General features: G+C 53.1%; 42 protein-coding genes, 1 tRNA gene and 1 pseudogene (2 of these 44 cut by a window edge). 30 read left to right on the top strand and 14 right to left on the bottom strand.

The window, feature by feature from the left end:
* From pheS to ACFPMF_RS06900, 4 genes are all read left to right on the top strand, one after another.
* Nucleotides 1–903, top strand: partial view of a phenylalanine--tRNA ligase subunit alpha gene (pheS, locus tag ACFPMF_RS06915; protein WP_379842544.1) — the 3' portion only. Its footprint begins 150 nt before the window's first position; the window shows 903 of its 1,053 coding nt (coding positions 151–1,053); its start codon lies beyond the left edge, outside the window; its stop codon occupies nucleotides 901–903.
* 258 nt (nucleotides 904–1,161) lie between these two features.
* Nucleotides 1,162–2,424, top strand: coding sequence for a DUF937 domain-containing protein (locus tag ACFPMF_RS06910; protein ID WP_379842542.1), 1,263 nt, complete (start codon nucleotides 1,162–1,164; stop codon nucleotides 2,422–2,424).
* 164 nt (nucleotides 2,425–2,588) lie between these two features.
* Nucleotides 2,589–3,584, top strand: a complete 996-nt coding sequence (locus tag ACFPMF_RS06905; RefSeq protein ID WP_379842540.1) for an SDR family NAD(P)-dependent oxidoreductase — start codon at nucleotides 2,589–2,591, stop codon at nucleotides 3,582–3,584.
* 62 nt (nucleotides 3,585–3,646) lie between these two features.
* Nucleotides 3,647–4,576 carry a tryptophan-rich sensory protein gene (locus ACFPMF_RS06900; RefSeq protein ID WP_379842537.1) on the top strand — a complete coding sequence of 310 codons (930 nt, stop codon included), beginning with the start codon at nucleotides 3,647–3,649 and terminating at the stop codon, nucleotides 4,574–4,576.
* A 67-nt stretch (nucleotides 4,577–4,643) separates the two neighbouring features.
* On the opposite strand, the gene ACFPMF_RS06895 is transcribed toward ACFPMF_RS06900, so the two are convergent.
* Nucleotides 4,644–5,423 (bottom strand): RHS repeat domain-containing protein, encoded by a 780-nt coding sequence (locus ACFPMF_RS06895; RefSeq protein ID WP_379842535.1) that lies wholly within the window; start codon nucleotides 5,421–5,423, stop codon nucleotides 4,644–4,646.
* A gap of 283 nt (nucleotides 5,424–5,706) precedes the next feature.
* On the opposite strand from ACFPMF_RS06895, the gene clpB reads away from it, so the two are divergent.
* Complete coding sequence (clpB, locus tag ACFPMF_RS06890; RefSeq protein ID WP_379842532.1) at nucleotides 5,707–8,352, top strand: ATP-dependent chaperone ClpB; 2,646 nt, start codon at nucleotides 5,707–5,709, stop codon at nucleotides 8,350–8,352.
* A gap of 276 nt (nucleotides 8,353–8,628) precedes the next feature.
* Nucleotides 8,629–9,279: a response regulator gene (locus ACFPMF_RS06885; RefSeq protein WP_379842529.1), complete on the top strand. Its 651-nt coding sequence runs from the start codon at nucleotides 8,629–8,631 to the stop codon at nucleotides 9,277–9,279.
* Nucleotides 9,280–9,293: 14 nt separating this feature from the next.
* On the opposite strand, the gene ACFPMF_RS06880 is transcribed toward ACFPMF_RS06885, so the two are convergent.
* Nucleotides 9,294–11,363, bottom strand: coding sequence for an ATP-binding protein (locus ACFPMF_RS06880; protein ID WP_379842527.1), 2,070 nt, complete (start codon nucleotides 11,361–11,363; stop codon nucleotides 9,294–9,296).
* Between the two features lie 217 nt (nucleotides 11,364–11,580).
* On the opposite strand from ACFPMF_RS06880, the gene ACFPMF_RS06875 reads away from it, so the two are divergent.
* Genes ACFPMF_RS06875 through ACFPMF_RS06860 form a run of 4 tightly spaced genes read left to right on the top strand, consistent with a single transcriptional unit; the run spans nucleotide 11,581 to nucleotide 16,744 of the window.
* Nucleotides 11,581–13,272 carry a trypsin-like peptidase domain-containing protein gene (locus ACFPMF_RS06875; RefSeq protein WP_379842524.1) on the top strand — a complete coding sequence of 564 codons (1,692 nt, stop codon included), beginning with the start codon at nucleotides 11,581–11,583 and terminating at the stop codon, nucleotides 13,270–13,272.
* A gap of 46 nt (nucleotides 13,273–13,318) precedes the next feature.
* Complete coding sequence (locus ACFPMF_RS06870; RefSeq protein ID WP_379842521.1) at nucleotides 13,319–14,278, top strand: Stp1/IreP family PP2C-type Ser/Thr phosphatase; 960 nt, start codon at nucleotides 13,319–13,321, stop codon at nucleotides 14,276–14,278.
* Between the two features lie 13 nt (nucleotides 14,279–14,291).
* Nucleotides 14,292–16,064: a serine/threonine protein kinase gene (locus tag ACFPMF_RS06865; RefSeq protein ID WP_379842518.1), complete on the top strand. Its 1,773-nt coding sequence runs from the start codon at nucleotides 14,292–14,294 to the stop codon at nucleotides 16,062–16,064.
* Nucleotides 16,065–16,108: 44 nt separating this feature from the next.
* Entirely contained in the window at nucleotides 16,109–16,744 is a 636-nt protein-coding gene (locus tag ACFPMF_RS06860) for an outer membrane beta-barrel protein (protein ID WP_379842515.1), read from the top strand.
* Nucleotides 16,745–16,844: 100 nt separating this feature from the next.
* Here the strand turns inward: ACFPMF_RS06860 and ACFPMF_RS06855 are convergent, their stop codons facing one another.
* Nucleotides 16,845–17,927, bottom strand: a complete 1,083-nt coding sequence (locus ACFPMF_RS06855) for an SDR family NAD(P)-dependent oxidoreductase (protein WP_379842513.1) — start codon at nucleotides 17,925–17,927, stop codon at nucleotides 16,845–16,847.
* Nucleotides 17,928–17,999: 72 nt separating this feature from the next.
* Entirely contained in the window at nucleotides 18,000–18,968 is a 969-nt protein-coding gene (locus ACFPMF_RS06850; RefSeq protein WP_379842510.1) for an alpha/beta fold hydrolase, read from the bottom strand.
* A gap of 413 nt (nucleotides 18,969–19,381) precedes the next feature.
* Here ACFPMF_RS06850 and ACFPMF_RS06845 point away from each other — a divergent pair, with 413 nt between their 5' ends.
* The 3 genes from ACFPMF_RS06845 to ACFPMF_RS06835 all read left to right on the top strand — a co-directional run bounded on the left by ACFPMF_RS06845 (nucleotide 19,382) and on the right by ACFPMF_RS06835 (nucleotide 23,054).
* Nucleotides 19,382–19,771 carry a T9SS type A sorting domain-containing protein gene (locus ACFPMF_RS06845; protein ID WP_379842508.1) on the top strand — a complete coding sequence of 130 codons (390 nt, stop codon included), beginning with the start codon at nucleotides 19,382–19,384 and terminating at the stop codon, nucleotides 19,769–19,771.
* A 267-nt stretch (nucleotides 19,772–20,038) separates the two neighbouring features.
* The gene (locus ACFPMF_RS06840; protein WP_379842505.1) at nucleotides 20,039–22,900 is read left to right on the top strand and encodes a PAS domain S-box protein; all 2,862 of its coding nucleotides are present in this window, start codon (nucleotides 20,039–20,041) and stop codon (nucleotides 22,898–22,900) included.
* 81 nt (nucleotides 22,901–22,981) lie between these two features.
* Nucleotides 22,982–23,054, top strand: a tRNA-Lys gene (locus ACFPMF_RS06835).
* A 459-nt stretch (nucleotides 23,055–23,513) separates the two neighbouring features.
* Here ACFPMF_RS06835 and ACFPMF_RS06830 read toward each other — a convergent pair.
* Nucleotides 23,514–26,333, bottom strand: a complete 2,820-nt coding sequence (locus ACFPMF_RS06830; protein ID WP_379842502.1) for a putative Ig domain-containing protein — start codon at nucleotides 26,331–26,333, stop codon at nucleotides 23,514–23,516.
* A gap of 345 nt (nucleotides 26,334–26,678) precedes the next feature.
* Here ACFPMF_RS06830 and ACFPMF_RS06825 point away from each other — a divergent pair.
* From ACFPMF_RS06825 to ACFPMF_RS06810, 4 genes and pseudogenes are all read left to right on the top strand, one after another.
* Nucleotides 26,679–27,429: pseudogene (locus ACFPMF_RS06825) on the top strand (IS5 family transposase).
* A gap of 134 nt (nucleotides 27,430–27,563) precedes the next feature.
* The gene (locus tag ACFPMF_RS06820; protein WP_379842499.1) at nucleotides 27,564–28,754 is read left to right on the top strand and encodes a sialidase family protein; all 1,191 of its coding nucleotides are present in this window, start codon (nucleotides 27,564–27,566) and stop codon (nucleotides 28,752–28,754) included.
* 295 nt (nucleotides 28,755–29,049) lie between these two features.
* Nucleotides 29,050–30,216, top strand: coding sequence for a glycoside hydrolase family 43 protein (locus ACFPMF_RS06815; RefSeq protein ID WP_379842497.1), 1,167 nt, complete (start codon nucleotides 29,050–29,052; stop codon nucleotides 30,214–30,216).
* Nucleotides 30,217–30,430: 214 nt separating this feature from the next.
* Complete coding sequence (locus ACFPMF_RS06810; RefSeq protein ID WP_379842495.1) at nucleotides 30,431–31,696, top strand: pectate lyase family protein; 1,266 nt, start codon at nucleotides 30,431–30,433, stop codon at nucleotides 31,694–31,696.
* Between the two features lie 72 nt (nucleotides 31,697–31,768).
* On the opposite strand, the gene ACFPMF_RS06805 is transcribed toward ACFPMF_RS06810, so the two are convergent.
* Together ACFPMF_RS06805 and ACFPMF_RS06800 are read right to left on the bottom strand one after the other, a co-directional pair.
* The gene (locus ACFPMF_RS06805; RefSeq protein WP_379842492.1) at nucleotides 31,769–32,224 is read right to left on the bottom strand and encodes a DUF3592 domain-containing protein; all 456 of its coding nucleotides are present in this window, start codon (nucleotides 32,222–32,224) and stop codon (nucleotides 31,769–31,771) included.
* A gap of 732 nt (nucleotides 32,225–32,956) precedes the next feature.
* Nucleotides 32,957–33,286 (bottom strand): hypothetical protein, encoded by a 330-nt coding sequence (locus ACFPMF_RS06800; RefSeq protein ID WP_379842490.1) that lies wholly within the window; start codon nucleotides 33,284–33,286, stop codon nucleotides 32,957–32,959.
* A gap of 407 nt (nucleotides 33,287–33,693) precedes the next feature.
* Here ACFPMF_RS06800 and ACFPMF_RS06795 point away from each other — a divergent pair, with 407 nt between their 5' ends.
* Entirely contained in the window at nucleotides 33,694–34,299 is a 606-nt protein-coding gene (locus tag ACFPMF_RS06795) for a DUF3455 domain-containing protein (RefSeq protein WP_379842488.1), read from the top strand.
* 74 nt (nucleotides 34,300–34,373) lie between these two features.
* On the opposite strand, the gene ACFPMF_RS06790 is transcribed toward ACFPMF_RS06795, so the two are convergent.
* A complete protein-coding gene (locus ACFPMF_RS06790; RefSeq protein ID WP_379842486.1) occupies nucleotides 34,374–34,673 on the bottom strand; it encodes a chaperone modulator CbpM in 300 nt (99 codons plus the stop codon).
* 88 nt (nucleotides 34,674–34,761) lie between these two features.
* On the bottom strand, nucleotides 34,762–35,658 hold the full coding sequence (locus tag ACFPMF_RS06785; protein ID WP_379842483.1) for a DnaJ C-terminal domain-containing protein: 897 nt from the start codon (nucleotides 35,656–35,658) through the stop codon (nucleotides 34,762–34,764).
* 262 nt (nucleotides 35,659–35,920) lie between these two features.
* On the opposite strand from ACFPMF_RS06785, the gene ACFPMF_RS06780 reads away from it, so the two are divergent.
* Nucleotides 35,921–36,913 (top strand): ComEA family DNA-binding protein, encoded by a 993-nt coding sequence (locus ACFPMF_RS06780; RefSeq protein ID WP_379842481.1) that lies wholly within the window; start codon nucleotides 35,921–35,923, stop codon nucleotides 36,911–36,913.
* Between the two features lie 18 nt (nucleotides 36,914–36,931).
* Here the strand turns inward: ACFPMF_RS06780 and ACFPMF_RS06775 are convergent, their stop codons facing one another.
* Nucleotides 36,932–37,729: an LOG family protein gene (locus tag ACFPMF_RS06775; RefSeq protein WP_379842479.1), complete on the bottom strand. Its 798-nt coding sequence runs from the start codon at nucleotides 37,727–37,729 to the stop codon at nucleotides 36,932–36,934.
* 328 nt (nucleotides 37,730–38,057) lie between these two features.
* Between ACFPMF_RS06775 and rpiB the strand changes: the two genes are divergently transcribed.
* Nucleotides 38,058–38,492, top strand: coding sequence for a ribose 5-phosphate isomerase B (gene rpiB / locus ACFPMF_RS06770; RefSeq protein WP_379842476.1), 435 nt, complete (start codon nucleotides 38,058–38,060; stop codon nucleotides 38,490–38,492).
* Here the strand turns inward: rpiB and ACFPMF_RS06765 are convergent.
* Nucleotides 38,482–39,909: a DUF6427 family protein gene (locus tag ACFPMF_RS06765; protein ID WP_379842474.1), complete on the bottom strand. Its 1,428-nt coding sequence runs from the start codon at nucleotides 39,907–39,909 to the stop codon at nucleotides 38,482–38,484. The genes rpiB and ACFPMF_RS06765 overlap by 11 nt on opposite strands.
* 176 nt (nucleotides 39,910–40,085) lie before the next feature.
* Here ACFPMF_RS06765 and rbfA point away from each other — a divergent pair, with 176 nt between their 5' ends.
* The 4 genes from rbfA (at nucleotide 40,086) to ACFPMF_RS06745 (ending at nucleotide 45,440) form a co-directional block, all read left to right on the top strand.
* The gene (gene rbfA / locus ACFPMF_RS06760; protein ID WP_379842471.1) at nucleotides 40,086–40,463 is read left to right on the top strand and encodes a 30S ribosome-binding factor RbfA; all 378 of its coding nucleotides are present in this window, start codon (nucleotides 40,086–40,088) and stop codon (nucleotides 40,461–40,463) included.
* Between the two features lie 15 nt (nucleotides 40,464–40,478).
* Nucleotides 40,479–41,708: an ABC transporter permease gene (locus ACFPMF_RS06755; RefSeq protein WP_379842469.1), complete on the top strand. Its 1,230-nt coding sequence runs from the start codon at nucleotides 40,479–40,481 to the stop codon at nucleotides 41,706–41,708.
* Between the two features lie 62 nt (nucleotides 41,709–41,770).
* Complete coding sequence (locus ACFPMF_RS06750; RefSeq protein WP_379842467.1) at nucleotides 41,771–44,329, top strand: M1 family aminopeptidase; 2,559 nt, start codon at nucleotides 41,771–41,773, stop codon at nucleotides 44,327–44,329.
* A gap of 34 nt (nucleotides 44,330–44,363) precedes the next feature.
* Entirely contained in the window at nucleotides 44,364–45,440 is a 1,077-nt protein-coding gene (locus tag ACFPMF_RS06745) for a 3-keto-disaccharide hydrolase (RefSeq protein WP_379842464.1), read from the top strand.
* A 68-nt stretch (nucleotides 45,441–45,508) separates the two neighbouring features.
* Here ACFPMF_RS06745 and ACFPMF_RS06740 read toward each other — a convergent pair whose 3' ends face one another.
* Nucleotides 45,509–45,712, bottom strand: coding sequence for a hypothetical protein (locus tag ACFPMF_RS06740; protein WP_379842461.1), 204 nt, complete (start codon nucleotides 45,710–45,712; stop codon nucleotides 45,509–45,511).
* 135 nt (nucleotides 45,713–45,847) lie between these two features.
* Between ACFPMF_RS06740 and polA the strand changes: the two genes are divergently transcribed.
* The 4 genes from polA (at nucleotide 45,848) to ACFPMF_RS06720 (ending at nucleotide 53,518) form a co-directional block, all read left to right on the top strand.
* A complete protein-coding gene (polA, locus tag ACFPMF_RS06735; protein WP_379842459.1) occupies nucleotides 45,848–48,802 on the top strand; it encodes a DNA polymerase I in 2,955 nt (984 codons plus the stop codon).
* A gap of 116 nt (nucleotides 48,803–48,918) precedes the next feature.
* Nucleotides 48,919–49,785: a universal stress protein gene (locus tag ACFPMF_RS06730; protein WP_379842456.1), complete on the top strand. Its 867-nt coding sequence runs from the start codon at nucleotides 48,919–48,921 to the stop codon at nucleotides 49,783–49,785.
* A 57-nt stretch (nucleotides 49,786–49,842) separates the two neighbouring features.
* The gene (gene corA / locus ACFPMF_RS06725) at nucleotides 49,843–50,922 is read left to right on the top strand and encodes a magnesium/cobalt transporter CorA (protein WP_379842453.1); all 1,080 of its coding nucleotides are present in this window, start codon (nucleotides 49,843–49,845) and stop codon (nucleotides 50,920–50,922) included.
* 97 nt (nucleotides 50,923–51,019) lie between these two features.
* Nucleotides 51,020–53,518, top strand: coding sequence for a bifunctional UDP-N-acetylmuramoyl-tripeptide:D-alanyl-D-alanine ligase/alanine racemase (locus tag ACFPMF_RS06720; protein ID WP_379842450.1), 2,499 nt, complete (start codon nucleotides 51,020–51,022; stop codon nucleotides 53,516–53,518).
* 174 nt (nucleotides 53,519–53,692) lie between these two features.
* On the opposite strand, the gene ACFPMF_RS06715 is transcribed toward ACFPMF_RS06720, so the two are convergent.
* On the bottom strand, nucleotides 53,693–54,403 hold the full coding sequence (locus ACFPMF_RS06715) for a hypothetical protein (protein WP_379842448.1): 711 nt from the start codon (nucleotides 54,401–54,403) through the stop codon (nucleotides 53,693–53,695).
* Nucleotides 54,403–55,635 (bottom strand): THUMP-like domain-containing protein, encoded by a 1,233-nt coding sequence (locus tag ACFPMF_RS06710; protein WP_379842445.1) that lies wholly within the window; start codon nucleotides 55,633–55,635, stop codon nucleotides 54,403–54,405. The genes ACFPMF_RS06715 and ACFPMF_RS06710 overlap by 1 nt, the downstream gene beginning before the upstream one ends.
* Nucleotides 55,636–55,779: 144 nt before the next feature.
* Between ACFPMF_RS06710 and ACFPMF_RS06705 the strand changes: the two genes are divergently transcribed.
* Nucleotides 55,780–57,396: a SulP family inorganic anion transporter gene (locus ACFPMF_RS06705; protein WP_379842442.1), complete on the top strand. Its 1,617-nt coding sequence runs from the start codon at nucleotides 55,780–55,782 to the stop codon at nucleotides 57,394–57,396.
* A protein-coding gene (locus ACFPMF_RS06700; RefSeq protein WP_379842440.1) for a carbonic anhydrase crosses the window boundary here: on the top strand, nucleotides 57,362–57,671 show its 5' end (the start). 380 nt of this gene lie beyond the right edge of the window; only the first 310 of its 690 coding nucleotides appear in the window; its start codon is at nucleotides 57,362–57,364; its stop codon lies beyond the right edge, outside the window. Before ACFPMF_RS06705 ends, ACFPMF_RS06700 begins: the two co-directional genes overlap by 35 nt.

The following is a 57,671-nucleotide window of genomic DNA, read 5'->3' as shown; positions in this document are numbered from 1 at the left end:
AACCGCCGGGCGGTGGGGCAGGAGTTGAATACACTGAAAGATTTTGCCCAGCAACGCTTTAAAGAGGCCAGCACTTCGTTGGAAAACAGCCAGACCGAAGCGGTGGATGCCCCCGTTGATCTGACATTGCCGGTGATTCCGAACCTGTATGGGACGCAGCACCCGCTCAATATTGTTCGCCAGCAGATCATCCGCATTTTCGGACGAATCGGTTTTAGCGTAGCCGACGGCCCCGAAATCGAGAGCGACTGGTATAATTTCGGTGCCCTGAACTTCCCCGACAATCACCCGGCCCGCGATATGCAGGACACGTTTTTCGTGGAAAAGCAGAGCGAAGGTGCACCGGCCGATTTGCTACTCCGGACGCACACCTCGAATGTGCAGATCCGCCTGATGGAACATCAGAAACATAACACGGTTTTCCGGCCCATTCGCGCCATAATGCCGGGGCGGGTTTACCGCAACGAAGCCATTTCAGCCCGGGCGCACTGCATGTTCCACCAGGTCGAGGGCTTGTACGTGGATAAAAACGTCGGGTTCAAAGACCTGAAAGATACGCTGTATCACTTCGTAAAGGAGATGTTTGCCAAGGACGTGAAAATTCGTTTCCGTCCGTCCTATTTTCCGTTTACCGAACCCAGCGCCGAGATTGATATTTCCTGTCAGATTTGCCACGGAAAAGGGTGTAATATCTGCAAATACAGCGGTTGGGTCGAAATTGCCGGCTCGGGCATGGTCGATCCGAACGTGTTGCGCAACTGCGGGGTCGACCCGGAAGAATATACGGGGTATGCGTTCGGAATGGGGGTTGAGCGCATCACCCAGCTCCGCTACGGGGTAAACGACCTGCGGCTTTATACCGAGAATGACGTTCGCTTCCTTCGCCAGTTTCAGGGCGCATAAACCAGATGGGGAGAAAAGCAGGAAAGAAAAAATGAAACGTGCCTCGCTGTAAATTTCTTTTTTCCTATTTATTACTGCTTTTCTCTCACTTTTGTCTTCCCACATCTTTTCTTTGTCTAAAATTTACCCCTGAATTTTAGTTCTCGCGTCTCAATTCTTTTTTTTGTCTAACTTTATCATTTATATAGTATTCGTCAGCTTCGGGTTTACGGATGGGGTGAAGGTGTTGATGTGTAAGATTCATGCAATAGTGACTTTATGAATTTATTAGCTGAACTGAAAGAAAGCTTAACCGATACAGTGGTTTCCCGTGCGGCCTATTATGTCGATGAAAATCCGGATAAAACCCGGATTGCCCTGGAAGGGCTTCTTCATACGGTCGTAGCCGGGCTGATGAAACGGACTACGACCGAAATCGGGGTCAATCAATTATATAATTCTATTCAGAAAGGAAAGTTTGACGGCAATCTGGTCGTGACATTTCCTGAACTATTGCGGGATCCGGAACAAATCCATCGGCTGGCCGAAACGGGAAGCAACAGCATCAGTCATTTATTGCCGGCTATGAAAAGTGCCATTGGCTTGGCCATTTCCGGTTACGCCAATATTAAAAATTCGGCGGCCATCACCCTGCTCGGGCTGGTTACTCCTCTGGTGTTGGGAACACTCAACAAGCTGGTTTCGGAAAAGAAGCTGGATGCGGATGGACTCGCGGCTTTGCTGGCCGACCAGCGCGACCACCTGATTGAAGGAACGCCCGAAAAACTGCTCGATCGCATTGCCGAAGGCTTAAACATTCAGCAATTGCTGGCCGTGGGCGTAACGCCCGCCAAGCGGTCCAGCCTGACGGACCGGTCGCCCGTTCCGGAGCGCCAGCGGTATATTCCGGAACCGGAGGACGAAGGCAACGGTTCGCTGGTGAAATGGGGCGTTGGCGCACTGGTCGTGGTCGCCCTGACCGGCGCCGGGTATTATATCTGGAACAACACGCAGACCTACTCCTCGGCGAACGAAGAACAGGCTTTTTCCACGGAGTTTGTGGATTCAACCGCAACGGCACCGACGGACTCGGCAAAAGCCCGCCTGGCCGTTGCGGCAAAAACCGATTCTGCCGCAACGACAACGGTTTCGTCGACAACCGCCCTGGCGGCCTACCTGGCCAATCCAATGGCTCCGGCGGGTCGGAGTTTCAGAATGCCGACGCTGGATTTTGAGCCCGGTACCGATCGGCTAAAACCGGCCGGAACCGCCACCGTTCAGGAGTTGGCTACGTTGTTGAAAAACAATCCGGTGGTGCAAATTCGTCTGGTGGGTTATGCCAACGATGCGGTGCCGCCGATGGGCAACAAGGCCCTGTCGGTGACGCGCGTGCAGGCGATCAAAAGCCAATTGGTTCAGGCCGGAATCAATTTCATCCGGGTCGATGCAATTGGGCTGGGAACCGGTATAAAACCGGGTGATACAACCGCGGTCACCAAACCGCGTCTGAAGCAAATTGACGTGAAGGTTGTGATTAAATAATGGCAGGAGGGAGGAAAACGGAAATGCGTTTTCGACTCTCCTCCCTTCTTTCCCTTCCTCTTTTCCCACTCACAAATTTTTTTCCAACATCTGCCGTTGCCGGTTGTTAGCATACAACAGGCGGTTTTTGCCTGCGTTTCAATGGACTAACCAGCGTATACGCAATGGAAGCACGAACGGGAAAAACGGTTTTGGTGACGGGTGCCACCAGTGGAATCGGGCGCGAACTGGCCAATTTATTTGCAAAAGATGGGTATAACCTCGTGCTCGTCGCCCGCAGCAGCGACAGCCTGAACCAGATTGCCGAAGAGTACCGACAGCAGTTCGGCATCCAGGCGACTCCGATCGCGAAGGATCTGGCCGATCCGAAAGCCCCGGAGGCCATTTACGACGAAACCAGGCGGAGAGGTATTCAGGTGGACGTGCTCGTCAATAACGCGGGAATGGGCGAATACGGCCTGTTTGCCAACGAAACCGATCTGCATAAGGAATTGAGCATCATTCAGATCAATGCCACCGCGCTGGTTCATCTGACCAAGTTGTTTCTGAAAGATATGGTGCAGCGCAACGACGGTAAGGTGTTGATGCTGGCCTCCATTGTTTCCATCATGCCCAACCCGCTGATGGCGGTTTATGGCGCCACCAAATCCTTCATTCTGTCGTTCACGGAAGCCTTGCAGAACGAGTTGAAGGACACGCAGGTGACGGTGACGGCCCTGTTGCCGGGCGCTACCAATACCGACTTTTTCGCCAAGGCAGGGGCCGAAGGAACGCGGAGTCATCAGATGGCCCAGGACACCGATCCGGCTAAAGTGGCCCGCGACGGGTATGAGGCCCTGATGAAAGGCAAGGAAAAGGTCGTTTCCGGTTTGATGAACAAAGCACAGGTCGCCATGTCGCATGTGTTGCCCGATGAACTCGTGACGGGTTCGGTTCGCAAGCAGATGGAGCGCCCGGAAGACTCAAAACGGGAACACGGACTCGATGAGAAGCAGCAGGCGATTCTGACAACGGCCCTTGCGGTCGGGTTTGTGGCAGTTACTACTCTGCTGTGGGCCTTTGGCGGGATGGACCGTAACTGGCGCAAGGATACCTCCCAACTCCGACGCAAAGCGCAGTCTACCGGAAAATCCCTGCTCGACAACCTGTCGTTGAACTAGCCGTTTACCCGCCACTGGAGCCGAGCACCCCCGTGTCTTTTCCACGAAATCCCTCGATGACTATGAAAAATTCCCTGTTCTGGCGCATTGGCACCGCCGTGCTGGTTGTTGGAAGTATCATTTATACGTCTACCGCCACCGCTACCCGAATGAAAAAAACGCCGGGAAAGCGAAACCCGCAAACGGACAGTACGGAGGAAGAGAAGGTTTTGCCCGAATACCAGCGCGTTTTTGACGAAAACCCCATTGTCCCGGATGGCTGGACCTTCGGGGCTGTCTGGTCGACAATTTACGCCGGAACAACGGCCTATGCCATTCACCAGGCGCTGCCGTCGCAGCAAGACAATCCGCGGTACGAGCGGGCGATGCCCTGGCTGGCGGTGAGTTATGGACTGAATGCCCTCTTCGGGCGGTTTTTCTCCGATCCGCGCACGGAAAGCATGATTGGCTCCGATCTGGTGACGAAAGCCAGTTTACCGGTTGCGCTCGGACTGTATCAGCAGCTTGAAATCGGCAAAACCGGCGTAAAAGGGCCGGAAAAATACCTGCGAATCCCGTTCAGCCTGTATGCGGGCTGGCTAACGACCGCTTCGGTGGTCGGAACGCCCAATCTGCTGTTCAATCTGAAGCTCTGGAAACCGGACCCGCATCGGGATACGCCCATCTTTATCGGGGTATTGGGAGCGACCGCCGGAGCGGCTTATGCCGTGGCCCGGCGGCTAAATGATCCGTATTACCTACTGCCCTTTGTGGCCGGTTTTGCCGGTATTGCGACCAAACAGGCCGGTAAAAATTCCGCTATTTCGCTCTCGGCGGCCATTCTGGCCACGACGGTTGCGGGCGTTCTGGTAAAATGGCTTCCGCGCCAAAAGTTCCGGCCTTTGCAACGCAGGCTGGACGATATCGGTGTCGAAATGGAAACGGAAGCCTACGGATGGGAGGACGAACAGCCGAACCCCGAAAACGAATCCTATTCGTACACGTCGATTTGAGGAAAGCAAAAACGGGATCAGGACATGCGGAAGAAACTTCCAAAAGTCCTAATCCCGCTGCCTTATATTACTGGCAAACATACTTGAACACTTTCTCCCGGTTGACAACGCCGGGATTGCCGGTTCGCTGGAGGAGCAGTGAAATTTCGGTTGGGAGTTCGCCCGAGTACTGATAGGCGGCCGTATAGCCATACCCTGGATCTTTGTACTGAACCGGATTATTGACGCTGAGGTAATGACTTTTATCCACCAGTGACGAAATCAGCGGAATGAGCTGAAAAGCCGGCTGGTTGGCAAAGGGTGATTTTTTGGTGTCGTACGTGTACTCAGCCTGTAACTTCTCTTCCTGAGTATTTTCCGCATAATAGACTTTCGTGACGTTGCCAATAGCGTCATATTCCATGCGTTTGGTATAATTCCGCCGACCCGTTGGATCAACGACGGCTACTTTCGTAATGCGGTTTTGGGAGTCGTAGGAAAGGGTAGCGGTCACGGTTTGACCCGCATCGACCGCTTTGATCGTCGCAATCCGGCCGCTGGCATCGTATGAAACGGTATGCTCTTCCGCGCCCAGGTTTTCTACCAGGGAAATGCCGGCCGAAAACTTGGAAATCCGGCCTTCGGCATCGTACGTGAACGCAAAGACATTGAAAGCGGATTGAGAAATGGTGGCAATCCGGTTGTTTTCCGCGTATTTGATGGTGACAGAGCCTGAATCAAAATAGAAATCGGGCACTTCGCTGACCAGACAGGACTCATTCTGCGGATCCGGCTTGTTATCGTCCCTGCCACAACCTGTTACCCACAAGGCAACTATCCAAACGAAACAACTGGTTTTGAAATGCATACACCGGGCGGAAGAGTCTCTCTTGTAAAATTGGGAATTGTAACGCGCAATTCATAGCATCAGAAGTGGGGAGATTGCGGAAAAATTCACCCCGGATTGCCGAACCAACAGTGCGATGTTTTGAGAATTGCAATGTCAAAATGGCAAGAAAGCAGCCCGGTATGGCCCGGATTCCGCCAAAATGTCTGGAAAAATGCCCCTGGCCTGTTGTTTGTTACTGGGTACGGAGAAACCGAACAGCAAGTAGCCTGGATACAATAACCGCATTGTTTAACCCACAACCATGAATTTAAACGCATACACCATTAAAGCGCAGGAGGTCATCCAGCAGGCGGCCCAGATTGCGCAGGGCAACCAGCAACAGACGGTCGAAACCGGTCACGTGCTGAAAGCCATTCTGGACGAAGACCCGAACACGATGGGTTTTCTGTCGAAAAAAACCGGGGTAAATGCCAGCCGGTTGACATTGGCGCTCGACGCCATTGTGAATGCCTATCCTAAAGTTTCGGTGGGCGCACAGGGAACGCCCAATATTTACCTCGGAAACGATCTGAACGCGGCTCTGCAACGGGCTACGGGTTTGCTGAAAGAGTTTGGCGATGAGTATGTGAGCATTGAGCTGATGTTGCTCGGGCTGGCCAGTGGCAAGGACTCGGTCGCGAACCTGTTGAAAGATGTCGGTTTTACCGAAAAAGTACTGAAAGAAGCGATCAAAGAATTACGCGGAAAAAATAATCCTGTGAAAGACCAAAATGCGGAAGCAAAATACCGCTCGCTGGAGCGGTATAGTAAAAACCTGAATGAACTGGCCGAAAAGGGGAAAATTGACCCCGTTATTGGCCGGGACGAAGAAATTCGGCGGGTGCTGCAGATTCTGAGCCGCCGAACGAAAAACAACCCGATGCTCATCGGTGAACCAGGCGTCGGAAAAACCGCCATTGTGGAAGGACTCGCGCAGCGGATTGTACAGGGTGACGTGCCCGAAAACCTGAAGTCGAAGATCATCGTTTCGCTCGACATGGGGCTGCTGGTGGCCGGGGCCAAATACAAGGGCGAGTTTGAAGAACGGCTGAAGGCGGTGATCAAGGAAGTGACGGATTCGGAGGGCGAAATCGTCCTGTTTATTGACGAAATCCACACGCTGATCGGCGCGGGGGCCGGCGGGGGCGATGGGGCGATGGACGCGGCCAACCTGCTGAAACCGGCGCTGGCCCGGGGCGAACTCCACGCCATCGGCGCCACGACGCTGAAGGAATACCAGAAATACATAGAGAAGGACAAAGCTCTCGAACGCCGGTTCCAGTCCGTTCTGGTGGATGAGCCCGATGTGAAAGATGCCATTTCGATCCTCCGGGGGATTAAGGAAAAATACGAGCTGCACCACGGGGTTCGGATCAAGGACGATGCGGTGATTGCCGCCGTAGAACTGTCGAACCGCTACATTTCCGACCGGTTTTTGCCCGACAAAGCGATTGACCTGATGGACGAAGCTGCGGCCAAAATGCGGCTGGAAATTGACTCCGTACCGGAAGAACTGGACGAATTGAACCGCCGGATCATGCAACTGGAAATCGAGCGGGAGGCCATTCGCCGGGAATCGGATCGGGATAAGGAAAGTGCCCTGAATCGGCAGATCGAAGACCTGAACGAACAACGGAACAGCCTGAAGGCCCGGTGGGAAGTTGAAAAGCAATCGGTCAACGAAGTCCGGACGCTAAAGGAACAACTCGACCAGCTGAAGTCGGAAGCCGAACAGGCCGAACGCTCGGGGGATTACGGCAAGGTAGCCGAGATTCGCTACGGTCGTTTGCCCGAAATGCAAAGCCGTCTGGATGAGTTGGTGAAGAAAGAAAACGATGGTCAAAGCCTGTTACAGGAAGAAGTGACCTCCGATGATATTGCGGAAGTGGTTGCCAAATGGACCGGTATTCCGGTGAGCCGGATGATGGAGTCGGAGCGGGAGAAACTGCTGCATCTGGAGGAGGAACTGGCCAAACGCGTTGCCGGACAGGAAGAAGCCATTCAGGTGGTGGCCGATGCCGTGCGCCGGAGTCGCGCCGGAATGCAGGACCCCAAACGGCCCATCGGTTCGTTCATTTTCCTGGGAACCACGGGCGTCGGGAAAACCGAGTTGGCCAAGGCACTGGCCGATTACCTGTTCAATGACGAGAATTCGCTGGTCCGCATCGACATGTCGGAGTTCCAGGAACGCCATGCCGTCAGCCGGTTGATCGGGGCTCCTCCGGGCTACGTTGGCTACGACGAAGGCGGACAACTGACGGAAGCCGTGCGCCGGAAACCGTACAGCGTGATCCTGCTCGATGAGATTGAAAAAGCACACCCCGATGTCTTCAATATCCTGTTGCAGGTGCTGGACGACGGGCGGTTGACCGACAGCAAGGGCCGGGTGGCAAACTTCAAGAATACGATCATCATCATGACCTCGAACATCGGTAGCCACATTATTCGGGAGCGGTTTTCGAAAATTGAAGACTGGAACCGCGACCAGGTGATTGATGACACGAAAGAAGAAGTGTTCGAGTTGCTGAAACAAACCCTGCGTCCGGAGTTCCTGAACCGGATCGACGAACTGGTGATGTTCCAGCCGCTGACCAAGCGCGAAATCCGCAAGATTGTCGGTCTGCAATTCAAGCACATTCAGGATCGGTTGAGCGACCAGGGCATTACGATCGAAGCCGATCAGGAGGTGCTCGACAAACTGGCCGAAGAAGGGTTCGATCCGCAGTTCGGGGCTCGTCCGCTGAAACGGGTGATGCAACGACGCATCCTGAACGCCCTTTCCAAAGAGATTCTGGCGGGCCGGATTCAGAAGAACGCCATCGTCGGGATGATGCTCAACGATACCGAAGACGGCAAGGACGACATCATCTTCTACAACCTCGACAAGGTGGTGCCGGAATTGGATTGATGACGGATTACGTTGGAGCAGGAAACGCCCGGTTGATGAAGCCGGGCGTTTTTGTTTTTACCCGTAAGAGCGGAGAGTGCGGTGCGTGGATAAACGCAGCCGGGCGGTAAAACCGCCTGTTTTTGGGGAAGAGGTGCTACCAGACCTTCCATCCGATGGGTTATTGGATCATTAGATTGCGCGTACGACCGGGCTTTTATTCCATCAAACGGGAGCGTTGCGATCCCTAAATTTCTCTGTATCTTTGATTTCCCCACAAACCCTACCTTGTTGCCTATGACCCCCATCCGTGTACTGCTTACCGATGACCATGAAATAATTTTAGACAGTTTGGCACTGCTACTGAGCCGGATCGAGGGCGTGGAGGTGGTGGGTACGCTGAATGATAGCCGCGAAGTGCTCGATTTTCTGAAGACGCACGACGTCGACCTCCTGCTGTCGGACATGAACATGCCGCACCTCGACGGCATCAACCTCACCCTGAAAATCCGGCAACACTTTCCGAACATCCGGGTATTGATGCTGACGGTTTCAGAAGAGGCTGATAGTATTCGGGAAGCGTTCCGGGCCGGAATTTCGGGTTACGTCATGAAAAAAGCCGGGAAAGCGGAACTGGAAAAAGCCGTGAAAACCATCGCGCGGGGCGAAAAGTACTTCTCCGAATCGGTTATGACCCAACTGGTGGCGCTGCCGGTCGCATCCGTGCGCCCGCAGGACGAAGCTCCGGCTCCTCTGGCCCCCCTGACCGACCGCGAAATCGAGATTATCCGGCTTGTGGCGCAGGAGCTTTCGACCAACGCCATTGCCGATAAGCTGTTCATCAGTCCGGGGACGGTCGAAACTCACCGGCACAACATCCTCCGCAAACTGGGGGTGAAAAACTCCATCGGGATCATCAAGTATGCCGTCCGGCACGGTTTGTTGTAAAACCGCCGGATCGACTAACCCGCCATCGGAATCTGAACAGCCACGCAGGTGCCGCCGAGTTCGGGGTTGGAGATCAGATACGTGCCGCCCAGGCGCTCGAGCCGCGACTGAATGTTGCGCATGCCGATGCCGTTTGAGCTTTTTTTGGGATTGATACCCTGCCCGTCGTCCTGAACCGTCAGTTTCAGAAAACCGCCCTGACGGTGGAGGGCAATACCGGCCCGACGCGCATTGGCGTGTTTGAGAATGTTATTGACCAGCTCCAGCGAAATTGCGTACAATTCATGGGCGGTTTTTCCGTAAACAGCCTCCCCCGATTCATCGACTTCCAGTAAAAACCGGGTTCGGTTCTGTACGTTCAGCGTATCGGTGAGTTTGATCAAAGCGGCCTGTAAGCCCTGTTTTTCGAGAATTTCGGGCATCAGGTTATGAGAAATGGCGCGGATGTCGTCGTACACTTCACCCATGTGGTCGAGCAGCCGGGTGTGTTCGCGCTGCTGATCGTCGGCCAGCCGGGAGGTGTCCATCGCTTCGAGCCGCCATTTCAGCGCCGATACTTTGGCCGCCACGCTGTCGTGCAATTCGGTGGCTACCCGCTTGCGCTCCATCGTTTGCCCCCGGTACAGGGCGGCTTCAATGTCGGCGTTTTTCCGGGCGAGTTCGTCGTTTTTCACCCGCAGCCGCCGGTTGCTCCAGAAGACGTAACCGAGCGTACCCCCGCTGAGAATCAGCAGGACAATCAGGAAATTGCGGGATTGCGCCAATTGATCGTTTTCCAGCGTCTTGATCCGGCTTTGTTGCTGAGCCTGCTGCAACCGGGCCACCTGCTGTTTTTTCTCAAAATCATAGGTCATGCTGGCCACGGTCGCTTTCTGAATGGCTTCCTCGTTCAGCATCGTATCGGCCTCGGCCTTGTACCACTTAAAGTAATAGAGGGCTTTGGCGGGCTGGTTTAACTGATCGTAGGCCATTGCCAGCTGGCGCAGATAACCCGTACGCTCGGGGCGCATCTCGGCCACGTTCTTCGTCCAGTCCAGGCCGGTTTTGGCGTACGGAATCACGCGATTGTACTGCTTGAGGGCCAGGTAAATCTCTCCGAAGTTGTACTGGGCATTGTGTTCCAGGGCTTCCTGCGATTTCTCGACGGTTTTGCGGTACGTATCCTGCGATAAGCGGGAGTAGTGGAGGGCCTTGTCATACTGGTGCAAGGCAATCGAGAGCCGACCGGCAATCCCATAAGCCCGCGCCAGTTGGGAGGGTGTGTAGGGGTTCTCGTAGGCTTTCATCAGGTCCAGGTACAGGGCAAGTGCAGCCGCATATTCTTTCTTCTTCTCAAGCACTTCCGCTTTTTTACTGATCAGAAACAGTTTCACCATCCGGTCGTTCAACTGGTTGGCAATTTTTTCGCCTTCCGTAAAACACGCGATGGCTTCGTCGTACCGGTTGAGTTTCAGATAAGCCGCTCCCAGATTGGGCAGGGTCGCGCGCAGACTTTTCAGGTCGTTCATGTTCTCCTGAATGCGCCGGGCGGTCAGCCAGTGGTTAATCGCTTCCACGTATTGCCCTTCACCCATCTTCATGATCGCCATTTCGTTGTAGGTCTGCGCTTCCCAGCGCCGGTCGTGGGCTTCCCGAAATTTCGCTAAAGCTTTCTGCAACAGCGACCGCGCTTCCGGCAGCTTGCTCATGATGTTCGAATAGAGTTGCGCCCGGCGGAGGAACACCTGTCCCTGCAGCGATAAGTCACGAATGGCGACGGCCTGGTTATACGCCGTGTCCAGTTGCGCGCTGGCCGTTCTGGTGTCGGAGAGATAGTCTGCTTCAATGCGCGCCAGCGCCAGCCGGGCCCGGATTTCACCCGTGGGATAGTGGGCCTGTTTGGCCACCCGCATGCCCTGACGCAAGGTCTGAATGGCCAGCGAATCGTAACCACTCCACCAGTAATTGGTGGCGAGTTCGTGGAGCGTCAGGACGCGCAGGCTGTCGGGCCGGAGCTGGTTCAGGCGGTTTTTCAGCGAATCAATAACCGGATTCTGGGCCACAGCCCAGGGACTTATAAAAAGCAGGACGAGAAGATGGCGCATGACCCTGGACGATTAGGTAGCCTAAATTTCGGAGATATAACCTTCACCTACAATGGGTTCCTGCAAAATACAGGTTTTCCTATAGAGACAAAATACAGGTTTCCCGTAGCTGAAAATCAGGGCTTTTCCCGATTTACTCCCGATCACCAATCTGCCAACTTTGTAGCATTCAATCACGATACAAAAAGTAAACCCGAACATCCAACTACAGTCCGTCATGGCAACTCCTATCGAACGTTTCGTCATCCGTCACATCACCGGAACCAAAGCCAATCAAGTCGAAGAATTTGACTATAAAAAGCATTCAGAACTTTCTTTTGGGCGCGGCACCACCAACAACCTGCGCTTTGACCCTGATCTGGATTCAACCGTTTCCCGCGAACACGGGAAAATTGTAAAGGAAGCCGGTGACGTGCCGGGTTTCAAAGTGGTCGATAACAATTCCCGCAACGGTATTTACCTCAACAAAACCCGCATCGTGGGTTCGGCGGTGCTCCAGCCGGGCGACGAAATTCAGCTGGGTCAGGGCGGGCCGGTTTTCCAGTTCGACCTGAATCCGCGCCCCGTTGAACTGATGCAGAGCACCCGGCTGGTCGAAATGCCCGGGGCTTTCAATGCCACCAGCGAAATCAAACTGCCCATGTCGGCATCCGACGATGATCTTGCCAGCGTTCCGGCGAAAGTGGGTTTAGGCAAGCAAACCGTGGAGCGAATGATGGTTACCGAGCGGAAACGCACGACGCGTTCGGTGCTGGTGGGAGCGGCCCTGGTGCTGGCGGTCCTGTCGGGCATTGCCTATGCCTTTAAAGACAAAATCGGATCGACCACGACGATTACGGTGAATAAACCGGTGGTTCTGCCCGCTCCTAAACCCGATAATTCGTTGACCGTTGAGCAGATTGCGACCGCCAATACCAGCAAAGTCGTATTCATCGAATTTGGCTATAAACTAATTTATACACCGACTGGCGACGACATTTACCACCAGTATATGCCCATGAAACAGTCGGATGGCAGTGTCATAAATGTACCCTTGTACATTGAGGTGGAACCCGGCGTGGTCGAACCGCTGCTGGGGTTGAAAAAAGATGTGGAAGTGGGTAAGCCGATCGCCATGGCCGGTGCCAGCGGTTCCGGTTTTGTGGTGTCGCAGCAGGGGCATATCCTGACGAACCGGCACGTGGCTGCGGCCTGGAATTCGTACTATGAATTTCCGGAAGATGCGTTTCCGGGGGCCTTGCTGGTTCCGGGGGCGAAAGGCTGGGAGATAAGCCCGAGCCCGGTTCGGCCGTTCCGGTGGGTACCCAGCGAAACCCGCTTCTTTGGTAAAAAACCGATGTCGGGGAAAGTCATCGAAGGGGTGAATACCTACCTCGATATCACCTTCAACAAAAACGAACAACGTTTTCCGGCGGTGGGCAAACCGATCGTTTCGCCGAAACACGATGTCGCGCTGATCAAAATCGATCTGGCCGAGCCGTTGTCTCCCGTCAAATTGCGGAGTGCCGAAAAGGACATCGCCCCCGGTCAATTGGTGACCGTAATGGGCTACCCGGGTATTTCGCCGGACGTGTTTGTGGGGGAGTATTCGGCCGACTTTGCCAACCGGAATCCGCAGATTGTGAAGGTGCCGGATGTGACGGTAACCCCTGGTAATATTGGTAAGGTGATCAAAGGCCAGAGCACCGGTAAGGCCGCATCGTACTATAGCGAATTTGGGGACTATTACCAACTCACGGTCAACGCCACCGGCGCGGGCAATAGTGGAGGGCCGGTTTTCGACCGCGAAGGCAACGTGATCGGGATCTTCACTGCCAGCAATTCCTCCCAGGACGCTACCCGCATCACCTTCGCCGTTCCGATTTCCTACGGACTCGAACTGATGGGGCGTCGGCAGGTAGTCGATTAAGCACACAAGTGAAAAGAGGCTTTAACGAAGGGGATTCCGCAAATTCATGAAAAATCTTATCAACTATTTTTTCGGGAAAAAAGCCTCAATGGGGTTGTCAGAAGCGGAAAAAGAACCGGATACCTCTGCGGAAATAACGGAAAAAGAGCCAGCAGTAATCCCGCTTTCCTCACTGGCCGACCTGAACGCGGTGGTAGTTTCCGACATCGGAAATGTTCGGAGAAACAACGAAGATACCGGCCTGTTTGTCCGGCTGGCGGACGAAGGCATCCGGCGATTCAAGGGCTACCTGCTGTTAGTTGCCGATGGAATGGGGGGGCATCTGGCGGGGGAAATCGCCAGCCAGATGGCCGCCGAAATTGTGAGTCGCGAATACTTCCAGTACCGCGACACCATCGAAAAAAGCCTGATGCGGGCCTTTCAGCTGGCCAATCGGCAAATTTTTGACGAGTCCATACAGTCCGAACGCTTTCGGGGCATGGGAACAACCTGCACGGCTGTGGTGGTCCACGAGGAACAGCTCTATTTCGCCCACGTGGGCGACAGCCGGGCGTACCTGTTCAAAAATGGTCAACTGGTTCAATTAACGGAGGATCACACCTATGTTCGGGAGCTGTTGCGTTCGGGGGAAATCACCGAAGAAGCGGCCGCCCGCCATCCCGAGCGCAACGTGCTGATGCAGGCGATGGGCACCAAAGCCGAGATCCGGATTGACCTGGGCCGTTGCGTGTTACCGTTTGATCCTGGCGACCGGTTACTGCTCTGCTCCGACGGTTTGTATGAATACTGCCAGGAAGAAGATCTGATCCGGTTGCTCGGCCAGGAAGTCTTGCCCAACGTGGCTGCCGAACTCGTTCAGGTCGCCAAAAACCGGGGAGGACACGACAACATTACCGTGGTGCTGGCGGAACGGATTGTCGCGGGTGATGTCCTTCCTCCGCGCGAAACCCGGGAAATTGAAGTGAATGTCCCCTTGACCCGTGATATCGAACGTCCCAATGCATAACCAGAAGCTAACCATGAAAGGCCGACAGATCCACCACTACCGCATCGAATCCCAACTGGGCGAAGGCGGCATGGGAACGGTTTATCAGGCAACCGATCTGTTGCTTCAGCGGCTGGTTGCGGTCAAAATGCTCCATTCCCATCTTGTCACGCAGACGACGTTTATGGAGCGGTTTCGGAACGAGGCCCTGATTCTGGCGCGGCTGAACCATCCCAATATTGCCGTCGTCTATAATTTTCTCCAGGAGGGCAGCGACTACTTCATGGCCATGGAGTACGTTGAAGGCGACAGCCTGGAAGCCCTGATTCGCCGGGCCGGTGCGTTGTCGCCCGCCGTTGCTGCGGAAATGGTCCGACAGGGGCTGGAAGGAATGGCGCACGCTCACCGGAAAGGCATTCTGCACCGGGACATCAAACCGGCCAATCTGATGCTGACGCCCGAAGGGACAATCAAACTGATGGATTTCGGGATTGCCCGCGTCAAAGGGGAGCAGCGGCTCACGCAGGCCAACCGGATCGTCGGGACGCTGGAGTATATGGCGCCGGAACTAATTGAAGGACAGGAGCCTTCGCCTGCGTCGGATATATACGCAATGGGCGTCCTGCTGTACGAATTGCTCTCGGGTAAACTGCCCTTTGCCAGCCGCACGGACTATGAGTTGATGCGGGCGATCGTCCGGGAAAAACCGATTCCGCTCCGGAAGCTCGACGATCAGATTCCGAAAGAGCTGGAAGCGATTGTGCAGAAAGCGCTGGAGAAAAACCCGGCCAGGCGGTTTGAGGATGCCAAAGCGTTCCAGAAAGCCTTGCAACCGTTTTTTGCGTCAGCCCCGGTTCTGGATCCGGCCAGGATCGTGGCTCCGGTGCCGGTGACCGATGTACTGGACATTCAACCCCGGCGGAAACCGGTTGCTGAAACCAAAAAGGCCGTATCGCTGCTGCCGGATCAGGTGTTGCCCCGGCAACTTTCGGACTGGTTTCGGACCAACTGGGAGTTCCTGCTGGCCGGAACGCTGGTCATTATTGCCGGTACCTTCCTGCTGCTGTTGCTGTTGGAACCCACGCCAAACGGGGGTGATGTGGTTGAGAAAAAACCGGTTGGCAACGATGTGCCGACCGGACTGCAAACCACGGACTCGGTCGTAACTGCGTCGGTGGTTGCGGTTACGGTGCCGAAGGAACATAAAACGACCGTCCCGGACCCTACCCCGGCTCCGGTAGAAGAAGAACCAACGGATACCCGGCCCAAAACCGTAGTGCCCAAAAAAACGGTTCCGCTAAAGCCGAAAACGCCCCAGCAAACTTCCCCCAGGGCCAAAGAAGAAATGCCGGTTGAAACACCCAAAGAAAAACCGGCAGACCCCATTCCGAGCGAACCCGTTGAGGAACCGGTCAAACGCCCGGTTACCCGGCGTAAGGCCCTTGCCGTCCGGCGGTTGCCGGTTAAGCTGACGCTGGATACCGATTTGTCATCATCCAGTGCAAAACAGGGCCAGACCGTTCATTTGCGGGTAACGGATGCGGTTCTAAGCGACGGCGAGGTGGTGATTCGGTCGGGGGCAACGGCCTACGGGGAAGTCACCCGAATCCGGCAGGCGGGGGACGATCTGTTCCGGAAAAAAGACCTGCTCGAATTTCGGATTTATGCAGTGGACGCCATTAATGGACAACGGCTTATGTTGCGGTCGGCGACCATCAGTGAAGAGTCCAAAGGAAAGCCCGTGGTGTTCCGGGCCGGTCAAACCTTTGAAGTGCGCACGGGCGATGTCGTACTCCAGGTCAACTAATGAAGCTTTCTTATTTGATTCCGATTTTTAACCATTCCAATCTTATGCGTCCTCTTTCAATTTCCTGGATATTCTTGCTGGCCGGTTTTTTGGTGTCGACGGTCACGTTTGCGCAAACCATCCGCCAGCGCTCAACTACCGAAGGTTTTAGCCTTGGCCTTCAGGGCCATATGCTGGGCTGGTCGTCGGACTATTTTCAGTTTCTGGACGAAAGTTCGGGCAATGGCGTGGGCTTTGGCGGCCGAATCGGCTATGGGCTGAATCAGCGGTTTGAACTGTTTGGTCAGTATGATCGAACGAAAATGAACATTAAAAATATTGATGCAGAGTCATTTACTTTTACAAATGTTACCGGAGGTGTCCGGTTCAACTTTTCGGCCACGACCCACGCCCTGCGACCCTATGCCGAGGTTGGGTACGTGCTCCGAACCGGAAAACTCGACCAGGTGATCAACAATAATGTGTACGATAACATCATGTTCCGGGGCGGAGCGGGGCACCTTGGGGCTGGCCTTAATTATTTTCTGTCACTGCCCGTGGCCCTGACCCTGAACGGTTCGTTTCAGGTGGGCGGAAAGTCGAAGATCGACCTGAACGGCGAATCGACGCCCGACAAGGCCGACGTCACGACGTTCCGGATTTCGGCGGGTGTGGTGGTGTACCTGAGCGAAATTTTCTGATACCGGGTAAAACCAGGAACCCCGGTAGCGCCACTGTTGCTACCGGGGTTCTTTGGAAAATTGCTGAAAATCAGCGAATTGTTGTATACTGCCGGTTGGGCTAACTCCAGGCTTCGGCCAGGGTTTCTTTGGCTTTCGCAACCACCTGTTTGGCCGTCACAACGGCTTCCCTGACGTTGTTCAGCCCATTGATCAGGGTGTCTTTAACGTCATCGTACACCTCGTCGGCATCCGATTTCAGTTTTCCGGCTTTGTGCCGATAACGTGCTTTATCGTACGTGCTGCTAGTGTTGTAGAGCAACGCCAGCGCGGCTCCGGCCAGCACCACGGCCCCCAGACTGATGCCCCAGGCCCAGGCGGCCTTGTTATTTTTCTCTTCCGAAAGCGTTTCATCCTTCGGTTCCATGTTTTTGCGCATCATCCCCGCCAGCGCTTCCTGCGGGGTTACATACGCCATAATCTCCTGGCTTTTGTTGCTAAAACCGCCCGGAATGACTTTGTGAGCTCCTTTCATCAGGGCGTTGTAAGCGTCTTTGGCGACCACCGCCGGATCGTCAAGATTTTCCGTGACTTTCGTATGGGCCGCCCCGGCTTTGTTAAAGAAATCGGTATCGGTTGCGTTGGGCAGTAGCGCCGTAATCGTAACGTTCGTGTTTTTCAGTTCGTTGACCAGCGATTGCGTGAAGTTGTTGACGTACGCTTTCGTAGCACCGTAAACTGCCATCAACGGCATGGGCATAATCGAAACCAGCGATGCCAGATTCAGGATTTTTCCCTCGTTGCGCGCCACCATATCCTTCAGAAACAGTTTGGTCATCTGCGTGGTGGTCAGTACATTCAGGTGAATAAGCGCCTTTTCTTTTTCCCAGTCCGTGTCGGTCGCAAACAGTCCGTGAAGGCCGACACCGGCATCATTCACCAGCACATCAACGGTCAGGTTTTTCTCCCTGACCTGGTTGTAAACATCGCGGGCGGCATCCTCTTCCGACAGGTCTTTCGTAATCACCGTCGTTTCCACACCGAATTCGTCCCAGAAACGGCCACCGAGTTCGTTCAGTTTGTCGGTGCTACGGGCGACGAGTACGAGGTTGTAACCGTCTTTGGCAAACAGTTTGGCCAGTTCCTGACCGATTCCGCTGGACGCTCCGGTAATCAGAGCGGTTTTACTTTTTTGTGTATCCATAGCGTAATGTCCTATGTTGATTGCTGCCAACCTAACTGCAGACCGGGGCCGATGGTTAGAAATAATGCTGAATTATCGTAAAAAATCACCCAACGCCTTCAGAAATTGCCGGGGTTCCTGAATGTGCGGAATGTGCCCAACGCCGGGCAGTTCGACCAGTTTGCCGGTTTTAAGCTGCCGGGTGGTCTGTTTGCCCAGTTCCGGGTATAAACCGTGTTGTGCCTGTGCGGTTTTGGTCAGCAGGGCTTTGCCGACCACAGTGCGGTCTTCCTGTCCGATAATCAGCAACGTAGGCGGTTTCAGCAGCCCAAATTCGTAGCAGACCGGCTGCTCGTAAATCATCTGGTAGGTGACGGCATTCGCCCAGGCAATGGCGTTGAAATCCGGCGCTTTCAGGTCGCTGGCCTGCACCCGCACCAGATCCTCATAGTCCGGTTTCCAGACGGGATAATAACTTTTCTGGTATTGCCGATACGAGTCAGGCGTGGCCGCTTTTTCCTTCTGAAATTGCTGTTCGATGGTCTGGTAGGGAACAAATGTCTTGTAATCTTCCAGGCCGATGGGGTTTTCGAGAACCAGTTTTTCGACGGTTTCGGGGTACATCAACGCGAAGCGGGTGCCGAGCATTCCGCCCATCGAATGCGCCAGCACCGACACGGTTGTAAGGCCGAGCGTATCGAGCAACTTTTTGGTATTGGCCGCTAGCCGGTGAAAACTGTAGTGAATGTCGGGATGCGACGACTTTCCCCAGCCCACCTGATCCGGTACAATCGAACGGTAACCGTTAGCATTCAGCCACTGGATGACGGTTTTCCAGTAATACCCGTTAAAATTCTTGCCGTGCAGCAAAAGCACGGTTTTGCCATTGGGTTGTGCCGGTTTGACATCCATATAGGCCATCCGAACCGGTTTTGATTCAATGGTAAGATTCAGATAGTGAACCGGATAGGGGTATTCGACGCCGGATGATTGGGCCATCGCGACCTGAACGGACAGGCAAAGCAGCAGGAAGGGCAGCCACCGAAAACCTCGAGTTCGCATGCGGGAAACCATTTTGTTTCTAATAGCAACAACCATTCGAATCCGATGGTTTGCGGAAGGGAAAACCGGGCGTCTGGAAAAGCGCTGAAACAGGACATTGTGAGGATGTCCCGGCGGAACTCCTCAATCCGGCTAGTCACTGGAACAACCGGGCGGACGATACCGCCAAAGCGGAGGCTCCGAAAAAGCAATTTGCGGCTAATGACAGCAATACGACGCTGTTACACCGGTGGACAAGGGTGGGGCGTAAGCGGCATTGCCGTTCTTGTCCCGCTAATTGACCACTCATCCCGGTATTTTTACCGCTAAAGTACTATGTATAACAAGGTACCTTGTGGATATACTACTTTTGATTCAACCAACAGCCCTTAAGGCAGTAAACAACAAACCGGTATTCTTAAACAACAAATCGAATGAAAACGCTACTCGCTTCCGCTCTGATCGCTTTGACCTTTGTCTCCACCACGTTTGCGGCTGACGATAAAGACAAAACCGACGTCAAGTCGACTTTCCAGTCGGCGGTTTATCCGATGACCAACAGCATGAAAGTCGGGGTGAATGTTCACAAAGAAAAAGGTAGCAAAGTGAACATCCGGCTGACCAACAGCGAGGGCTACACGCTGGCCACCAGGACACTACGTAAAAACAGTGAAGCCGCAAGTATCCGGTTTGACCTGAACCAACTGGAAGATGGTGTATACAAGGTTGAAATTTCTGACGGTGCCACCAGCGAAGTGAAAACAGTTGCCCTGCAAACCAAAACGCCCGTAACGTTTTCATACCGCGAAGTCAGTATGAAATAACGAACATTCAATTGGGTAAAAACCGGCTCCGAAGCCGGTTTTTTGTTTTTCAGGCTAAAGCAGAATAGCTTTGCGAATCTGGATAATTTTCAGACAATTTGGATTCATTTGCGCGGCATAATTGTTGCTAGATTTAGTTATCCATTTCGTTATTTCGGTAACAAAATTTTTGCTTGTACCTCAGCGTGAAGGGCTGTTTATACTGAATCCGAAAGCCTGGGTGGGACGATATGGGTATGCTTTAGTTCATTGAATGTTAAAAGTTCTATGTCCCCAATAGAAAACCTCGAACGCCAACTTGCCATCGAACAGGCGGCACGGCGGCAGGCTGAGGCCCTTCTGAGTGAAAAATCCTGGCAGCTTGACGAAGCCAATGCCCAACTGCATTGGCTCAGGGAGCAATTGAATCCGTCTTCGGCGGAAGCTTCTCAGGCCTTACGGAAGCGTGAAAAGCTATACCAGCAGGTAGTCGAATCGGTTCAGGACATTATCTTCAAGACGTCTATTGACGGTTTTTTTACCTTTGTCAACCCGGTGGTTGAGTCGCTTCTGGGTTATACCGAAGCCGAAATTATCGGACTGAATTTCATCAATCTGATCCGGCCCGACTGGCGCGCCCGGCTGGTTGACTTTTATCAGACAATGATCCGGACGGGTCGTCCGGGTACGTATATTGAATTTCCGGTGAGCGCCAAGAACGGCCGGACGGTCTGGATTGGGCAGACGGTTCGGATTATTGCGGGAGACGATGGCGTTCCGGAACTGGTGGCCGTTGCCCGCGACATCACGGAGCGAATCATCAATGAAGATAATTTCCGGACCACCCAGGCCCGGTTAACGTCCCTCATCCAGAATCTGCAAACTGGCGTGTTAGTCGAGGATGAAAACCGTAAGATTATCTTGGTCAATGCGTTATACTGCGACTTGTTCGATGTCCCGCTGAAGCCGGAGGAACTGGTTGGGCAGGATTTTGTTCAGTTGGCCAAACCACCCAAAGAGCTTTTTGCCGATCCTGAACAGTTTATCAGTCACATTGACGAGACATTTCGCCCAAACGAGACGATTGTTAATGAGAGCGTTCGGCTGGTGGATGGCCGTGTTCTGGAGCGCAATGTTATTCCCATTTTTCTGGAAGGTCAGTACCGGGGGCATCTCTGGCAGTATACCGACATTACGGAGCAACACCGGGCCGAGGAGATGATTCGGCGAAGCGAAGAGAAATACCGGGGCATTATGAACCGGATGGAGCTGGGATTGATCGAGGTCGATAACAACCAGGTGATTCGGCGGGCTTATGGTCGGTTTTGCCAGATGGTGGGTTATACGGAAGAGGAATTGGTCGGTCGGCGGGCCGACAAACTGCTGGTACCGCCGGAATTTAATGAGTTTCTGATCCAGCAGCAGCAATTTCGCCGGTCCGGCGGAGCCAATTCGTACGAACTGCAACTGAAGCGGAAAGACGGAAAACCGATCTGGGTACTCATCAGCGGAGCCCCCATTGTTGACGAAAACGGGAACGTTACCGGCTCGATGGGGATTCATTACGACATCACGGAGCGGAGGCAGCTCGAACAGGAAGTAGCCAGGGCCAAACAGATTGCGGAGGATGCGCGCCACACGGAGAAGCAGTTTCTGGCCAACATGAGCCACGAAATCCGAACGCCACTCAACGCCATTCTGGGCTTTTCGGCGCTGCTGGAATCGACGGCTATGAGTTCCGATCAGAAGGAATTTGTGGATAACATCCGGACGGCCGGCAAGAATTTGCTGACGATTGTCAACGACATTCTGGATATTTCCAAAATTGAAGCGGGTATGTTGCCGTTGGAGAACATTCCGTTTAGTATCACCTCCCTCGTAGACTCGATCCGGACGATGCTCGATTCACCGGCTTCCGAGAAAAATCTGTACCTGACGGTTTCGGTGGACCCGGAATTACCGGCGGTGGTGCTGGGGGATCCGACCCGGCTTACCCAGATTTTACTGAATTTGCTCAGTAATGCCATTAAGTTCACGAAACAGGGCGGGGTAAGTCTGCGTATTGTAAAACAGGAAGCGATGGGCGAAGACGTCCGGGTGCGTTTCACGGTCGAAGATACGGGGATCGGAATGGAGAAGGCGGTTTTGCCCCATATTTTTGAACGGTTTCGGCAGGCCAGCGACTTTACAACCCGCTATTACGGGGGAACGGGTCTGGGGCTGAACATCGTAAAGTCCCTGACGGAAATGCAGGGTGGCTGGGTGAAGGTAGAAAGCAAGGTAGGCGAGGGGTCGGTTTTTACCCTGGAAATTCCGTATAAAATAGCGCCCCAGTTACCGGAACACGAAGTACCGCTCACGTTCGATGCTGCGGACGTCGGATCGCGGGAAGTGAAAATTCTGGTGGTGGAAGATAATGTGATGAACCAGCGGCTGGCGCTTCAGGTGTTGGGCCGGTTGGGATATACGGCGCAGGTGGCCGAGAACGGTCAGAAAGCGCTGGACTGGTTGCAGCAGGAACCGTTTGATCTGGTGCTGATGGATATTCAGATGCCGGTGATGGATGGATATACGACGACAACCCACATTCGGACTACCCTGAGAAGTCAGATTCCGATTATTGCTATGACCGCCCACGCCCTCGCCAATGAGCGGGAGCAGTGTTTGCGGGCGGGCATGAATGATTTTATACCCAAACCGTTTCAAATTGAAGAGTTGCAGCGGATTATGCGGAAATATTCGCCCGCGGCACCTTCCAAAGTACACCCTCAAAAACCGTATATGGCACCAAATCCTAGTTTCTCGGTTGAACCCCTGCTTGATGCTGTGGGCAATGACATGGATTTTGCCGGAGAAATGATGACGTTATTTCTCCACCAGACGCCGAACGAAATTCGGCAACTGCGCCAGTTGCTGGACGAAGGCGATGTGATTGCGATTAAACGCCTGATTCACACCCAGAAAGCCGTTATTCAGACATTCGGCCTAAACGAAGCTGCCCGCCTGATCATTGCGGCCGAAACCGTGATTGCGGATAAAAAACCGATGGCGGACCTTACCGTGCTTATTGAGCAATACATCCAGGTGCTGGAAGCGGAGCTACCGGCCATCCGGGCGGTTTTGGAACATAATTTCGGCGAAGGGATGTAGCCGTTTTTAGAACAGATCCCTGATTTATTTGTTTTCTTCCCGGAACAGATTAGTTTCGTACCGGTGTTCGCCCACCAGTTCGACTCCGTAGCTCAGTTGGTAGAGCAACTGACTCTTAATCAGTGGGCCGACAGTTCGAACCTGTCCGGGGTCACTTGAAAGTCAAGAGGTTACAGCTTTCCCTGTAACCTCTTTTTGTGCTGGTTTACACAACTCGTATATTTTCAATAACAATACCTTTAAATTTGGGTGGCCAAACGTAGTATTGATAGGTTCATCTCGTATCTGTTTGGGCGGCTGGGTTGAGCCTGGGTTTGATGGGGGCGAATAGAGGGGGCTGAACGCTGGCACTGCTTCATTTCACAGTCTAAAAATCTAAGCCATAAAGTATCGCCAGGCCCCAATAGGCGTGGCTCATCCCACAACCAGGAAAAACTTGCATACCGAACCGGTAGGGGATTCTGAGCCCAAAACCGGGTAGGAAGCGATCAAACAGCTCGTTAAGCGGCTCGTCAATCTGCCTGTATTCAAAGGGATTCTGCGGCCCTCGAATTAAAAAGCAACAGAAAGGCGCCGATCATCGACCGGCGTCTTTACTTTCAGGTTAATTACTCTACTGTTTCAACACCTTCAACATGACGCTTTTCAATCTACTCGTCACCTGCAGTAACATCAGCCCTGCCGGTTGCTCACGGACGGTGAAGGTCTGCTGCTCAACCGGGCTTGCTCCTTCGATCTGCCGCTGATGGAGCAGCCGCCCGCTGGCATCGGTTAGCTGCAATCGCAGCGATTGCCCTTCTGCCCCTCGAATTTCTACTTCGAGTTGATCCCAAACCGGATTGCCAAGCACCCGCACCTCAAGCTCCGCTCCGGTTTCGGCTGATAACCGGGCCGGTGCACACTGGTAGGCTTTGGCTCCTCCTTTCAGCTCATACGTTGAGCCTAACACCCTCGCCCGGACCAGCGTCCCGCTGCTTACACTGCCCGGCGGGCTGAAGTTGTAGGCATGAGCCCCATTGCCTTTGCCCGCATCTTTCAGATCGGGGCGGTAGATGTTGGCCACGGTGCTGCCTAAAACCGTCCTCGATCCCTCCAGATAAAATTCCACCGTCAAAGGAGTGTTGGGCTTCTTGCGATCCCAGACCCAGCCCCGGATACCGCCACAATCCAACTTGTCCAGATAGCCTTCAAAATCACCGGTGACGGTGGTGGACAAGGCCGGCGTAACCGTCAGGGGAAAGCTGACGCTGTTGGTTAGGGGGCTAGCCCCCGTAGCTTCGGTTGCCGAATAGGCCAGCACAAACGTGCCCGCTTCCGAGGGTGTGCCGCTGATGACGCGGGTGGTTTCGTTGAGCGTTAAGCCAGCGGGCAAGTCGCTCAGTTGGTAGGTCAGCGGTTGGCCTTCCGGGTCGGTGAATGCCACCAGGGTGCCCGAAAAGGGCACCCCCACCTGAGCTGTCAGCGGGGCCACCAAAACCGTGGGCGAAGGCGGCACCGGGGCTTTGTTGCCGGGACTGCTGCTGCCCTGACAGATCAACGCCTTGGGGGAATCTTTGAGGATGAAACTACCGCCACTGACGCGGGCGGTGAGATAATGGGGTTTACCATCCTTGAGGCTATCGGGAATGCTCCACAGAAAAGCGTGTTTGCCGTTACCTTTGCCCGCCGTTTGTAAATCCGTTCGAAAGACATCGGCCCGCAAGGTCGCCATCACCTTCGGCCCATCGAGGATCTCAACCGAAACGGCGGCATTGGGTTTGTTGCGATCCCAGGCCCAGCCCCGGAAGCTGCTGCAATCGGCGCCGTAGATATAGCCATCGAAGCCGCCCGTCACCAGCGGAGGAATGATGGTGACGGTGAAGGTACCTGGCGGGCTGGTGCATTCGCCAATGGTGCAGGTGGCCGAGTAAATCAGGGTGGTGGCCGCATCGGTGGGCACCGGAATAGTCGTGCCGGTGCCGGTAATGCCGGTGGAACTCCGCCAGGAGAGGGTTCCTCCTTCACAACCTGACACGGTTAGGGCCACAAAAGGGGTATTTTGCAGAATGGGCTGGGTAACTGAGGGGGGGAAGCTCATGGCCGCTAGCAGACTTCCCTGAAACTCATAGGCTCCGATGTCGATCCGGCCATTGTTGTAAAATCGGGGGTTGCCGGCTAGATCGGTGGAGCCGCTGGTGGTGGGGGTGCTGGCCGGATCACCGGCATCGATGGCGGGGGAGCAGGCTGTCAGCCGCAGGTCGGTTTCGCTGACGAAGGGTAACCGGTCGGTCGTTTGGTTTCCCTCGCCCTCATAGCCCGTCACCGAGGTCTCGAAAAGGCAGTAATGTGCCGGTATTTTATCGTTAAACAGATTCACAAATGTATTCTCGCCCCCATTGTTCCAGAAAATACAGTTGATCAATTGCGTGTTCTGGATCCCTTTCCCACTACCCTCGCTCCCGATAGCTCCACCAGAACTCTTCGCCGAGTTGTTGATGAAACTACAATTTATGATCCGTGTATTCACTGTGCCAAAGTGCATAAAACTATTGATAGCTCCACCACGGCTATCTGCCAAATTGTGAATAAAACGACAATTAATCGCTACAAAATCAATAATTGCGTCATATTCAATATTTGATACGGCTCCACCTCCACCAAACCAGGAGTTGTTCTCAATAAAAGTACAATTGATTAACTGTGAGCCACTGGTGCCATTATCAGTGCCTGTACTGCGTATAGCCCCACCCCATTCGTCCCAGTTCTTGATAAAAGTACAATTGCTCAAAATCGGGTTACAATACCCCCCATTACCCCCCCAGTTAAAGATGGCTCCCACATTATCGATAAACCAACAGTTCCGAACAGTAGGAGTACAGCGATCTCCTTTATTTATGGCTTCGTTGTACATGCCTGCCCCATCACCTCCATCGCCCCCGGTGATGACAAAACCGTCAAGTACGGCACTGGTGTTCAAATTCAGCCAGGTCCAGTTGCCTATAATACGATTTGTGTTGTCATTACTTACGCCCGGTTCTCCAATATCTCCACTCAGTGTCGTGCTGGAAGGCATGCTCAGAACCGATGGACGCTGACCCAACGTGTTCTCCATGCCTACAAAACCGCCATAAATCGCCACATGATTGCGCATCGAGAAAGAGGCCTCTTGATCCCCATTCTCGGAGGGTTTATAGGTGCCGGCTGCCACCCAGACCTGCACATCCTGGTTCCCATTGGCCTGCGAATAGGCGCTGGCTTCTTCAATGGCCGTTTGCAACTGCGTCCCTGCATAGGCCTTGTCCCAGGAGGAACCGTCCTGCGTCACGTCCCCGCCATTCGGAGTTACGTAAAAGATTTTCTGGCTAAAGGCGTTGAAGCTGGTCAACAGCATCAGGCTGATGAACAAACCGTAAACCGCAGCGCCAGGTCTGTAAAATCGTAGAGAAGTTATCATAGGCAGCAGGAATTATAGAATGGAAAACGCCGGTAAATTCCGCAATCGGCTGCAAAGCGGCTATCAATTTTCGTCCAATCTCTATCAGTTTTCGTTCAACAACCCGAAATAAGCTGCTTATACCCTGAAAGATGGCGGCAAACGATAGAATCCCATCCGGACGAATTTCAACGATAGGGGAGAAGGCGGTCTCACCGATCAGACCTGAAAAACGAGATCGAAGAAGGCAACAAAGCCTCTATCATCGTTGGCCCGGATGGCAAAAGGTGACCGGAGATGGAAGGTGATTGTCTTAGGGCGTGTTGACAATTAGGTAAATATAAATCTGTCTTGCAACTTTGTTGGATGCGACGCTATGAAATTACAGATCAACAATGGCAAGGGTTAGCTCCTTTTTTGCCCGGAAAAGCGGGTGATGTGGGATGCACAGCCACCGACAACAGAGTCTTTATCAACGCCATACTGTGGATCGCTCGAAGTGGTGCCCCTTGACGGGATTTGCCCGAGCGCTTCGGCCCCTGGAATTCCGCCTATCGTCGGTTCCAACGCTGGGCTAAAGCCGACATCTGGAAGCGTATCTTTGACGAGTTGCAGGAACCTGACTTGGAATGGTTGATGATCGACTCGACTATTGTGCGGGCGCATCAACACGCAGCGGGTCAAAAAAAAGTAACCCTGCCCAAGAGTGTTTAGGACAATCCGTGGGTGGGTGGAGCACCAAGATGCATGCCACGGTCGATGCCTTAGGCAATCCGTTGCGCATCATTCTAAGCGTGGGACAACGAGCCGATATTACTCAGGCAGAAGCCTTACTTGTTGATTATAAGACCGATGCCGTATTGGCTGATCGGGGTATGATGCCGACAAGATGATTAATTCCTTACGAGAAGCACAAATAGAAGTTGTCATACCGGCTAAAAGAAATCGACTTGAACAACGCCCCATTGATGAGAACCTTTACAAGGATCGTAACAAAGTCGAGCGGTATTTTAATAAGTTGAAGCAATATCGGCGAGTGGCTACTCGCTATGACAAGACCGCAAGTTGCTATACCGGGTTTATTCATTTGGCATCAGCTATGATTTTGCTCCTCTAATTGTCAACACGCCCTAGTGATCATTTGTGTGGTTGTCAATTTCAAGCCAGCTATTTGAGTCGGTTATGCCTGTTTAAACAGAATTCGTTTTTATGAAAAACAACAACTTTATTCATTTATTTGCCGCATTTTCAATGCTGTCTTTTTGCGGTATTCTCCCGGCTAATGCCCAAAAGGCGGTCAGGAATGTACAGCATTCCATCATCTATCACCAACCCGGACGTTTTGTGGGCTGGCCGGCCAATGGGGGAGGATTTATCTACGAAAACGATGAAATCGTGGTCGGCTTTACCGAAGCAAAGTATAAAATATCGAACAGCCACAATGGTGAAAAACCATTTTTAAGTTGGTTAGGACGTAGTACGGATGGCGGGCAGACGTGGACGACGGAAGATCCGGCCCAGTATGTCGGTGATTTTGGGGATACGCCCGATCTGAAGCCGGTTTCAACGCCAATTGATTTTAAGCACCCCGGATTTGCGATGCGGGTGGTGGGTGCTTCGTATCATGGCGCCGAAGATGGACGAGCGCACTTTTTTTATACGTATAATAAAGGGAAGACCTGGCAGGGACCGTTCAGCTTTGGCGATTTATTTCAATGGAAGGAGCTTTCGAACATCGGGCTGGATGAGTTATCGCCCAGAACCGACTATGTGGTGAACGGTAAAAATGAGTGTTTGTTGTTTTTCTCGGTCCGCAAAGCCAACTCCTTCGGGTCAGATCGTCTTTTCTGCATCAAAACGGTTGACGGAGGGAAAAGCTTTGCTTTCCAGGGCTGGATCGTGGGCCCGGCCGGTTCAAGCGGGAAGTACACGAAAGTGAAATTGTTTGATGACGACCGCAAAAATCCATACGCCAATGAATGCCGGGCGGTGATGTCGCAGTCGGAACGGCTGAGTGATGGGACGCTGGTATCGGTCATACGCCGGAAGTATGTGACAAAGGACAAGCAGGAACTTCACTGGATAGATGCCTATTCGTCGACCGACGGTGGTAAAACCTGGACCTTTACCTCGAAAGTGGCTGATACGGGAGCCTATAACGGAAACCCTCCCGCGTTTACGATCACCAAAGATGGTCGCCTTTGCGTCGTGTACGGAGAGCGTGATCACGGAACGATTCGGGTTGTGTACAGTTCCGATAAAGGGAAGAGATGGACTGAACCGCAGATTTTGATGGACGGTTTTTGGTCGGAAGACATGGAACTCAACGACCTGGGATACCCAAGGGTCGTTCGTCGGAAAGATGGCAAAATGGTAGCCATGTATTATTATTCAACCAAAGAGCACTTGCATCATTTGCGGGCCTCCATCTGGATGCCCTGATGACCGCTATAACCCAATCAGGCAATTGATAAAACGCCTGGACATCCGTCGCCCGGGGGCGTTTCCCCATTCACCAGATAGCCGGCCAAACCGTCTGGTCCAGACCCGTTTATCCGGCATGGCAATGGAGGGATGCGGTATTGTTCATAAAAAATAAAAAAAACCGGCTTACTCGGCCGGTTTTTCGTTTCTCAAATAGTGTAATTTTATCATTCATCTATACCCTTTCTAACCCCGTCTTTCGTTTTATAACTGACGGAAGCGCAGCTAGCCACCCCATGATTCCATCATTCCAATGAAACGACTTTTTTTCCTGATTTTAGGCGTCATCTGCCTGTCCTTGCGCCCCGGCGTGGCGCAAACCAAGCCGGGCGTGACCACCGATAAAGCCACATTTTCCAACCCCTTATCCGTGCAGTTAGGTGATCCCTACATTCTGTTTACGAAGGGCACTTACTACTTATACGGCACGGGCGGTGGCGCTGACAAAGGATTTGTTACCTATTCATCCCGCGATCTGGTGAACTGGAAACCGGAAGGACAAGTCTATTTTCACGATAATAAAAATAGCTGGAGTGACCCAAAGGCCAGTTGGGATGGGGCCTATTGGGCCCCGGAGGTATATGAAGTAAACGGCCGGTTTTTCCTGTTTTACAGTGCCCAGTGGAGGGTTAATCCGACCCGGGAAGTGGAAAATTTCCGCATTGGGGTAGCTGTCGCCGACAAACCAACCGGCCCTTTTATCGATCTGGCCAACAAACCCATTTTTGATCCGGGTTATCCCATCATCGATGCCAATGTCTTTTTTGATCCCAATGGCAAAGCCTATTTGTATTACTCGCGGGCCTGCTACAAACATCCCGTAGAAAGCGAAGTGGCCGATTTTGCCCGCCAGAAAGGCTGGTTCAAGGAGATTGAAGAAAGCTGGGTGTATGGTGTCGAACTGAAACCGGATTTTAGCGGGGTGATCGGTGAACCCGTTTTACTCCTGCGCCCACCGGTTCGACTCAGTGACAGGCAGGCCGAATGGGAAAGCCGATCGGTAACGGCCCGCGAAGTCAACCGGCGCTGGACGGAGGGATCGGTTACATTTAAAAAAGACAACCTGTATTACATCATGTATTCGGCGAATCATTTTGGCGGTCGCCATTATGCCATCGGTTACGCTACGTCGGCATCCCCATTGGGACCGTTTAAAAAAGCCGCCAATAATCCGATCCTGCAACAGAATACCGCCCGGGGAGGATCGGTAACGGGCACCGGGCATAACAGCATTACCTACTCGCCCGACGGCAAGGAGATGTTCTGCGTCTACCACGGCCGGACCGCCAAAACCGGGGAGGAGCGGGTGGTTTTTATAGACCGCATGCACGTGAAAAACGGAATCATCACCGTCTCAGGGCCTACCACCACGCCACAAAAACGGCCCTCGGGCGTACCCGCAGCCCGGCAGAAACCGTAATTCATACTCGTCGGATGGTCCTAGCGGTAGCATTTCGCTGATAGATCGTTATCAATTGCCGACGCTGATCAATGGGCCGAAGTAACGGATGCCTATACCAATAATGGGGTCGAATTAGGTGAGCCTAACCAAAAAGAATTGCTACCTTTCCCCGTCCGCCATCAATTCGAATCCCAAACGGGTCCAAAATTTCGGTTATTAAAACATTCGGAACATGACATTGCGTATCGTTTATCTACGGTTGCTCAGCTTGCTGGTGCTTTTAGGGTTGGCGGTTTCCGGAAATGGCCAGGAGCTTGCTTTTCCGGGGGCCCAGGGCTGGGCTTCCACCACGCCCGGCGGCCGGGGAGGGAAAATCATCCGGGTTACTACCCTGGCCGATAAAGGACCGGGGTCATTTGCGGAAGCCATCGCCCTGGCGGGACCCCGGATCATTGTTTTTGAAGTGGGTGGGATCATTGATCTGAAGGGCCAGATTCTGAGCATCCGGAATCCCTTCCTGACGATTGCCGGACAAACCGCCCCTTCACCCGGTATTACCTTTATCGATGGCGGCATCAATGTGTACACCCATGACGTGGTGATACAACACATCCGGATCCGGCAGGGAGCTTCCAGACACGAGAAAGGATGGGAGCCAGATGCCCTATCAACCATTAGCGCCTACAATGTTATTATTGACCATTGTTCCTTTACCTGGGGCGTCGATGAAAACTGCTCGGCTTCTGGCCCCCGGTTTGATGGCGCTACCCCAGATGAATGGCGTAAAAATACCTCCCATCGAATTACCATGAGTAATAATATCATTGCGGAAGGGTTGAGCCAGTCGACGCATTCCAGAGGGGAACACTCGAAAGGAACGCTGATTCACGATAATGCGACGGATATTGCTATTCTGAACAATCTGTATGCGAGCAATCAGGACCGAAATGCCCTGTTCAAAGGCGGGGCCAGAGCGGTATACGTGAATAACTACATTCATAATCCGGGCCGCATTGCCGTTCGGTATGGACTGGTCAATGCCGAATGGGAAGGACATCCCCACGAAAAAGGCCAGCTTACCATTATTGGAAATGTCATGCAACACGGCCCCAGCTCGTCGGATATGCCACTATTTCTCATGGCGAATGGCCCCTGCGAGGTCTATATGGCGGACAATATCGCGAAAAATAAAAAGGGGGAGGATGCCAGGCTTTTTGCCGGCGATAGTGCAAAACTAGTCAGCCAAAGGCCCATTTGGTACGATGCGATCCGCCCCCTAAAAGCAGCAGCAGTTAAAAAAAATATCCTGAAAAATGTGGGCGCAAGGCCGTGGGACCGGGATGAAAACGACCAGCGGATCATTTCCGACGTCCTGAACATGACGGGGAAGGTCATTGATTCGGAAATGCAGGTGGGCGGGTATCCGGTTTTCAAGCCTACCCAAAAAGCTTTTCAGGAGAAGGAGTGGAATCTCAAGACGATGACCCCAAAACGGTAACACAATTCGATTTCCCTGCCATCGATTACGATCAGGCTCTTTGGTTATGGTCATCCGAAACTTTCTTACGGGTTAATAAAACGCTTGGACGTATAACAGCTGGGTGACTTGGAGCAGTCCCAGGCAACTGAGGAGTACAATAGCCAGCCCGAATAACATCCAGGCAATGCCCGACATACCGGTTTTTCGCCAGGTGCATTTTGCGGGTTGCTCGGGTAAAAACCGAAGTGTTATTTCCTGCCCCACGGTAAACGGTTGAAAAAGAAATCGGTCGGACTCCACCTGGTATTGCTGGCCATTAAACGAATACGAAACGATGGGATAAAGGCTTACCTCGTTTTCACTTAGGTCCCTGTCTTCCCGAATTTCAACGACCTTTCCCCGGACCGATTGCCCGCGCCGGCGAAGGGCGCGGAAAAATAAAATGGTTTTATAGCCATGCCAGATCGATAGACATCCACAAAAAAGAATAAGGCCGAGCAGAACAAGAGAAACCAGTGTAAAGCCAATTTCCTGATGATTTTCCATATGAGCCAGCGGAAGGAGGATTTATGGGGTAAAATTCGTTTAAATCCGCATGCAGTAAAATCGGGGAACTCCTGTAATTGGCCTATAGGAAAGTCTGTATTTCAAGCATTGAAGTGAAAAACCGGATCGTCTTGCGAACAAAAAAGCCACTGTCCAGGAGACAATGGCTTTCGAAGTAACTTAACCTAAACTAGATAGGTCAAAGGTCGTTTTTTGGTTGAATTTGCGCTGTCCTTTTTGGGAATGAAACTGTCAATTTTGGGTCAAAAAACATAACCCGGCAATGGGTTGCCGGGCCTGTCTGCTTACCATCTCTATTTTGGCAATCTATTGCCTGATGGAATGACAATTTTTATGGGGAAAGTACGTAGTCGAAGGTCCGGAAAATTTGATGCCGTAGACAGGGTTCCCAAAAAACAGGATGATCGGACAAAACTCTTACCACTTTGATGGTTTCGCGGGGGAACGGATTGACGAGTTGGCTGATTTCCCCGTTTCAGTCGGGAAATGTCCCGTATTTGGGGCGAAAGATTTGGCGATTTCGTCCTGATCACTAGGTTTGTAGCTGTAATAACGATTGTAATTTTAGCAAAGAGCCAGGCGGTTGACCTGGCTTTCTTGTTTTGTTGCCCGGTTGCTTCGTTCCGTCCGACTGCGGTTTTAAAAACCGCAACCTAGGAAAGACTTTTGTCTGATAAGTAAGGGGCTGCCAGGCTGGTTTTCAATACCGGTTTAGAGTTTCAGGGGTTTGCTCAGGCTGACCGGACTCATCAACAACTTCTCCAGGGTATCGAAAAACCAGACGCTATAGGCTTTCACAGTCCGGAAATATAAATCAAATTCCCCTTTGTGAAAGAACAGGATCAGCCGGTCGAATGGGATAGGGAGTTGATTGTCAAGCGCGTACCGGACCACGGCCCCGACAACCCGAATGAGCCGCTCCTTGTTGTCGGTGGCAAAGGTCTCGTTCCAGTGGACAAAATGCTGGTCGCGGATAACTCCAAAGTCAATAAACGTCTTTCTGAAATCATGTAATTCTTCTTCCAACGTGGCAGGGTTCATGGCCAAAAAAGTGATTTGTGGGTATCTAAAAAAGGGACTGGCTGAACGGATAAGACAGCCACCGCTCTGCACAACGTAACCCCACATAGACTGCTTTTAATAAATACAATTTTATACAAAAAAAATGCCAGAAATTGTTTTCTGAACAGTATTTAAAGAAAGAAGGTGAAGGAGTTAATTCGAGCCAATAAACTGGATGGGCGGGCTGCCAAACCGGATCGGAAGTCCCGTTAACCGAACAACAGGGGCACCCGTTAAGCGGCTAAACGGGGAAGCGGTGCTGAACTAAAGAGAGCGATAGGGTACGGTAGCCTGAAAGTAACCCCCTGAAGCTTCCGGTTTTTGATTGCAAAAACCGGACTTTTGTGCGGTTTTAATCCGTATCAAACACAAATACTACGTACGAAATGACTTCAATTGCTTTCTTCCGGAAAAGCTGCGGGATTTTTCTGGCCGTAACTGTAATGGCTTGTACCGATCATTTGGAACCGCAAGCCGAATTGCCTGTTGTTCTTATTCAGCAAAGTGAACCGTTGACGATTCCCGCTGCCATCGACCTACCGCCCAATCTGCCGGCGGGGAACGCGCGGGTAGCGACCTATTTTGCCCGCGGTGTCCAGAAATACAAGGCGCAGGAAAAGGCGGGCAGTAGTCCGGTTGCGTACGAATGGGTGTTTGTGGCTCCCGAAGCCGATTTGTTCGATGCCACCAATGCAAAAATAGGAACTCATTTTGCCGGACCTTCCTGGAAGCTGGCGACCACTGGCGATCTGATGGTGGGGCAGGCATTTTCGCCGGCCAAAACCGCCAGTCAGGATGTGAACAGCATCGACTGGCTGTTGCTAATGCCAAAGTCGGGAACGTCGCCCAGTGGTATTTTTCAGGAAGTAGACTACATTCAGCGGATAGCAACCCGGGGCGGTAAAGCGCCCGCAACTCCGCCGGTCAACGCCCAGGAAACCGCCGATGTCCCCTATACCGCCATCTATCGGTTTTCGAAGAGCAATCCCTGATCGGCCCGGATGGACAACCGGACGACGGCTCCACCTTCGCTCAAAACCGGGATGATAACACCGGAAAATCGGAATCAGGACGGGCTTTCGTACAGACTTAACTGGTTTTTCAGTTGTTTGATTTCGACCTGCATGGTTTCAATTTTCTGCAGCAGATGGCTGATGGCATCAATCCCGTCGAGGTTAATGTTCAGTTCGTAATACAGATTGCTGAATTTTTCGATGGCCTGCAACTGATGGAGCGGGATACATTTTGATTCCTCGACCACCACCAGCTCAATCAGGCCGTACTCTTCCAGCGAAAAAACAAACGTTTCCTCGATCATGTATTTCAGGCAATACTCTTCGACTCGAATCACATCTTCCGGTAGCATAACGAGCTGGCTTATAGTTGGTTAATTTTTTAAGGGTAGGGCTCTGGTCGTAGGGTCAGGGTTTGTCCGTAAATGGGAGCCCATAAACTCAATCAACGGATTGGGATAATTCCCGGAATAACGCCTTCTGTCTGTCGGTCAGCCCGGTCGGTATTTTAATGGAATACGTCACATACAGATCGCCGAACTGACCTTCCTGTTTGTAAACCGGAAACCCTTTGCCTTTCAGCCGGACTTTGGTGTTGTTCTGGGTTTCGGGGGCCACTTTCAGTTTTACTTTCCCGCCCAGTGTATCGATGGTGAGGTCTCCGCCCAACACGGCTGTGAACAAATCGAGCTCGACGGTCTGGTACAGGTCGTTATTCAATCGCTTGAAAACCGGGTCGTCGGTCACCACAAACGTAATGTACAAATCGCCCGCCGGGCCGCCACCTGCGCCCGTCCCGCCCTGTCCTTTGAGCTTGATAACCTGGCCGTCTGCAATTCCGGCGGGCACCGTAATCCGGATATTTTTTCCGTTGACCGTCAGGGTGTGCTGGTGGGTCTGGTAGGCTTCGCGGAGGCTGATGCTCAGTTCGGAACGGTAGTCCGGCCCCCGAAACGCGGCTGAGCGGCCGCCCCCCCAGCCACCGGGCTGCTCACCGAAGAAAGACTGGAAGAAATCTGAAAAATCGCTGCCGGAGAAGTCGCCCTCCGAAAACCGCTGTCCGCCCGATCCGGCGTACTGACCCGACTGCCGGGCCTGCTCGAACGATTCGGCATGTTGCCAGTTTTCGCCGTACTGGTCGTATTTCTTCCTTTTTTCGGGGTCGCTCAGCACTTCATTCGCTTCGTTAATCTGCTGAAATTTAGTGTTGGCTTCCTTATCGTTCGGGTTTAAATCCGGATGGTATTTCCGGGCCAGTTTCCGGTAGGCTTTTTTCACATCCTCGGTGGAAGCACTTTTGTCGATACCGAGAACCTGGTAATAATCAATAAAGGCCATAGCATTGTGCTGCGAAAGGGCGAATGGAATCGTCGTTGAAATTACCTTACCGAAACGGTCCCCGTACGGTTTTGTTCAGCCGGAACAGGCCGTTGATGCACCCCACCGACTGGTTCCGGCTGCTAAATTTAGAAGGTTTCCCGGGGAAATTGCAAATCCAGTGGTAGCACCGGTTACTTTCGACCGTCTTCCCCGTCTAACCGACAGGTTCCGGGAGCTCTGCCGGCACACGGGCCGGGAAATTTGAGTGTCGGTTCTGCCTATGAAAAAGGTCATTGCCCTATTTCGCGATTATTTTGGCGTGTCGCAGCGGGAAGCCCGGGGAATGCTTGCCTTGCTGGTCTTAAGCGGTTTTCTGGTGCTGTTGCCCATGCTTTTCCGGTTTTGGGTGCCGGATTCCATTCCGGATACGGCCCCGTCCGATCAACGCCAGCTCGACAGCCTGGTAGCGCTGCTGGAAGCCGGAAAAACCGGGCGTGATGCACCGGAATACGCGGTAGGTCGGGACGAACCAGTAGGGGAAACCCGAAAAATAGAGCGGTTTTCCTTCAACCCGAACACAATTGATGCCGAAAGCTGGCAGCGGCTGGGCGTCCCCCGCTGGCTGGCCGAACGGATTATTCGCTACCGAACCAAAGGCGGCCGGTTTCGGCAAAAAGCCGATTTGCTGAAAATCTACGATTTCTCCCCGGATTTGTACGCTGAACTGGAACCTTATATACGGGTGGATGGGCAAGGAGTGGCCGACCGGCCAACGATTGGGGCGGCAGCACGGTTTTCAACCTCCGAAGCCACGCGGGAAAAACCGCCGGGTGCTGAAGCGGAGCCTTTGGGCCGGGTGCGGTTTTCCAGGCCGGTTTTGCAACCGTTTGACATTAATACGGCCGATACGACCGAACTGAAAAAGCTGCGGGGCATTGGGTCCAAACTCGCCAGCCGGGTGCTGAAATTTCGGGAGGCTCTGGGCGGTTTTGTTTCCCCGGATCAGTACGCGGAGATTTTTGGCCTCGATTCGCTGGCCCTGGCCGAGCTGACCCGGTACGGCCGGGTGGAGACACCGGCCAAAAAAATAGCGGTCAATACCGCTACGGTGGAGGAACTGGACCGCCATGTTTATTTGTCGAGACGCCAGGCCGAAGTGATTGTCAATTACCGCAACCAGCACGGCCCGTATCCGTCGCCGGATGCGCTGCGTACGATCCGGGTTCTGGACGCCCGAACCATTGAAAAACTGACGCCTTACCTGGTGTTTTGACCGAAAACCGGGGCAGTGTTAGAAGTTCGGTTTCAGGAGATACTTCAGGTAAAAATCGTCGATTGCCTTCACGGCGTCGTCGGGGGTATCGACCAGCGAAATCAGTTTCATGTCGCCGGGACTGATGTTATTTTCCTGACCGAGCATAACGTTTTCGATCCAGTCGACCAGACCCTGCCAGAACGATTTGCCGACCAGCACGATGGGAAACCGGGCGATTTTCTTCGTCTGGATCAGCGTCAGCGATTCGAATAGTTCATCCAGGGTACCAAAACCGCCCGGCAGCGCAATGAATCCCTGCGCGTATTTGACGAACATGACTTTCCGCACGAAGAAGAAATCGAAATTGATGTTTTTGTCGGGGTCGATATAAATGTTGCTTTCCTGCTCGAACGGGAGGTGAATGTTGAGTCCGACGGATTTGCCGCCCTGCTCAAAAGCCCCTTTGTTTCCGGCTTCCATAATGCCGGGGCCACCGCCGGTAATCACACCGTAACCGTGTTTAACCAGTTTAGCCGCAATTTCTTCGGCCATCTGGTAATACGGATGGTCGGGCTTGGTACGGGCTGAGCCAAAAATCGACACGCAGGGCCCAATTTTCGCCAGCTTGTCGAACCCTTCGACAAACTCGGCCATCACCTTAAAAATAACCCAGGAGTCGGCAATTTTTATCTCATTCCAGTTCCGGTCCTGAAACGCTTCTTTGATGCGTTGCTCGTCCGGTGTCAGGAGTAATTCGTCACGTTTGGGAAGGTCTTTCTGAATTTGTGAAACATTCTGGGTTTCAGATCGCTGTACTGTTTTTTCTGCGTCCATGGAACTGACTGATTGACGAAGGAACCAGGGGAAAAGCCTTAAAAAGGGGTAGGAAACCGGTTGTTTCCGCCCAGCTTTATGAATCGTTATCTCCCTTTTTCCTCGCGAATGGCGGGTATTTTATGACCAAAAAAGATTGACTAAACGGTTCTCGTCGGGCCTGTTGGTGAAATTTCCCGCACGATTTGCGTTGATGCTGCCTGATTGATTGCTTACTTTGTCCCGAATTTTGACGGACTCATGTTCACGATCGGGACAGCCTCAGCGCAGAACCGGAACATAATAACGTAAAATAGACGTTTTAGTTTCAATAGTTAAAAAAAAACGCATGAAACCCTCAATTGCCGTTGGTGCCGACCATGCCGGTTTTGCTTATAAGCAGGAAATTGTAGCCTGGCTGGAAAAAGAAGGCTATCCAACGAAAGACTTCGGGACCTATTCGGAGGTTTCCGCTGATTATCCCGATTTTGCCCACCCCGTGGCCAGTGCCGTTGAGTCCGGCCAGTTTACCTGGGGAATTCTGGTGTGTGGCAGTGGCAACGGGGTGGCCATTACGGCCAACAAACACCAGGGCATTCGGGCGGCTCTCTGCTGGAAACCGGAACTGGCTGAACTGGCCCGGCAGCACAACAACGCCAACATCCTCTGTTTGCCCGAACGCTATATAGCCGCCGAAGAAGCCCTGGCGTGCGTGAAAAAATTCCTGAATACGGAATTTGAAGGCGGGCGTCACCAAACCCGGGTCGGGAAGATCAGTTGCTGATGATGTCGGCTTTCCGGCGGTATACACCATCGAGGGCGGTTTTTTCGTAGGAAGCCGCCAGACCCGGTGCCCGCTGGAAAAGCTTTTTGATCACGCTTTCTTTGTCGATGATGTAGTTGGGGGGATCTTTGCGGAAATGATCATAAACACTGATCACACTTTCGTAACTATCCAGATTCCGGAGATCGTACTTGGCTAAATCCCAGTTGAGGTAAGGGGTAGCCGCCTGGTTGTTCCGGTAGGCACTGAGATCTTCCCCGATGACCAGAATTTTTTGTTGCCGAATGTGCTGGTCGATGGGGGAGGTTTTGACCTGCAACGAACTCAACCGCCCGACTTCCAGATTGGGAACCAGTGCCAGCGTGCCCTGGTATAAAATAAGCAGGGTGAAGACAAACACACCCAGGAAAATCAACTCGGCCATCCATTCCCGGCGGATGCCCTGAAAATAGTAGGAGGCAAAAAAAGCGAGCGCCGGAATAAAGCTGATAAAGAGCATCGGCGCCAGAAAGGGCATCAGGGCCACGGAAACCATAGCGGTCAGGGCCCAGATCATCATGATTTGCTGGCAGCGCTGCTGAAAGTTAACATACCGGGTAGTTTGCCGGAAGAGGCTCAGCAGGCCCAGCGTTCCCATCGCAAACGGCAGAAACATCGACGCCAGCAAGGTCTGAAAGTCGGTCAGGTCGTACTGCCGGACCCGGAAAACCGACGCCAGCAGGTTGCGGTTAAAATCGTCCAGACTGTCGGCGAGGTAGTAATACAAAACCGTCAGCAGAATCGGGAAGGCAAAGCCGAAGATCAGCAGCGAATGTTGCCGGAAACTGGCTCCCGTATAGAGTAGCAGCGCCATCAACGCCCACAGAATAAAGAGGGCCGACGGCAGGTAAAACAAGGCCGCCAGACTGATGTAAAATCCGATTTCAAAGACTTCATCCGTCGCCCCGCGCCGGTCCATCTGTTTAACCAGCGTCCCGAAAGCCAGCAGCAGAAACGAGGTCGACAGCAAAACCGGCGATAGCGTACCGCAATCGAACGACATATTCAGAAAAAGGGCGTAAATCAGGCCGGGAATCCAGTTGCGGTCCGGGTAGATGTCGCGGACGTTCATCACCCAGTTGAAATAAAATACCTGCAAAGCCGCCACCGCCGTGCCGGCTGCGTGGTAGACCAGTTGCGAACGACCGAACGCCAGATCGATCAGCCAGTAAACCAGGGCGGAAAGCGGACTGATGCTGTCCCAGATGTCGCGGTAGAGCAGGTTACCGTTGCGCATCTGCTCACCCACCAGCATCCAGTTTAATTCCGGAATCAGCAGGGGAGGGGCCGACAGCAGAAACGGAATGCGAATCAGTACCAGCAGCGCCAGCAGACTGATAACCTGCAGCGTGGAATTCACCCGAAAAAAACTTAACAAGGGGTCAGTTGGTTTACCGTGTAGTCAATACAAAGGAACAACGAAATTAACGCTTTCGGTGTAAGAAGTCGAATAAAAGGCGGATATTTGCAGAAGTAGACAATGAATAATGAATGCTGAAAAGAACGATCTGTCCCAACGTTTATTCATTGTGCAGTATTCATTACATTAAAAATATGGAATCGAAACGACAGCAGAAAGTAGCACGGCTGGTGCAGAAAGACCTGAGTGAAATCTTTCAGCGCGACAGTCGACACCTGTTCAACGGCGCTTTTATTACCGTGACGAACGTGCGGGTGTCGCCGGATCTGAGCATTGCCCGCGTGTACCTGAGCTTTCTGGCCACTCCCAATAAGGAATTGCTGCTGGAATTGATCAAGGAAAAGGGGAAGGCCATCCGGCAACAACTGGCCGATCGCGTTCGGCATCAGCTTCGGATTATCCCGGAATTGCATTATTACCTCGACGATACGGCCGAATACGCGGCCAAGATGGACGCCCTTTTCGCTAATCTCGAGATTCCGCCCGCGCCGGAAGAAGACGATGAAGACTAATGTTGCTTCCCTGCTATGAATCTTCCGCTCTGGATCGCCCGTCGGTATTTCTTCTCGAAACGCAAACGTAGTTTCATTAACCTGATTTCCATTGTGTCGATGCTCGGTGTGGGCGTGGGAACGATGGCGCTGGTGGTAGTACTGTCGGTTTTCAATGGGATGGAGGAACTGAACCGGATTATTTTCAAGACGTTTGAAGCGGATTTGACCATTGCCCCGGCGCAGGGAAAACGGTTGACGGTTTCGCCCGCCCTGCTGCAGACCATCCGGAAAACCGGCGACGTACATCTCATTACGCAGGTTATCGAAGACAACGCCCTGGCGCGTTACCGCGATGGGCAGACGGTGGTGAAGGTAAAGGGAATCGATAATTCGTACCTGCAACGGCGGCAGTTGGATACGGCGCTGGTGGAGGGCAAGCTGCGTTTGCAGGAAGACGGCGTTAACTACGCCCTGGTGGCCGAAGGGGTTCGGAACGCCCTGCTGATTTCGCCCGAAGACCAGTTGACGCCCCTCGAACTCTGGTATCCGCAAAACCGGAAATCCTACACGGCGTTGTCGCCGGATGCATTCAACCTGGCCGAGTTTGCGGTATCCGGCGTGTTTTTCATCGAGGATAATTTCAATGATTACGTCCTGGCACCGCTTACGGTTGTCCGGGAATTGGTTGGCTATCAGCAGAATCAGTTATCTTCGTTGGAGTTACAGGTCAAACCGGAGGTTGATATTGCGGTTTTGAAAAAGTCGCTGCAACAACAGTTGGGTGCCACCGTTTTAATCAAAGACCGGGACGATCTGAACCCGGATCTGTTCCGGGCGATTCGGATTGAGAAGCTGTTTGTGACCGTCACGCTGGCGTTTCTGGTGTTGGTGGCCTCGGTCAACATCTTTTTCTCACTATCGATGCTGGCCATTGAAAAGAAGGACGACGTCGCGATTCTGTACGCCATGGGCGCGTCCCCCGCGCTGGTTCGGCGGATTTTTCTCTTCGAAGGGGCCATCGTGGCCTTCATCGGGGCAATTGTTGGGCTTGTGCTCGGGATTGCGCTCTGTTTGTTGCAGGAGCGGTTTGGGTTTGTATCCATGGGAATTGAAAGCTCCCTGATCGACGCTTATCCCGTGAAACTGGAAACCAACGACCTGCTTCTCACAACGCTCATCGTCATTGTCGTCACCATTCTGGTCTCCTGGTTTCCGGCCCAGAAAGCCGCGGCAGTCTCGAAAGCGGTGGATAGTGTGCAGTAAATGAACCCATACGGACTAAAAAACGAATTGCATCGTTTTGAAAAGGCTTAGTGAATAACAGTATGTTTAAATTTATCCGAAATAGCGTTATACTCCTTTTCCTTTTTATCGGTAGCGACCGGACATGGGCCCAGACAACCCGTGGGGGCGATGCCGACCGGAAAAATGGCCCGACGACCTCACAAGGAGCGTATAACCCGAGCCGAACGCTGCACCACGACCTGATTCACACCCGACTCGATCTGAACTTCGACTGGGTGCGGCAGTGGGTTCATGGCGTGGCCCGGCTGCGGTTTAAACCGCATTTTTATCCCCAGAACACGCTGGAGGTCGACGCCAAGGGATTTGAGATTAAAGGAGTTTATCTGCTTGATACGCTTCAAACCGGTGAAACGGTTTTTGATACCCTGAATTATACCTACAACGACCGGCAGAAGATTCACGTCCTGCTGCCCCGCACGTATACCCGCGCCGACACCTTCGACATCCAGATTGTGTACATCGCCAAACCGAACGAACGACCGTTGGGCGGCAGCGTTGCTATTACGGAAGACAAAGGACTCTATTTCATCAACCACGACGGTGCCGAACCCAACAAACCGCGCCAGATCTGGACGCAGGGCGAAACTGAAGCCAATTCGTGCTGGTTTCCGACGATCGATTCGCCGAACCAGAAAATGACGCAGGAAATTTACCTGACCGTCGAAAACAAATACCGGACCCTTTCCAACGGACGCCTGATGTCATCGACCCTCAATCAGGATAATTCACGAACGGATTACTGGCGGCAGAGCCTTCCCCACGCGCCGTACCTGGCGATGGTAGCGGTCGGAGATTTTGCGTACGTGAAAGATTCCCTGCCCGCTACCAACGAGCGGGGGGGGCTGGAAATCAGCTACTTTGTCGAGCCGGCTTATGAGTCGTCGGCCCGGGCCATTTTTGGCCGGACGCCCGAAATGGTCGAATTTTTCGAGAAGAAATTCGGCGTGCCGTATGTCTGGGAAAAGTACAGCCAGATCGCCGTGCGCGATTTTGTGACCGGGGCCATGGAAAACACCTCGGCTACGGTGCACGGGGAAACCGTCCAGATGGATGGCCGGCAACTGGTTGATGGCAACTCCGACGATGTGATTTCGCACGAACTGGCGCACCACTGGTTTGGCAACCTGGTCACCGCCGAGTCCTGGGCCAATTTGCCGCTGAACGAAGCGTTTGCGACCTATGCCGAATACCTCTGGCGCGAACACAAGGAAGGAGTTTACTCGGCCGACATGCACGGTCTGGACGACCTCAACCAGTACCTTGCCGAATCGGAAACCAAGCAGGAGCCGCTGATCCGGTACCAGTATACCGACCGCGAACAGATGTTCGACAGCCATTCGTACGCCAAGGGAGGGCGGGTGTTGCACCTGCTCCGCCGGATCGTGGGCGACGAGGCCTTTTTTGAATCGCTGACGGTTTATCTGAAACGCCACCGGTTTAAAACCGCCGAGTTGAGCGATCTGCGCGAAGCGTTCGAAGAGGTGACCGGGCAGGACCTGAACTGGTTTTTCAATCAGTGGTTTTTAAAACCGGGACACGCGGTCATCAAGGTAGAGAAGGAATACAAGCCGGGTTCGGTGCAGTTGACGGTTTTGCAACAGCAGGACTCAACCCGGACGCCGATTTACCGGCTGCCGGTCAGGGTCGATCTGTGGGTGAAAGGCCAGAAGAAAACCCACGAAGTCGTTATTGACAAGGCCAAACAGACACTGACCTTCCCGGTGGATCAGCGCCCCGATCTGGTCCTGTTCGATGCCGACCACCGGATTGTGGGAACGGTGGAGCAGGAAAAGAACAAACCGGAGCTGGTTTTTCAGTTTTATCATGCCGATAACTACCGGGATAAATATGAATCGATTACCCGGCTCGAGGACAAAAGCAATCTGATCGATTCGACGGTTCGGCACATGATGATGGACGCCATGAACGACAAGTTCTGGAAAATCCGGCAGGTGGCCATCGGGAATTTTGCGGAATACGATGGCTACGAATTTGCGGAGGTGGAGCGGATCGTGCAGAGCAAAGCCCGGAATGATGCCAAGTCACTGGTGCGGCAGGAGGGAATCAATACGCTGGCGTCGTACGCGGATAATGTCAATGATCCGTTGTTTCGGGAAGCCCTGAACGATACGTCCTATGCCGTGGTATCGTCGGCGCTGGATGCGTATCTGTTGTCAAAACCGGGGGATGCCAGCGAGATTGCGGCCCGTTTCGAGAATGTGCCAAACGGCGATATTGTAACGGCGGTGGCTAATTTCTACGCCAGTTCAACCGATACGAGTCGGTATAGCTGGTTCATCCACAAAATGGGCACCATGAAGTCGCAGGACCTCTACAACTTCCTGCAGGTGTTCGGGAAGTACCTGATCCGCTCGGGCTCCGATACGCAGCGGCAGGCAGTTCCGATGCTGGAAGTGATGGCACGCACCAGTCCGGCCTATTTCGTGCGGTTTGGAGCCTACCAGGTTCTCGGGTTGCTGCAGGATATTGAAGGTGTTAAGTCCATGCGGAAAGACATTCGGCTGAGCGAACGGGATCCGAAGCTGAAAGAAATGTACGAACAGTTTAAAGATTTTTAATTTCCTTTTTACCCAACAAACCCCACAATACCCTATGAAGAAATACTTCTTTTCTGCCATTTTAAGTGCCCTCGCCAGCCTTTCGGTGGTGTTTGCCGCCGGTCCGATTGATGGAAAGTGGGTCGGAAAAATCGCCGATGACTACGCCCTGACGCTCGACCTGAAAACCGATGGTGAAACGCTGACCGGTACCATCGGCAATACCGCCGGAGCCATTCCCATCAAGGAAGGAAAAGCGAACGGGGCCAGTTTTTCGTTCAAAACCGAACACGAGGGAAATATTCTGCCCGTGAAAGGAACCGTTGAGGGCGATAAAATGTACCTGTCGGTCGATTACAACGGCAACGAGATTACCGGAACGCTGACGCGGCAGGGCGGTTCGGCCAGCGCGGCCACGGCGCAACGTCCGCGGATGAAACCGGAAGAAACCGAAGTGTGGGACCCGGTTCCGACCGTTGTGACGCCGGGGAAAACCACCGCCGAGGCTCCCTCCGATGCCATTGTGCTGTTTGACGGCAAGAACCTCGATCAGTGGGTGTCGGTCAAAGACAAATCGCCCGCGCAGTGGAAGGTTGAAAAAGGCGTTCTGACGGTGAACAAGGCCGTTGGAAACATCGAAACCAAGCGGTCGTTTAAAAACTACCAGTTGCATATCGAATGGAAAATTCCGGAAAAAATCACGCTGACGGGCCAAAGCCGGGGCAATAGCGGGATTTTCCTGGCATCGACCGGGCCGGGTGATGCGGGCTACGAGTTGCAGGTGCTGGATTCTTACCAGAATAAAACCTATTCGAACGGACAGGCGGGCAGTATCTACAAGCAGGCGGTTCCGCTGGCCAACGCCAGCAAAAAACCGGGTGAGTGGCAGGTATACGACGTCATCTGGACGGCCCCGACCTTCGGCACCGACGGTTCGGTGCAGTCGCCGGCCCGCGTTACGGTCATTCACAACGGCGTGGTGATCCAGAACAACTACGAACTGAAAGGCGAAACCGTCTATATCGGTCATCCGCAATACAAGAAATACGAGTCGGCGCCGATCAAGCTGCAGGCGCACGGCGACCCCAGCGAACCGATCAGTTTCCGCAACATCTGGGTGCGGGAATTGTAAGGAACCGGATTCCCTTCGGACTCCTCAAATTCTCACCAAACGGGCCGCGAAAGTGGCCCGTTTGGTTTTTATCGGCGCAAGTTGCGCCAAGTCAATTCGCTGGCGATCGGCGATCCGCCGGGACCATCGGATTGTCTGCCAGCAATTGTTCGTCGCTTCCTGCCGTCCATTCCGGGGCAGGCTCCATTGGTGAAGCCGGTTTTTGATGAGCGTTCACCTTTGTTTTTATTGGCAATTTGAACCTGAAAACCGGGTTTTTCAGGGAATGCCATCGGCCAGATTTTGGCCCGAAGACCGGAATCTATACTGCTTCCACGGCGTTATAATTTTGATACGGAGACGATATTTCGTTATTTGCGCGGGCCGTTTTCTGCCCGTTGCGCAGACTGTTTTCCGGCTACTTTCCAATGATTAAACCAGAAAAGAAACTGTTTTTGCTGGATGCGCTGGCGTTAATTTACCGCGCCCACTTCGCCTTTAGCAAAGCGCCCCGCATTACTTCCCGGGGCCTGAATACCAGCTGTGTTTTCGGCTTTACGAACGCACTGCTGGAAATTCTTCAGAAAGAAAAACCGACCCATATCGGCGTCGCGTTCGATAGCAGTAAAAAGACCTTCCGGCACGAAACTTTTGTCGACTACAAGGCCAACCGCCAGGCCATGCCCGAAGACATCAGCATCGCCATTCCGTACGTAAAGAAGCTGGTGGAAGCCATGAACATTCCCATTCTGATTCTGGATGGGTATGAAGCCGACGACATTATCGGAACGATTGCCAAACGGGCTGCCAAAGCCGGTTTTGAGGTGTTCATGATGACGCCGGATAAAGATTACGGGCAGTTGGTGGAGGAGCATATTTATGTGTACCGGCCCGCCTTCATGGGAAAACCGGCCGAAAAACTGGGCGTCAGGGAAGTGTTGGATCGCTGGCAAATTCAGGATATTAGCCAGGTGACCGACATGCTCGGGCTGATGGGCGACTCCGTGGATAACATTCCGGGCATCCCCGGCGTGGGCGAAAAAACCGCCCAGAAGCTGGTTGCCGAGTTTGGAACGGTTGAAAACCTGATCGCCAACGCCGATAAGCTCAAGGGTAAACTGAAGGAAAACGTCGTGCAGTTCGCCCAGCAGGGAATACTGTCGAAACAACTGGCAACGATTCACCTGGACGTTCCGCTCGATTTTGACGAACAGGCCCTGTTGCACGTTGAACCCAATAAACCGCAACTGTCGTCCCTGCTCGAAGAACTTGAATTCCGACAATTGCGCAAACGCCTGCTGGGGGAGGACGATGCGGAGTCTAATCCGTTTCCGGCTACCCCAAAACCGGCTGCGAAAGGGCAGATGGGCTTATTCGACGAAGCGGTTTTGGCCCCGGCCGCTCAACCGGGTACACCGTCGGGTACGGAGGATTTACCGTTCGCGGGAACAAAAAATGATGCCATTTCAGCCTTTGAAAAAGGCAGCAGGCCGGCGGTTTTGCCCAATACGGCGGATATGCAGGCCGACTGGACGGAAACCGCAGCCGATGAGCGGCCACACAGCCCGCGTCGCACCATCCATTCGGTGCCGCACGATTACCGGCTGGTCGATACACCGGCGCTGCGGGAAAGCCTGGTGTATTACCTCAATCAGCAGGAAATGATCTGTTTTGACTCCGAAACGACTTCCACCGATCCGGTCGAAGCGGATCTGGTGGGGCTCTCGTTTGCCTACCGGAAGGGCGAAGCCTTTTACGTTCCGGTACCGGCTGATCGCGGGCAGGCCCAGGCCATTGTGGAGGAGTTTCGGCCGGTTTTTGAAAATCCGTCGATTGTAAAAGTCGGGCAGAATCTCAAGTACGACATGCTGATGCTGAAAAAATACGGCGTGGAAGTGCAGGGCAAGCTGTTCGATACCATGGTGGCACACTACCTCATCGAACCCGAGCAGCGGCATAACATGGACATCATGGCCATGACCCACCTGAATTACGAGCCGGTTTCCATCGAAACGCTGATTGGCAAAAAGGGCCCGAAACAGTTGTCGATGCGCGATGTGGAGATCCGGAAAGTGGTGGAATACGCCGGCGAAGATGCCGATATTACGCTGCAACTGAAAGACGTTTTCGCGCCGATGCTGGAAAAAAACCAGCTCAACAAACTGTTCGATGAGGTCGAAATGCCGCTCGTTCGGGTGCTGGGCGACATGGAATTGGAAGGGGTCAAAGTGGACCTGAAAGCGCTGAACGAACTTTCGGCTACGCTGGAAACGGATATGCGGCAGGTGCAGAGCGAAATTTTCGAGCTGGCAGGTGGGCCGTTTAACATCGGTTCGCCGAAGCAGTTGGGCGAGGTGCTGTTTGATAAACTGAAACTCGACAACAAAGCCAAAAAGACCAAAACCGGGCAATACGCGACGGGCGAAGAAGTGCTGACGGAGCTGGAAGCGGAGCACGAAATTGCCCGTAAAATTCTGGATTACCGGGAATTGCTTAAGCTGAAAAACACCTACGTTGATGCCCTGCCGTTATTGATCAGTCCGCGCGACGGCCGGATTCATACCTCGTTCAACCAGGCGGTGGCCGCGACCGGGCGCCTGAGTTCGACGAACCCGAACCTGCAGAATATCCCGATACGAACCCCCCGTGGTCGTGAAATCCGGAAAGCGTTTGTGCCCCATAGTGACGATTTTCTGATCATGTCGGCCGATTATTCGCAGATCGAACTGCGGATTATGGCAGCCTTCAGCGGGGATCAAACCATGCTGGACGCGTTCAATAACGGGATCGATATTCACACCCAAACGGCCAGTAAAGTGTTCAAAGTGCCGCTGGAAGCGGTGGATTCGGATATGCGCCGGAAAGCCAAAATGGTCAATTTCGGGATTATTTACGGCATTTCAGCCTTCGGCTTGTCGCGCCGGCTGCGCATTCCTCGGAAGGAAGCGGCCGAAATCATTCAGGAGTATTTTGCCGGTTTTCCGGCGATCAAGCACTACATGGACGGGGCGATTGCCAAAGCGCGCGAATGCGAATACGCCGAAACCATTCTGGGCCGACGCCGGTACCTGCGCGACATCAATTCCCGGAACATGACCGACCGGAGTTTTGCGGAACGGAACGCCATCAACGCCCCCATTCAGGGTTCGGCCGCCGATATGATCAAGATTGCCATGATCAAAATCGACGAGTTTATTCGCGAAAACCGCCTGAAATCGCGGATGATCCTGACGGTGCATGACGAATTGGTGTTCGACGCGCACAAGGATGAACTGGAGATTCTGAAGGAAAACGTGGCCGAACTGATGCGCAATGCCATTCCGCTGGCCGTCAGGATGGAAACCGGGATCGGCTTCGGCCAGAACTGGCTGGATGCGCACTGAGCCGGTTTGCGGTTTTGGGTTCGTGACGGAAACCGGGCTACGAAAAGAATTAACATGGTTTCTGGTGACGGAAACCTTTCTTTTTTGTTAGTATAGCAACACTAATCCCTCGAACGATGAAAAATATCCTTATCCCCACTGATTTTACCGGTACTTCTGACCTGGCCCTTGCCTGGGCGAAATTTCTGGCGAAACAATACATGGCTGACGGGGCTGAAACCACCCTGATACTGGCGCACATTACCCAGCCTTATATTCCGGATACCACCCTGCCGACGGGCGAAGTTGGGGCGGGTATTCTGGCGGCCCAGGAACTGGAAGATGTCGGCGAACTGAATTTGCAGGAACTGGCCCAGCAACTGCAACGCGAAGGGTTCAGCACCCGGATTGAAAGCCGGTTTGGATCGATCGATAGCGAAATTGTGGAAGTCGCCGATGAAGTGAACCCGGACCTGATTGTGATGGGCCGGAGCCATATCGATTCGTTTTTTGACTGGCTGGCGGGGAGTTCTGCGGCCGATGTGGCCATGACGGCTCACTGCCCGGTTTTGGTTGTTCCGACGCTGGAACACGGCCAGAGCCACCCGGTTCGGCTGTCCAGTATTGCCTATGCTACGCAACTGGAATTCGACGAAAATCACATTCTACGGCCCGTGGTTCAACTGGCCCGGACGTTTAACTCGCAGCTGCGACTGGTCAAAATCAACGCCCTGAACCAGCCGAACGTGCGTGATGACCAGCAGTATCTGGCGCAGATAGTGTCGGAGTTCGGGCAGAGCCGGTTCGTGGAAGATAACCTCGAGGCTGATAATGTGACGGATGGCCTGAAAAAATACATCCATACGTATCAGATCGACTTGCTGGTGATGGCCACCCGCGAACGGGATTTTCTGAGTAAGCTCCTGAATCCCAGCCTGACGAAACGCATGGTGTTAAGTGCCGACGTGCCGGTGCTGGTATACCATGCGGAAGAAAATTACTAACAGACCCGGATTCGGACGACCGCGAGTCCGTTGTATTTTGCGGGAAGTATGCACAGCATGGCCAGACGTCGGTATAAACATTCGGAGAAAAAAGTCGGAGCCTCACCCGGCACCCTGGTCTATGTCGGGCAGGAAATTGATTATAAAACCACCATTCGCCGGATCGATTATAACGAAGCTGATTACACCATTGAAACCGTCAAGAAGCTGGCGTTGTGTACCCGTCCGTCCGAAGCGTCCCCTCTGGTTTCCTGGCTGGATGTAGACGGTATTCATGAACCTCAGGTCGTGGAACGGATTGGTCAGCAGTACCAGCTGCACCCGCTTCTGCTCGAAGATGTGATGAATTCGCAACAGAAACCCAAAGTAGAAGAATACGATGGGTCGTATCTGTTCGTGACGCTGAAAATGCTGTATTTCACCAAGTCGGGGCAGGAGCTCGAGCATGAACACCTGAGTTTTGTGCTGGGGAAAAACTACCTGATTTCGTTTCAGGAAGAACGCAAAGCCGATTTGTTCCAGCCCATTCTCGACCGGATTCAGGCATCGGCGGGCAAAACCCGGCGGAATGGATCCGATTACCTGCTGTATGCGCTGTTGGATCTGGTGGTCGACCATTATTTTGTGGTGCTCGATAGCATCGGCGAGAAGCTGGAAATCCTGGAAAACAGCATCATCGAGCAGGTCGCCAGCCAGCAAACCCTGACCCGGCTCTATACCCTCAAGCGCGAACTCACGCTGATGCGCAAGCTCGTCTGGCCGGTGCGGGAAATCGTAAACCGGATCCTGCTGGAAGAAAGTGACCTGATCCGGCCTGCGACGATTCCGTTCCTGCGCGACCTCTACGACCACGTGGTGCAGGTGCTCGACAGCATCGATTCCTACCGCGAACTGGCTACCGGTTTGCTCGACGTCTACCTTTCGACGCTCAGCAACCGCATGAACGCGGTCATGAAAACCCTGACCATTTTTTCGGCTATTTTCATGCCCCTGACGTTTATCGTCGGCGTATACGGCATGAACTTTGACAACATGCCCGAACTGCACACCCGCAACGGGTATTACGTCGTTTTGCTCATCATGGTCGTTTTAACGGTCCTGATGATTATTTACTTCCGGCGTCGGAAGTGGTTTTAAGTTTTATCGTATCAGGTTTAACGTTCCAGGGATAAAGGAGGTAAAGTAATTCCGCGTTCGCAAATAATCCCCTGAACGTTAAATCGTAAGCTTTTTTATGGCAATTCAGGAATTGGAGATTAATACGGCAGGTGTATATCCATTGACGGATAGCCGACAGGTGTTGTCGGCGACGAAATACGGACCGGCGGAGGCTGTTTTTTTTGCGATTCGGGGCGAACACCACGACGGCCACCGGTTCATCACGGAACTTTACCAGAAAAATGTTCGGCAGTTTGTGGTTGAAACAGCGGCTTTGACACCCGAGCGCCGGCACGAGCTTGCCCAATTGCCCGATGCCCGGATTTGGGAAGTTGGGAGTAGTTTGCAGGCCTTACAGGAACTGGCCGCCCGGCACCGCAGCCGGTTCAACATTCCGGTGGTCGGCATTACCGGCAGCAATGGCAAAACCATCGTAAAAGAATGGCTGGCGCAGGTTCTGGCGCCTGATTTCCGGATTCAGAAAAGTCCGAAGAGTTACAACTCCCAACTGGGGGTGCCATTATCCGTTTGGCCGTTAAACGACCAGCATACACTGGGAATCTTTGAAGCCGGGATTTCAAAACCGGCGGAAATGCAGGCACTTCAGTCAATTATCCAGCCGACCATCGGTATTTTTACCACCATCGGGTCGGCCCACGACGAAGGATTTCGGAGCCGGAAACAGAAAGTGGCCGAAAAACTCCGGCTGTTTCGGCAGGCCGAAACGCTCATTTACCGGAAATCCTACGCCGAAATCGACGAAGAAATTCACCTGTTGCTGAAAGCAGTCAATCCCTCGATTCGGCTCCTTAGCTGGGCCGTCGATCAGCCCGCTGACGTGGCGGTTTCGTGGACGGCCCAAAACGGTGGCACCCGGATTGGGCTGGAAGGGGCGGGATACGATGTGCAGGTTCAGGTGCCGTTTTCGGATGCAGCTTCGCTCGAAAATGCCACGCATGTGTTGCTGGCGACGCTGGTGCTGGGCGTAACCGATGAAACTGTTTTACGCGAACGTTTCGCCCGCTTACGGCCGGTTTCGATGCGGCTGGAACTGAAAGAAGGCACCCACCGCAACCTGCTGATCGATGATACGTATAATAATGACCTCGCGGGGCTGTCGATTGCGCTCGATTTTCTGAACCAGCAGGATTCGTCGCGCCGGAAAGTGCTGGTGCTATCGGACTTGCTGGAAACGGGCATGAAACCGGACGAGTTATACCCGGCCATTGCGCGGCTGGTGGCCGAAAAAGGGGTGGAGCTGTTGATGGGTATCGGGCCGGAAATGCGTCGGTATCAATCGGTTTTTACGGTTCCGGCCCATTTTTATGCCACGACCGATGAACTCCTGCAATCGGACTTGCTGAATGAGATAACCGATTCGGTGATTCTGGTCAAAGGGGCCCGGCGGTTTTCGTTCGAGAGTGTGGTTGCCCGGTTTGTGCAGAAATCACACCGGACGGTTTTGGAGATCAACCTCGATGCGCTGACCCATAACCTGAATTTTTACCGCAACAAAGTCGGGCCGCAGACCAAAATCATGGTGATGGTCAAGGCGTTTGCCTACGGGAGTGGAAGTGCGGAAGTGGCCGGATTGCTGCAACACCACCGGGTCGATTACCTGGCGGTAGCCTATGCCGATGAAGGCGTGGCCCTGCGGGAAAACGGGATTCAGCTGCCCATCATGGTAATGAATCCGGCGCCCGAATCGTTTCGGCAACTGGTTGATTATCAGTTGGAACCTGAGGTTTACAGTTTCCGAATGCTGGATGAATGGCTACAGTTTCTGCGAAACGAACGCCAACTAAAAACCGATGAACAACCGGGTCCGGCGGCCTTACCGATTCATATTAAACTCGATACGGGGATGCACCGGCTGGGATTTTTGCTGCACGACCTGCTGGCGTTGGGGCAGTTGCTCAAAGCCAATCCGGTTTTGCGGGTCGCGTCGGTTTTCAGTCATCTGGTGGGCTCCGACGAAGCGGAGCATACGCCGTTCTCCCAGGAGCAATACCGGGAGTTTATGGAAGGTTCGTCGCAACTGGAAAGCTGGCTGGGCTATCGACCGCTGCGCCATTTGCTGAATTCGGCGGGCATTGTCCGGTTGCCCGAATACAAACTGGACATGGTTCGGCTCGGGATTGGCTTATACGGCGTGGAAGTGAGTAAACTCGAACCGCAGCAGGTGCAGCCCGTCGGCACCCTGAAAACCGTCATCAGCCAGATCAAGGACCTCAAAGCGGGCGAAACCGTGGGCTACAGCCGCCGGGGCGTCCTGAGCCGCGACGCCCGGATTGCGACACTGGCCATTGGGTATGCGGATGGCTACGACCGACGGCTGGGCAACGGCGTCGGGCAGGTCTGGGTCAATGGGGTGTTGTGTCCGACGGTGGGCAGCATCTGCATGGACATGACAATGATCGACATCACGGAAACCTCAGCGCAGGAGGGCGACGAAGTGATTCTGTTTGGTCCACCGGTTTCGATTACGGAACTGGCCGCCCGGATCGGTACAATTCCGTACGAAATTCTAACGGGCGTAAGTGAGCGGGTTAAACGGGTATTTTACAAGGAGTAATCATAAAAAAGCCCGCCAGCCGGAATCCGACTGACGGGCCTCATCTGTCCCCACAAACCGCTCTCACAGGGTTCTTTCCCGTTGATCGATCCCCATCGTCTCAACGCATTGATTCCGGATTGGCAACGTCGACAACATGTTTGCTGTGCTTGTCTGTCGGCTCCTCTCCGAAATTTATTTCGGTAATTTGGCTCTGGCGGCTTCCAGTGCCTGTTTCTTTACGTCCAGTTCCTTAACCGCATTGGTCTGATCGGACTTGTTGGTTTCGGTATCGCGGATTAGTTGTTCCAGTTCACGAACATTTTCGTCCATTCGTTTCACCAGATTGTCTTTCTCTTTTTTGTTCCGTTCGAGGTCCCGAACCAGCTTTTCGCCCTGTTTGACCAGTTTATCCTGCTTCTTCTGGGCCTCCTGATATGAATCGTCCGCCAGCTTGATATCATAATTGATTTGGGTGCGGGCGGCAAACTCTTTCAGAAGCGTTTCCACCTGATCATACATCGCGCTACCCGGCTTCACATAGTCGGCATTGCCTTTATCGACAGCCAGAAAAACCGTTGCCTTGTTTTTTTCCGAGGAAACCTTGCTGGCGACATTCAGCGGATCGGACGAAAGGGCGGGGATGTTGGCGGATGGTACTTTGTAAACGCCGTTGCGGCCTGTCGCTACTTTGCCGTATGTTTTTAACAGTGTTTCCCATTCCTTCTCCACAAATTTTCCGTCAATCGGGAGACTGAGCGAAAGGCCAACCAGGGAAATCTGATCTACCTTTTCGGTGGCCGACGAAACCGTTTGGGCCCAAACCGGTGCAGGAAGGACGGATACAATGAGCATTCCTGCATAAACCAAGACGTGTAAGAACGAGCTAACCAAGTGCTTTTTCATTAGTGTAACGATGGATAAAAGATTTTTCGTGTAATTAAAATGCGTTTCTTATTATCAAAAAGCGTCGTGGCAAACAAATACAGGTCGCCACCCGGCGCAATGCCCAGCTTTTTGCGCAGAGTTTCAGTCGCTTCCGGAAAGTTACGCACGCTGAGGTTCGCTTTCTTCTCCGGCAAAAAAATCTGCACCTCTTTCCGATCCGGTTTACAGATGCCGACGATTTCAAACGTCCGGCCCGGAAAACCGGCCTGCAACTGCTCGCTCGTATAGAGGTGACTGTTGGGGGCCAGTTTGAACACGTGCTGGTGTTCGGCAACGGCCCGAAATGCGCCTGCTTTCAATATAGACGCGTTCGGTTCGTACAAGTAACGCAGCGGGGCGCTGAATTGCACATGAGCGGTTTTTTCGTCGTTCCGATGGAAAATAAAGCGTTCGTCTGGTGCTGCGGTCCGGAGGTTGACCGCGGTCACTTCCACCTCGGGCCGTTCCATTTCCGTCAGCACAAACAGGACTTCCTTGCATTCATTCTCTACGGAAACCACATGCACGGCGGTTACGTCGGGCAACTGCCGTACAACCGAATCGATATCGATCAGGGGTGAGGTTTTCAATAAAACCGCCCGGGCCTTGCTCCGAAGCCCGGCCTGCGGCTGGCCCCGGTACCAGTCCAGCACGTTCGGTTCACAGTCTTCCAGCCGCACCACCTTCCCGCCCTGTTGGTCGCGACGGGCCGGATCGAGATAAATCCAGTCGGCCGTTTCCTGAAAATGAGTCAGAAATTGAACGGCATCCACCGGCGGGGCCGGAAACTCGATGGTCGTGCCGCCCAGCCGGGGCAGGTTGAAGGCCGCCAGTTCGGCCAGATGGGGTTGCCGTTCGAGGTAAATAACCCGGTCGGCCTGCTGCGAAAAAGCCAGGGTGTCAACGCCCATTCCCCCGGTGAGGTCCACCACTAGACCCGGTTTTTTTCCAGACTGAACCAGGAGCGACGCTTTATAGGCTGCCGTTCGCTCCGACGACGCCTGTTCGACCGACAGGGCGGGCGGAAACACAAGGTCCGGCCGGGCATACCAGTGCGGAAGTTTGGTGCGGGCTTTCTGCCGGGCTACCAACTGCGCCACCACCAGCTTCAGCCGAATCTGTTCGGGTTCCGGCCGAAACAATAGCGTATAGGGGTCGACATGCAAGTGTGCCTGGATGTATGCCTGCTCAATCGGAGTTATTTCTGGCATTTAAGTAAGAAAAAGTAGAAATTTTTTGTAGATTAAAAAGAGATTAAAATTTTATTCCGAATTTTAGGGTTATAAAAAAAGTATTCTGAAAACCGGAATAAATTAAAAAAACCAGATTGATCATTCTCTTTTAACTTCGCTTATATGAAAATCTTTAGCCCTTTACGGTCGCTATCCAAATATTCGATTACAACCTTTCGCTCCGATTTACCCGCCGGGTTATCGGTTTTTCTAGTGGCCTTGCCCCTTTGTCTGGGGATTGCGCTGGCCTCGGGTGCTCCCTTGTTTTCGGGCCTGGTCGCCGGGATGATCGGTGGGCTGGTTATTGGTCTGCTCTCCGGTTCGGAAGTAAGCGTTAGCGGTCCGGCTGCCGGTTTGGCGGTTATTGTGGCCGATAGTATCAAAGGGTTAGGCTCGTTTGAAGTTTTTCTGACGGCGGTGGTCATTGCCGGGATTCTTCAGTTGTTTCTGGGTATTCTGAAAGCGGGCAAATTTAGCGGTTATTTTCCCGATAGTGTCATTCGCGGGCTGTTGGTTGCCATTGGGTTAGTCATTATCTTAAAGCAGATTCCGCATGCGCTGGGGCGTGATAATGATTTTGAAGGCGAATTTGCGTTTCAGCAACTGGCCGATGGCGAAAATACCATTTCGGAGATTTACCGGGCCGTCGTTACGGCCAGCACCGGAGCCGTCATCATCAGCCTGGCGTCGTTTCTGCTGCTGTTTTTCTGGGAAAAATTAGCTAAAAAAGGGGTCGGCTTTTTCAAGAATTTCCCCGGAGCCCTCGCCGTTGTGGTCCTGGGAATTAGCCTGAACGAGTTGTTCCGGGTAGTGATGCCCGACTGGTATCTAGGTACATCGGCGGACCAGCATATGGTCCAGATTCCGGCTATTGAGGAGGGGAAAAGCCTGTTTTCTATCTTTTATTTCCCGGATTTCGGCGCGCTGACCAATCCGAAAGTCTACGTCACCGCCATCACCATTGCCATTGTTGCCAGCCTGGAAACCCTTTTGAACTTGGAGGCTGCCGATAAACTCGACCCGGAAAAGCGGGTATCGTCGCCCGACCAGGAAATGGTGGCGCAGGGCATTGGCAATATGGTTTCGGGATTGATCGGCGGTTTGCCGCTGACCTCCGTGATTGTTCGGACATCGGCCAACGTCTACGGGGGCAATAAAACCCGGGTTTCGGCCATCATACACGGCGTGTTTCTGATGCTGGCGGTTTTTCTGGCCGCTCCCTTGCTGAACCTCATCCCGCTGTCGTGTCTGGCGGCCCTGCTGATAACCGTCGGCTATAAACTGGCCAACCCGGCAACATTCCGCAAAACGTACCGGGAAGGCATTTATCAGTTCATTCCGTTTATCGTGACGGTGCTCGGGATCGTGTTTACGGACCTGTTGATCGGGATCGGGATCGGTCTGGTCGTCGGTATTCTGTTTGTCCTCTTTACCAACTTCCAGACGGCGTTCCGGGTGGTTCGGGATGGCAACAAGGTGTTGATCAAAATCCAGAAGGACCTCTATTTCCTGCTCAAACCGCAGTTCAAACAAGCGTTGCGCGATCTGCAGCCGGGGGATGAAGTGCTGGTTGACGCAACGCACGCATCGTTTATCGATCACGATATTTACAACATTCTGCTTGATTTTCAGGAAACCGCTCAGACTATGGATATAAAGTATGAGTTGAAAAATGTCTCACCCAAAAAACGTAGTCTACGCAGTCATGCACGCACACGAGAAACTACTATTAGCGAATAAGGCCTGGGCTCTGGATAAACTCGAACTCGACGAACACTATTTCGACACGCTTTCGGCCGATCAAAAACCGCATTACCTGTGGATCGGCTGTTCCGATAGCCGGGTTTCTTCCGAGGAAATAACCGGGACGTTGCCGGGCGAAATGTTTGTCCACCGCAATATTGCCAATCAGGTGATTTCTTCGGATCTGAACCTGCTCAGTGTTCTTCAGTATGCCGTCGAAGTGCTGAAGGTTCGTCATATCATCGTTTGCGGGCACTACGAATGCGGGGGGG

The organism is Larkinella bovis, from assembly GCF_042655385.1.
GTDB lineage: Bacteria > Bacteroidota > Bacteroidia > Cytophagales > Spirosomataceae > Larkinella > Larkinella bovis.
The sequence above is the reverse complement of the archived record's forward strand: the minus strand, read 5'-3'. Positions and strand labels throughout refer to the sequence as shown.

Bases quoted from the DNA above. Each gene is read 5' to 3' on its own strand.
- ACFPMF_RS06910 (WP_379842542.1), top strand. From the start codon at position 1,162: ATGAATTTATTAGCTGAACTGAAAGAAAGCTTAACCGATACAGTGGTT.
- ACFPMF_RS06905 (WP_379842540.1), top strand. From the start codon at position 2,589: ATGGAAGCACGAACGGGAAAAACGGTTTTGGTGACGGGTGCCACCAGT.
- ACFPMF_RS06900 (WP_379842537.1), top strand. From the start codon at position 3,647: ATGAAAAATTCCCTGTTCTGGCGCATTGGCACCGCCGTGCTGGTTGTT.
- ACFPMF_RS06895 (WP_379842535.1), bottom strand. From the start codon at position 5,423: ATGCATTTCAAAACCAGTTGTTTCGTTTGGATAGTTGCCTTGTGGGTA.
- clpB (WP_379842532.1), top strand. From the start codon at position 5,707: ATGAATTTAAACGCATACACCATTAAAGCGCAGGAGGTCATCCAGCAG.
- ACFPMF_RS06885 (WP_379842529.1), top strand. From the start codon at position 8,629: ATGACCCCCATCCGTGTACTGCTTACCGATGACCATGAAATAATTTTA.
- ACFPMF_RS06880 (WP_379842527.1), bottom strand. From the start codon at position 11,363: ATGCGCCATCTTCTCGTCCTGCTTTTTATAAGTCCCTGGGCTGTGGCC.
- ACFPMF_RS06875 (WP_379842524.1), top strand. From the start codon at position 11,581: ATGGCAACTCCTATCGAACGTTTCGTCATCCGTCACATCACCGGAACC.
- ACFPMF_RS06870 (WP_379842521.1), top strand. From the start codon at position 13,319: ATGAAAAATCTTATCAACTATTTTTTCGGGAAAAAAGCCTCAATGGGG.
- ACFPMF_RS06865 (WP_379842518.1), top strand. From the start codon at position 14,292: ATGAAAGGCCGACAGATCCACCACTACCGCATCGAATCCCAACTGGGC.
- ACFPMF_RS06860 (WP_379842515.1), top strand. From the start codon at position 16,109: ATGCGTCCTCTTTCAATTTCCTGGATATTCTTGCTGGCCGGTTTTTTG.
- ACFPMF_RS06855 (WP_379842513.1), bottom strand. From the start codon at position 17,927: ATGGATACACAAAAAAGTAAAACCGCTCTGATTACCGGAGCGTCCAGC.
- ACFPMF_RS06850 (WP_379842510.1), bottom strand. From the start codon at position 18,968: ATGCGAACTCGAGGTTTTCGGTGGCTGCCCTTCCTGCTGCTTTGCCTG.
- ACFPMF_RS06845 (WP_379842508.1), top strand. From the start codon at position 19,382: ATGAAAACGCTACTCGCTTCCGCTCTGATCGCTTTGACCTTTGTCTCC.
- ACFPMF_RS06840 (WP_379842505.1), top strand. From the start codon at position 20,039: ATGTCCCCAATAGAAAACCTCGAACGCCAACTTGCCATCGAACAGGCG.
- ACFPMF_RS06830 (WP_379842502.1), bottom strand. From the start codon at position 26,333: ATGATAACTTCTCTACGATTTTACAGACCTGGCGCTGCGGTTTACGGT.
- ACFPMF_RS06820 (WP_379842499.1), top strand. From the start codon at position 27,564: ATGCTGTCTTTTTGCGGTATTCTCCCGGCTAATGCCCAAAAGGCGGTC.
- ACFPMF_RS06815 (WP_379842497.1), top strand. From the start codon at position 29,050: ATGAAACGACTTTTTTTCCTGATTTTAGGCGTCATCTGCCTGTCCTTG.
- ACFPMF_RS06810 (WP_379842495.1), top strand. From the start codon at position 30,431: ATGACATTGCGTATCGTTTATCTACGGTTGCTCAGCTTGCTGGTGCTT.
- ACFPMF_RS06805 (WP_379842492.1), bottom strand. From the start codon at position 32,224: ATGGAAAATCATCAGGAAATTGGCTTTACACTGGTTTCTCTTGTTCTG.
- ACFPMF_RS06800 (WP_379842490.1), bottom strand. From the start codon at position 33,286: ATGAACCCTGCCACGTTGGAAGAAGAATTACATGATTTCAGAAAGACG.
- ACFPMF_RS06795 (WP_379842488.1), top strand. From the start codon at position 33,694: ATGACTTCAATTGCTTTCTTCCGGAAAAGCTGCGGGATTTTTCTGGCC.
- ACFPMF_RS06790 (WP_379842486.1), bottom strand. From the start codon at position 34,673: ATGCTACCGGAAGATGTGATTCGAGTCGAAGAGTATTGCCTGAAATAC.
- ACFPMF_RS06785 (WP_379842483.1), bottom strand. From the start codon at position 35,658: ATGGCCTTTATTGATTATTACCAGGTTCTCGGTATCGACAAAAGTGCT.
- ACFPMF_RS06780 (WP_379842481.1), top strand. From the start codon at position 35,921: ATGAAAAAGGTCATTGCCCTATTTCGCGATTATTTTGGCGTGTCGCAG.
- ACFPMF_RS06775 (WP_379842479.1), bottom strand. From the start codon at position 37,729: ATGGACGCAGAAAAAACAGTACAGCGATCTGAAACCCAGAATGTTTCA.
- rpiB (WP_379842476.1), top strand. From the start codon at position 38,058: ATGAAACCCTCAATTGCCGTTGGTGCCGACCATGCCGGTTTTGCTTAT.
- rbfA (WP_379842471.1), top strand. From the start codon at position 40,086: ATGGAATCGAAACGACAGCAGAAAGTAGCACGGCTGGTGCAGAAAGAC.
- ACFPMF_RS06755 (WP_379842469.1), top strand. From the start codon at position 40,479: ATGAATCTTCCGCTCTGGATCGCCCGTCGGTATTTCTTCTCGAAACGC.
- ACFPMF_RS06750 (WP_379842467.1), top strand. From the start codon at position 41,771: ATGTTTAAATTTATCCGAAATAGCGTTATACTCCTTTTCCTTTTTATC.
- ACFPMF_RS06745 (WP_379842464.1), top strand. From the start codon at position 44,364: ATGAAGAAATACTTCTTTTCTGCCATTTTAAGTGCCCTCGCCAGCCTT.
- ACFPMF_RS06740 (WP_379842461.1), bottom strand. From the start codon at position 45,712: ATGGCATTCCCTGAAAAACCCGGTTTTCAGGTTCAAATTGCCAATAAA.
- polA (WP_379842459.1), top strand. From the start codon at position 45,848: ATGATTAAACCAGAAAAGAAACTGTTTTTGCTGGATGCGCTGGCGTTA.
- ACFPMF_RS06730 (WP_379842456.1), top strand. From the start codon at position 48,919: ATGAAAAATATCCTTATCCCCACTGATTTTACCGGTACTTCTGACCTG.
- corA (WP_379842453.1), top strand. From the start codon at position 49,843: ATGGCCAGACGTCGGTATAAACATTCGGAGAAAAAAGTCGGAGCCTCA.
- ACFPMF_RS06720 (WP_379842450.1), top strand. From the start codon at position 51,020: ATGGCAATTCAGGAATTGGAGATTAATACGGCAGGTGTATATCCATTG.
- ACFPMF_RS06715 (WP_379842448.1), bottom strand. From the start codon at position 54,403: ATGAAAAAGCACTTGGTTAGCTCGTTCTTACACGTCTTGGTTTATGCA.
- ACFPMF_RS06710 (WP_379842445.1), bottom strand. From the start codon at position 55,635: ATGCCAGAAATAACTCCGATTGAGCAGGCATACATCCAGGCACACTTG.
- ACFPMF_RS06705 (WP_379842442.1), top strand. From the start codon at position 55,780: ATGAAAATCTTTAGCCCTTTACGGTCGCTATCCAAATATTCGATTACA.